Origin of the sequence: Micromonospora wenchangensis (assembly GCF_002210435.1) — a bacterium.
Classification (GTDB): domain Bacteria; phylum Actinomycetota; class Actinomycetes; order Mycobacteriales; family Micromonosporaceae; genus Micromonospora; species Micromonospora wenchangensis.
In genome coordinates this window covers 115,344-170,235 of record NZ_MZMV01000003.1, presented here as the reverse complement: position 1 = coordinate 170,235, position 54,892 = coordinate 115,344, and the positions used below count along the sequence as shown (strand labels likewise).

The following is a 54,892-nucleotide window of genomic DNA, read 5'->3' as shown; positions in this document are numbered from 1 at the left end:
GCGCGGAGAAGTACCACTCCGCCCTGGTCCCGCACGCCGGCCCGGACACCAAGGTCTTCGACGAGGTCTGCCGGCTCGGCGCCGACCTCGCCGCCCTGGCCGAGGTACGCGGCAGCCGGGTCGAGGCCGAGGTGGCGATCCTGTTCGACTGGGAGGCGTGGTGGGGCGTCGAACTCGACTCCCATCCCAGCGTCGACGTCACCTACCCCGACCGGATGCGGGCGCTCTACGACGCGCTGTGGCGGGCCGGGGTCACCGCCGACGTGGTGCACCCGTCGGCCGACCTGTCCGGCTACCGGCTGGTCCTCGTCCCCACCCTCTACCTGGTCCGCGACGCCGACGCCGAGGCGCTGCACAGGTACGTGGCCGGGGGCGGGACGGCGCTGGTCACGTACTTCAGCGGGATCGTCGACGAGCACGACCACATCCGGCTCGGCGGCTACCCGGGGGCGTTCCGGGAGCTGCTCGGGGTGCGTACCGAAGAGTTCTTCCCGCTGTTGGCCGGCGAGCGGGTGGCGCTCGACGACGGCTCCACCGCCGACGTGTGGACCGAGTGGCTGCACCCGGTCGGCGCGGAGGTCGTCGCGTCGTACGAGGACGGTCCGCTGCCGGGCGTGCCCGCGCTGACCCGGCACCGGGTCGGCGACGGCACCGCCTGGTACCTGGCCACCCGGCTCGACGAGGCGGCCACCGACGCCCTGGTGGGCCGGCTGATCACCGAGGCCGGGGTACGCCCGCCGGCCGCCGCCCCGACCGGCGTCGAGGTGGTCCGCCGCCGCGCCGACGACCGGTCCTGGCTGTTCGTGGTCAACCACACCGATGCCGAGGCGACCCTCGACGTGACCGGCACCGACCTGCTCACCGGGCAGCCCTGCGGCGGCACGCTGCGGGTACCGGCCGGCGAGGTGGCCGTGGTGCGGGAGGAGCCGGCGGTGAGCGGGGCGGTCCCAGCGGGTGAACCCTCCCCGGCCGCAGCGGCCTGACCTGCGTACCGTTCCCTCGTCCGCGCGGTTGGGAGGTTCGATGCTCGCTCAGCAACGGCAGAACGCCATCCTGGAGCTGATCCGGCAGCGCGGCGGGGTGCGGGTCAGTCACCTGGTCAGCCGGTTCGGCGTCTCCGACATGACGATCCGCCGCGACCTGGAGGTGCTCGCCGAACGGGGGCTGGTCGACAAGGTGCACGGTGGGGCGACCCTGGCCGGCCCCGGGTCCGCCGAGGAACCCGGCTTCGCCGCGAAGTCGGTCCGCCAGCAGGACGAGAAGCGGGCCATCGCCGGCCGGGCCGCCCGGATGGTCGAGCCGGGGATGGCCGTCGCGTTGTCGGCCGGCACCACCACCGCCGCGCTGGCCACCCTGCTCGGCGACGTACCCGGGTTGACCGTGGTGACCAACTCGATCCCGGTCGCCGACGCGCTCTACCAGAACCCGCGCGTCGACCAGACTGTGGTGCTGACCGGCGGCATCCGTACCCCGTCCGACGCGCTGACCGGGCCGGTGGCCGAGGCGGCGATCCGTACCCTGAACGTGGATCTGCTCTTTCTCGGCGTGCACGGGATGAGCCCGCGCACCGGGTTCACCACCCCCAACCTGCTGGAGGCGGCGGTCAACAAACGGCTGATCGGGGCGGCCCGGCACCTGGTGGTGCTGGCCGACCACACCAAGTGGGAGACCATCGGCATCGCCACCATCGCCCCGCTGGCCGAGGCCGACCTGCTGATCACCGACGCCGGGCTGCCGGCGGACGGCCGCCGGCAGATCGGCGAACAGGTAGGTGAGCTGGTCGTCGTCGAGGTCGACTGACCCCGGCTCATCAAACGGGGTCGCACGGCCCGTCGTGGTCGGCCCGTGCCCGGCAGCGCCGCCGGTCCGGCAAGATCCGGTCACAGAACACCCACCGTCGTACGTGCTGGGCGTCCTCGGCGGACACGGTGGCACCGGCGATCTCCACCCCCGGCACCAGCGCCAACGACCGGGCCAACGCGTACGCGAACCGCAACGCCTGCTCCTCGGTCGGGACCGTCACGGGCAGGTGCAGCACGTAGCGGGGACCGTCGTCGCGGCCGTGGCTCAGCACGGGGGACGGTTGGCCTGGGCGCTGCGGCGGTCCCGCAGCAGCCGCTTGAGCCTGGTGTTCTCCCCGGTCAGCCGGGTCACCTCCTGGTGCAGGCTGGCCAACTCCAGGGCGACCCGGATCAGGAACCGGCGTACCTCCCGGGGGTCGAGGCCGCGCCGGCCGAAGCCGGCGGCGGGGAACTGGTGGTCGCGGACCAGGACCGGATGCAGCCGGGCCGGCAGCGTGCCGTCGTCGCGGATCATTCGTCGCCTCCTGGTGGGTACGGGGTCGCGGGAACCCACGCCGCCGTGATAGGTATTCAGCAAGTCGGTCGGAGCCGGAAATTCGGCTTCATGTTGAGACCCGACGAGATCCGGTATGCGGCTGCCACCCGCGAGGCCGGCTTTCGTCACCTTCTCGGCTGTTGGCACAGCCGCGGTTACTGCGCTTGCACCGGGCGTCCCCGGGGGCCGGTGATCACCCTCACCCGAAGGCCACATTTCCAGTGGGCTGGAACTGGAGCAATGGTTCCTTCGCGGGCCTCGTCAACTTTTTCGAGAGGTGGATCATGCCGCACAAGCCGTTCATACGGACCCTGCGCGCGCAGTGGCTCGGCCAACAACTCCGCGCCCTCCGGGAAGAACGCGGAATGACCTTGAAACTCGTCTCGGAGCACCTGCAACGCGACATGTCCGCGCTCGGCCGCTACGAGCGGGCGGACTGGCCGATCCGCAAGGGTGACGTCGTCGCACTGCTCGACCTCTACGGCTTCCACCACGCCGCCGAGCGGGCCCGCCTGTTGGCGCTGGCCGAGGACGTGTGGCGCACCGACCGCTGGGACGAGGACTACGGCGACATCGTCGACTCGTCCTTCATCGAGTACCCGTGGCTGGAGGGCCGCGCCGACAAGGTGTGTTGCTTTCACATGACCCTCGTGCCGGGGCTGCTCCAGACCCGGGCCTACGCCGAAGCGGTGATCCGGAACGCGGCGGAGCCGGAGGCGTCCGAGTCGATGGTCAACCGCTGGGTCGAGCTGCGGCTGTCACGCCAGGAAGTGCTCTCCAAGGAACGCCCACTCAGGATCCATGTCGTCATCGACGAGTCCGTCGTGCGTCGTCGGGTCGGTGGTGTCCAGGTCCTTCGGGACCAGCTCGCGCACCTGGTGAAACTCCAAGCCCTGCCGCATGTCCGCATTCAGATCATGCCGTTCTCGGTCGCCCTCCATCAGGGACTCGACGGCACGTTCTGGATCTTCCACCTACCCGAGCCGTATCCTGCGGTTGCCTACGTCGAATCCCTCGGCGGTCGGCTCTACATGGAGTCACCAAAAGCCGAGCGCTTTCTCCGTGCGTACGATCGTCTGTCGAAGTCCGCACTCAGCAAAGATGAGTCGACCGCCCTGATGGGGGCCATTGCAGAGGAGTTGGCATGAACGAGGCTATGCCCGAGGTCGCCTGGCACATCAGCACCAAGAGCGACAGTAACGGCGGGAGTTGCGTGGAGGCGGGGCCGTTGCTCGACGGCTCGGGTCGGGTGGCGGTGCGGCACAGCAAAGCGCGGGACGCGGCGACGATCGTCTATACGGCTGACGAGTGGGCGGCTTTCGTCGGCGGCGTCAAGGACGGCGAGTTCGACTTCACCGACGCCATCCACTGAGCGTCGGGCCCCGGGGAGATCTTGGAGGATTTCGGCCCCTCAGGGGGCCGTTTGCTTCCAAGATCTTCCCGAGTCGGGGCGTCGCCGTGCACCTGTCCGTGGTGAGGTTCGCCAGAGGCGCGTAGTGGATGTGCTACGTATGGCGTATGCATGAGGTGGGGCTTCGGGAGATGCGGCAGAACGCCAGCGACCTGGCAGGACTCGAAGACCTGATCACGATCCGTGTCATCTGACATGACTTGGTGATCCGACAGCCTCCGACGTCATCCGGACTTGTCCTGGTGAAGCGCTCGGCTGGCCTCGATGTGGGGGACGTGTTCGATGGCCCAGCCGGCGAGGGCCAGCGCGGGCGGGATGAGGCTCTTGCCGGTGGGGGTCAGCGCGTACTCCACGCGGGGCGGGACCTCCGCGTACGCCGTCCGCGACACCAGACCGTCGCGCTCCAGGTGGCGCAGGGTCAACGTCAACATGCGCTGGGAGATGCCGGGTATCTGCTGGTGTAGCTCGGTGAACCGCAGTGCTCCCCCGTCGAGGGTCGCCACGATCAGCAGCGTCCATTTGTTGCAGATGCGGTCCAGGATCGCCCGGATCGTCCGGCCGCCGTCGCCCCGGATCATGCAGGTGTGTTCGTACTGCGACATGACCACCCCCTGTGCCTTACGCACATCAGTGTGCCTTTTGTAGGCCCTCCGATAGTGACACATGATGTGGCTAGTTCCTTCTCGTAACCATTGGGTTCAGAGCTGGAGGGCCCGTCATGACACTCGCCTACTGGATCGTCGCCGCCCTGCTTGCCGTCTTCTATTTCTACGCCGGGGGCAAGAAGGTCGTGCAGAGCCGGGAGCAGTTGCAACCGATGATGGGCTGGGTCGACCGCGTACCCATGCCGTTGGTCCGGACCATCGGGGTGCTGGAGGTTCTCGGCGCGGCCGGCCTGGTCCTGCCGCCGCTGACCGGGATCGCGCCCTGGCTCGCGGTCGCGGCGGCAGTCGGGTTCGTCCTGATCCAGGTCGGCGGCATCGCGGTGCACCTGTCCCGGGGCGAGACCCGCCAGATCGGGCTCAACGTCGTCCTGCTGGTGACCGCCGCCGTCGCGATCTGGCTGGCCACCACCTGGGTCTGAGCCGCACGAGGGTCGTCCGCTGGCCGACGCACCGCCCGCACCGGGCAGAATGCCGGGATGGCACTCGACAGGTCCGGAGAGTTGTGGCGCGGGGAGAACGTCGACGACCTCGCCGACTACCTCCGCTACTTCGCGGCGGGCGGCTACCCGGTGGACACGGTGGTGGAGTCCCGGTGCGCCGGGTGCGACGGCCGTGCCTTCCGCGTCGACATCGACGAGGAGGAGGCGACCCGACGGACCTGCCTCGCCTGCGGCGCGGTCGCCTTCATCGGCGACAGCGCCGACTACTGGGACGAGGCCGGTCGCGAATCCTGCTCCTGCCCCTGCGGGGGTGAGGAGTTCGCCGTCGCGGTCGGCTACGCGCTCGGTGCCGACGGCGAGGTGCGCTGGATCAGCGTCGGCCTGAGGTGCCTCGACGACGGCACGCTCGGCGTCTACGCCGACTCGAAGATCGACTATCTCCCGTCACGCCACCTCCTCGACCAGGCGTGAGGCGGGCGGCCCGTCCAGGGCACGGAGCAGCGCCGGTAGGCCACCGTGCACGAGGGGAAGACCCCCCAACTCGCTGAGCCCGACCCAGGCGAGGTCGTCATGCTCGTCGGGCGCACGGTTGGTGGGGGAGCCGAACCAGGCTCCGACGTGCCACACCCCGACGTGTACGGCGTCCTCGCCGCTGCCGGACCGCAGGTCGCCCAGCCGTGAGCAGGACTCCGCGACGATCTCGACGCCGACCTCCTCGCGCAGCTCACGGGCGAGGGCCTGTCGTTCGGACTCGCCCGCCTCGACGTGACCCCCGGGCAGATCCCACAGATCCGGATACGCCAGGCGGGCCGGACTGCGGTGCACCAGCAGAACCGCGTCGTTCACCACGAGCGCCCCGCAGACGATGATGTGCATGCCGGGATTCGACCACAGGGGTGGGACAGTCGGGCCGTGGTCGGGTCCGGCCGGACGAAATTCGGTGTCGTCGGCGTCGCAACGCCCGGTATACCGGGCAGATGCGTGAAGAGGTGCTTCCCGGCGGTAACACCACGGGTGCCGTGTTGATCGATGGTGTCGTACACAAGCGGGCATCGCGGTGGACGACCACCGTGCACGCGGTGCTGCGACATCTGGAGGATGCCGGGTTCGACGCCGCTCCCCGGGCCCTCGGCTTCGACGACCAGGGTCGCGAGATGCTCAGCTATCTGCCGGGGGAGACGATCGGCGGCCGGGAGCCCTGGCCCGACTGGGCGACGAACGACGCGATGCTGGTCCAGGTCGGCCGGTGGCTGCGCCGGGTCCACGACCTGACCGCCGGCTTCACGCCGCCGCCCGACGAGTGCTGGTTCGTCGGCCGCACGATGGGCCCCGGGCTGGTCGTCGGGCACCAGGACGCGTCCCCCTACAACGCGGTGGTGGACGGTGACCGGCTGGTCGGGTTCTGCGACTGGGACACCGCCGGCCCGTCGGCGCGGGACTGGGACCTGGCGTTCTCCGCGCTGACCTGGGTGCCGCTGGCCTCACCGCGGGACGGCAGCGCGTTGACCGACGACGACCTGTGCGAGCGGGCCCGCCGGCTGCGCCTGCTGCTCGACGCGTACGGCTACGAGGGTGACCGGGGTGGGTTCGCCGCCGCCGTGCCGCAGCGGGCCCGGCGGCAGGCGGGCGTGATCCGTCACTTGGCCGACGCCGGGGATGCTGCGGCGACCGCTCTGCTGCCCATCGCCGCACTGCTCGAACGGTCCGCGACCGACGTCGAGGCCTTTCCGGCCAGCTTCTGGACGCGGTGACCGATGCCGGTCACCGGCCGGGAGTCTGGTCGCGGCGGCGGGCGGCGGCTGCGGCCACGGTGGCCAGCTCTTCGGCGGAGAAGCCGGCGCGGCTCAGCACCGCCAGGGACTTGTTCGTCGCCAGCGTGCACAGCGCCCAGTCGGCGGCCTCCCGTTCGCCCGCGCCCGCCGCCAGCAACGCCTGTTCCAGCATCGCCCGTAGGCCGTCGATCACGGCCCGGACCATCGCCCGGCCCTCCTCGTCGAGGGCCGGGAACTGGGTGGCCGACACGGTGACCAGGCAGCCGTCCGGCACCGTCGGGTCGGCGATGCGGTTCAGGGTGACCCGGAGGAAGGCGGCCACCACGGCGCCCGGGTCCGGGTGGGGGCCACGCAGTGCCTGGTCGTACAGCGGGTGGTAGGTCTGCGTGTAGAGCTGGAGGCTGCTGCGGAAGAGGGCGCTCTTGTCGCCGAAGGTGCCGTAGAGCGAGCTGCGGCCCAGGCCGGTGCCCTCGGTGAGCCGGTCGATGGAGGCCTCCGACCAGCCCCAGCGCCAGAAGACGTGCATCGCCCGTCGTAGCGCCTCGTCCACGTCGAACTGCTTGCGACCCGCCATGGTCGTCAGCATACCCATCTTGTATCGATCGTTCCAAGATGGGTATGGTCGCCGGCATGACAACGCTGAGTTCGCTGCGACTGCCCGACGGCTTCACCGACGTCTTCGCCAGCCGGCTCGTCGAGCTGGACGGGCTACGGCTGCACGCCGTCACCGGCGGGGACGGCCCACCGCTGCTGCTGGTCGGCGGCTGGCCGCAGACCTGGTACGCCTGGCGGAAGGTGATGCCCGCGCTCGCCCGTACGCACACCGTCGTCGCCGTCGACCAGCGCGGGACCGGGCTCTCCGACAAGCCCGACGACGGGTACGACGCCGGCACGCTCGCCGCCGACCTCGTCGCCCTGATGACCGCCCTCGGACACGACCGGTTCGACGTGGTCGGCCACGACATCGGCATGTGGACCGGGTACGCCCTCGCCGCCGACCACCCCGGGCGGGTGGGCCGGCTCGCCGTCGTCGACGCGATCGTCCCCGGCCTCACGCCGACCCCGTCGTTCTTCAGCCCGGCCGAGGTCAGCCAGCGGTTCTGGCACTTCGGCTTCAACCGGCTCGACGACCTCAGCGAGGCGCTGGTCCGGGGCCGGGAGCGGCTGTTCTTCGGCTACCAGTTCGCCACCAAGGCCGCCACCCCGACCACCATCCCCGCGTACGCCGTCGACGTCTACGTCGACGCGATCGTCGCGGACCCGCGCGGGCTGCGGGCCAGCTTCGGCTACTACCGGGCGCTGGACGCGACGATCGCGCAGAACGAACAGCGCGCGAAGACCCGGCTGACGCTGCCGGTGCTCGCCATCGGCGGCGCGCTCTACAGCGGCGCGCTGGTCGCCCGGACGATGCGCCTGGCCGCCGACGACGTCACCGAGGCGGTCATCGACGACTGCGGCCACTACGCCGCCGAGGAGCAGCCGGCCCGGTTCACCGAGATCCTGACCGGCTTCCTCGGTGGCGGGCCGGCGTCGGTTGCGTCACACGGCTGACGCCGGCCCGCCCCCGTTCGCCTGCTCGTCAGGAGCGGGCGCGCTCCGAGGTGACCGGGGTGGTGAAGAACTCGGCCAGCGCGTCGACCAGGTGCTGCGGGGCCCGGTTGAGCGCGTCGTGACCGGCGCGCGGCACCACCAGCGTGCGGGCGTGCGGCAGTGCCCCGGCCAGCGCCTCGTTGATCGGCCGGTAGTAGGGCGGACCGCTGCCGCCGCAGGCCAACAGCACCTCGGCGGTGACGCCGGCCCACTGCTGCGGCGGGCTGTCGTGGTGCTGGATCAGCGCGCTCTCGTCCAGGGTGGACGGCAGCAGCTCACCCATGCCGCGCCCGATCGGCGTACGCAGGAACAGCCGGCAGATGGCCACCTGGACGGCCAGTGGCAGGCGCGACGTGGCCGACTGGGTGTTGAGGCCGGCCCCGGTGATCGCCATGGCGCGGGCGATGTCGCCCGCGTGTGCCGCCGCGCGGGCGGCGGGCACCCAGTCGAGCGGGAACAGTCCGTTCACCTGCACCGCCGGGTCGTAGAGGGCGAGCCGGTCGATCGGCAGCCCCCGGGCGGCGGCGCGCAGGGCCACGAAGCCGCCGCCGCTGTGGCCGAGCACGTTGCCGACCCCGGTGGCGGCCAGCAACGCGGCGAGGTCGTCGACGTCCTGCTCGCCGTCGTAGGGCTCGGCGCGGGCCGCCGCGTCGTCCCGCCCGCGACGGTTGTAGAGGTGCACGGTGAACCGGTCGGCCAGCCGCAGGGCCAACCGGCGGTAGATGCCGATGGTGACGCCGCCGCCGTGCACCACGATGATGCCCGGCCCGCTGCCGGTGGAGTGGAGCACGATCTCGGCGTCGTCGGCCGCCGGTACCCGCTGCACGGTCCAGTGCTGTTCCATCTCGTCCTCCCCGACATCGAAACCGCGAACGGCGTTTGCAGTTTTAGAGTGTAGCGGTGACCTCACCCGACGAGCCAGCGCGTCCGCCGATCTGGTCCCGGCCGGCCCGGGGGCAGCGCGGTCCCGCGCCTTCGCACTCCCGGGACGAGATCGTGGCCGCCGCGATCGCGGTGGCCGACGCCGACGGCATCGGCGCGGTCTCCATGCGGGCGGTCGCCGCCGCGCTGCACACCGGCGCCGGCTCGCTCTACCGCTACCTGTCCTCCCGCGACGACCTGCTCGACCTGATGGTCGACCAGGCCGCGGGGGAGCTGCGCCCCTACCCGGAGGCCGGCGACGACTGGCTCGACACCATGCTGCTTCTCGCCCGGCGGCAGCTCGACCTCTACCGGCGGCACCCCTGGCTGGTGGCGGTCCTGCCCCGGCCGACCGCCCCCGGCCCGCAGAGCCTGGCCTGGTTTGACCACTGCCTGGCCGTCCTGCGGCCGGTGCCGGCGGCGACCACCACCAAGTTCGAGGCGATCGCCATGATGATCGGGGTGACGTCGCTGTTCGCCCGGCAGGAGACCGCCGCCCCGCCGGTCGGCTTCACCGGCATCGACCTGGCGGCGTACCCGAACCTGGCCGCCGCCATCACCGACCCGTCACCTTCCGCGCCCCGCGACCTCTTCGCGACGACGGTACGCAGCGTCCTGCGTGGACTGCTCGTCGACGACGCTGGGTGAGGCACCTCCGCAAGGTGATCTGAGCCTTTTTCTCGAAACGCAATTCGAGCGGCGTGCTGGCGAGCTAATTCGGTACTGGTTGTGCGGCAGATCCCAACTTCGGGAATCCCTTTCCCGTAGTGGTACGGCGATGGGCGGTGGGCTCCGGACGAGAAAATGATTGCAATCTCCCACCCGCATCCGGATACTTGGGAAAGGTATTCACATCTATGAATGGACTGACGTATGAGTCGTCTCCGTCGTGATCACCGTGCCCTCGTGGCGGGATTAGGAGCCACCCTTCTCGCGCTGAGCCTTCTGGTGTGGCCGGCCGCCGGTGCGACGGCGCAACTGGAAACTCCCGACCGGAACGACACGAAGGTGGGAGTCAACGCCAACTACTATCAGCTCAAGAATCCGGACTCCGGATTGTGTCTGACCCTCTACAATGGCAACACATTCGATGGGGCGCCGCTGGTCGTCATGCCATGCTCCCAGGGTGGGAAGAGCATGAGCTGGGCTTTCAGCGCTGGGAACGCCGGTAATCTCTCCACCCAGGCCGATCCGAGTCGATGCGCCGACGTCCTGAACGGCGTGACCGCCGACGGAACCTCCGTGCTCGACTGGACCTGCGGTTCTACCAACCAACAGTGGACCCTCACCAATGGTGGCAGGCTGCTGAGCGGACTGTCGGGCGGGTGGTGTCTGTCCATCTACGGGGACAACCCGGCACCTGGGACGATCGTCGTCCTGATGTCGTGTCTGAACGAGGGCGGAAGCGCCTCTCCCGCTCCTTCTGTCTCCCCCCACCCTTCGCTCTCTTCATCTCCGTCTCCGTCACCGTCTCCGAGTGGGGCGGGCGACTACGCGAAGTGGGTTATCAGCTAGTGCCATGACATGAACGCTCGCGGTGCCGGGCCAGGTGGCTCGGGTGGCGGGCCGGCCGTGGACGTGGACGACGTGGAGCTGACCTGGCGGCGTTCCGCCGATGTGGCGATACCCCAGATGCGGGGATGGCGTCACATCGGCGGAACGTGGTGAATCAGGCAGCCGAGGTTCGGGGTGCCGGCACTCCACCCGTGATTCGTCTACGGTCCATGGGTGACACCTCCGCGGGTCGAGACGCCGTCCACGTCGTACCGACCCGGCCGGGCGGCGGGCAGGCCGTCCATGGTCGCGCTGGTGCTGCTGACCGGGGTGGGACCGTTCGCCACCGACGCGTACATCGCCGCCCTGCCCGAGCTGCGGCGCTCCCTGCACACCAGCGCCACCATGGCGCAGCTCACCCTGACCGCGTTCATCATCGGTGTGGCCGCCGGTCAGCTCCTGCTCGGTCCGGTCAGCGACATCCGGGGCCGGCGCGGCATCGTCCTGGTGAGCACCGTGAGTTTCGCGTTGCTGTCGCTGCTCTGCGCCGCCGCCCCGACCGCCGGGGTGCTGGTGCTCGCCCGGCTCGGACAGGGGATCGCGGCCGGCACCGGGGTGGCGCTCGGCCGGGCCATGGTGACCGACGTGTGGCAGGGCGACCGGGCCGCCGCCCGGTTCGGCAGCATCGCCTCGGTGACCTTCCTCGGCCCGGTGCTGGCACCGGCCGTCGGCGGGGTGATCCTCGACCACGGCACCTGGCGTACCGTCTTCCTCGCCCTCACCGGGCTGGGGGCGGCGATGGCGGTGGCCGCGCTGGTCGGCCTGCCGGAGACGCTGCCCGCGCACCGCCGGCACGACGGCGGCCCCCGCGCGGCGCTGGCCCGGATGGCCGGCCTGCTGCGCGACCGGACGGTGCTCACCAACCTGGTCGTGCTCTGCCTGGCCATCGCCGGGTTCTTCACCTACATCGGCGGCTCGGCGTTCGTCTTCCAGACCGCCTACCGGGTGGACGAGTCCCGCTACACCCTCATCTTCGCCACCAACGCCGCCGGCATGGCCGCGGCCGGGCTGCTGTTCCGGGTGCTGGTCAGGCGGGCCGGTGCCGGCCGGCTGCGGGCCGCCGGGCTCGCCGCGTCCACGGTGGCCACCCTCGTGCTGCTGGTCGTCGCCCTGGTCGACCGGCGGGCCGGGGGGCCGCTGGCCGTGCCGTGGACGCTGCTCGCCGTGGTGGTCGCCGGCATGGGCCTGACCCTGCCGGCCAGCACCGCGCTGACACAGGAGGCGGGCCGGCGTTCCGCCGGCACCACCGCCGCGCTCCAGGGTGGCCTGGGTTTCCTCGCCGGCGCGCTGGTCACGCCCCTCACCGGTCTCCTCGGGTACGCCACCCTGCTGCCCATGGCCTCGGCCATGGCGGTGTTCTTCGTGGCGGCCTGCGCGATGCTGGTGCTGCTGGCCCGCCCCGGTGCGTCCTTTCAGGCACTTCACAGTCCTGGCGGTTAGGGTGCGGCGGGTAACCGTGCGTGCTCCACGGTGGAGTACGCCGACCGTGAAGCGGGAGTTCCGATGGTCTTCAAGAAGATGCTGAGCGCGTTCGGGGTCGGTGGGCCCAGCGTCGACACCGTCCTGGCAAACCCGAACACCCGGCCCGGCCTGACCCTCGACGGCAACGTGAACCTGGTCGGCGGGGACGCCCCCGCCAACATCGAGCAGATCGGCATCGGCCTGGTCACCCGGGTCGAGATCGAGAGCGGCGACAGCGAGTACGCAGGCGTCATGGAGTTCCACCGGATGGTGGTCAGCGGCCCGCTCCAGCTCGCCCCCAAGCAGCAGCTCGCCATCCCGTTTCAGTTCCCGGTGCCGTGGGAGACCCCGATCACCGACGTCTACGGTCAGCGCCTGCACGGCATGACCATGGGCCTGCGGACCGAGCTGGCCATCGCCCGCGCCGTCGACAAGAGCGACCTCGACCAGGTCAACGTGCACCCGCTGCCGGTGCACGAGCGCATCCTCGGCGCGTTCCAGCAGCTCGGTTTCCGGTTCAAGCACGCCGACCTGGAGCGGGGCCACATCCGGGGCTCCCAGCAGACGCTGCCGTTCTACCAGGAGATCGAGTTCTTCGCCGCACCCCAGTACGCGCAGGTCATCTCCGAGGTGGAGCTGACGTTCGTGACCAGCCCGCACGGGGTCGAGGTGGTGCTGGAGTGCGACAAGCGGGGCGGCTTCCTCAGCTCCGGGCACGACGTGTTCGGCAGGTACACCGTCTCCCACGGCGACGTCGACCGGGTCGACTGGGCCCGGGTCGTCGACGGCTGGCTGCGCGAGACCACCGCCACGTACGGCAACCTGCGCGCCTCCTCCGGCTTCGGCGCGCCCACCCACGGCTACCCGATGCACGGCCACGGCCACGGTCACCACGGCCGGGGGCCGGGGATGGGCGGCGTGGTGGCCGGCGCGGCGCTCGGTGTCGCCGGTGGACTCGTCGCCGGTGAACTGCTCGACGACGCCTTCGGGGGCGACGACGACGGCGGCGACTTCGGCGACGACGAGTGAGCTGAGACCCCGCCCGACGCCGGGCGGCGGCTGACACGACCAGCGATGGCCCCCGGGAGGAATCCCGGGGGCCATCGTGCTCAGCAGCTCACGCTGCTGGGATCAGCCGGGTCAGCGACGACCCTTGCGCTCCGCGCCGGAACGCCGCGCCGAACCCGCCTTCGCCAGGCCCCGGCTCACCAGGTAGGCGCCGGTCAGGGCGGTCAGGAACCACCACGCCTGCGTCGGGTTGTTGATGTTCAGGCCGTTCGAGGTGGTGCCACGCCAGAAGGCGGAGATCACCACGACCGCGACTGCGGCGGCGTAGACCCAGAACTCGGTGGTCAGGAACGACTGCTTGGTCTCCGTACCCGGAGACGGCATCTGCTCCCGGTGCCCGTCGTGCATCGCCGGCATCTGCCGGGTCTGCTCGTTCATCATGGCGTTGCGCTGGGCGGTGTCCTGCATCGGCCGGTTCATGGGCCTGGTGGATGCAGCCTGCGTGCTCATCTGGTCCTCCTCAGGATTTGATGAGTACCTGCACTCCCTCGCCCCGCTACCGCGGTCGGCCACGGCACGGTTCACCTGCTGTGGCGGGGGCACCCTGGGTCTACCCCCCGCCGGTGAGCAGGTAACACCGGCCCCGGCCGGAATTTCGCCGCCCGCCGGGCCCGTACGCCGTGCCCCGACCGTGGTACGCCGCCCGGCCCCGGCGGCGGTGTTTCAGGGTCCGGCCCCCGGGCACGCAGTGGGTTCCGCCGAGACCCTGTGAGGTGAGGAACGTGCGCGACGACGACAGGATGCGGGAGTCCACCCGCCAGGCCGAGGAACGGCTCACCGCCGGGGCGTACGGTCCCGGCGCCCTCGACGAGGTGACCGTGCCCCAGATCGACGTGACCCGGGCACTCCAGCAGGACGACCCGGACGACGTGGCCGACGTGCCGGTCGACCCGGAGGTGCTGCGCGACGGCGGCCCCACCCGGGGCCAGGGTGCGCTGACCACCACCGGTGGCACGGCCGGGCCGGCCAGCGTCCGGCGGGTGGCCCGGCAACCCGAACGGCACCCGGGCACGGTGGCCCCGACCACCACCGGCGACGCCACCACCGGTGGCCTGAGCACCCCGACCGGTGGCCCGGTCAGCGACCAGTCCGCCAGCGCCGTCGAGATCGGCGACTTCTCCGACGACTGACGTGGGCCGCCGGCGACGCCCCGGCGGCCGGGTCGGAGGGGCCCGCCCCCCCGACCCGGCCGCACTGTCAGCCGGCCGGGCGCAGCACGCCCAGACGTCGGGTGGCGCGGGTCAACGCGACATAGAGGTCGCTGCGGCCCCGGGGCGACTCGGCGACGATCCCGTCCGGGTCCACCACCAGCACCGAGTCGAACTCCAACCCCTTGGCCTGGCCGACGGTGAGCAGCACCACCCGGCTCTCCAGTTCGGGCTGCTCGCCGACGGCCGCCTCGGGCAACGCGGCCAGCAGGACGCCCGCCAACCCGTCGGCCCGCCCGGCCGGCACGATCACCCCGAGCCGCCCCCCGCCGTCGCCGGGGCGGCCGTCCGCGTCGCCGTCGGCCAGTTCGTCGGCCTCCGCGCGGGCCGCGGCGACCAGTTCCGCGTCGAGCCGGTCCGCCGCGACCGTCCGGTCCCACGGCGGCACGCCGCTGTGGCGTACCGAGCGGGGTGGGCGCAGCGCCGGGTCGATGCCGGCGAGCACCTCGGCGGCCACCGCCATGATCTCGGCCGGGGTGCGGTAGCTGACGGTCAACTCCTCCAGCCGCCAGCGCCGCGCCACGTACGGCTCCAACGCCTCGGCCCAGGACGGCGTGCCCGCCAGCGCCCCGGTCTGCGCCACGTCCCCGACGATCGTCATCGACCGGCTCGGGCACCGGCGCATCAGCAGCCGCCAGGCCATCGGGGTCAACTCCTGCGCCTCGTCCACGATCACGTGGCCGAACGCCCACCGCCGGTCGGCGGCGGCCCGCTGCGCGGTGGTCAGCCGGTCGGTCTCCTCCTGCCGCTCCAGCAGCCGGTCGGCGTCGATCAGGTCGGTGACACCGAGGATCTCACCGCCTTCGGCCTCGTCCTCCACGTCGATCGAGCGGGAGCCCCGGGCGATCTCCAGCACGCCCTCGGCGTACTCGCGTTGGAAGGACCTGACGCGTTCCCGGCGGGCGGCGGCGGCCCGCTCGTCCTCGCCGAGCAGCTCCGCTGCCTCGTCGAGCAGCGGCACGTCGGCAGGCGTCCAGCCACCGCCGGCCGGGCGGTGCAGCAGGGCGCGTTCGTCGTCGGTGAGCATCGGCGCGGCGGCGGCGATCCGCTCCGGCGCGGCGTACAGGTCGGCGAGCAGCCGTTGCGGGGTGAGCACCGGCCACAGCTCGTCCAGGACGGCCGTGATCTCCGGTTCCTCGCGCAGCTCCCGACGGATCTCGGCCCGGTCCGCCTCCTCCAGCAGGTTCTCCCCGCCGAGCGGGTCCGCCCCGATCCGCTCGGCCACCTGCTCGGCGAGGGCGTGCACGATCTCGATGTCGAACAGGGCACGGGCCAGGTTGTGCGGACGCTCGCTACGCCGGACCCGGTCGCGGGCCTCGCGTACCGTCGCCGGGTCCAGCCGCAGCACCTCCCGCTGGGGCAGTTCGATCTCGATCGGCTCGTCCGGCACCCACTGCCGGTCCCGGACGGCGGCGGCGAGCACCTCGGCCAACACCGCCCGGCCCTTGAGGGCGGCGGTCCGGGCCGATTCGGCGCGCCGGGCGCTGACCCCGGGGAACAGGTCGCCGGGGGTGCTGAGCAGCACACCCGTCTCGGCCAGCGCCGGCAGCACCTGCGAGATGTAGCGCAGGAACGTCGCGTTCGGGCCGACCAGCAACACACCCCGGGTGGAGAGCTGCTGCCGGTGGGTGTAGAGCAGGTACGCGGCGCGGTGCAGCGCGACCGCCGTCTTACCGGTGCCGGGACCACCCTGCACGACCAGCACCCCGGGCAGGTCGGCCCGGATGATCCGGTCCTGTTCGGCCTGGATGGTCTCCACGATGTCCCGCATCCGGCCGGTCCGGCCGGCGCTGAGCGCGGCGAGCAGCGACGCCTCACCGGTCAGGTCCTCGTGACCGGTGGGGGAGGCGGTCTCGATGTCCAGCACCTCGTCGTTGAGGCCGGTGACCTTCCGCTCCCGGGTGCGCAGGTGCCGCCGCATCCGGATGCCCTGCGGGTTGGCGGCGGTGGCGAGATAGAACGGCCGGGCGGCGGGGGCACGCCAGTCCATCAGCAGCGGGTCGTAGTCGCCGTCGGTGTCGAAGATGCCGATCCGGCCGATGTAGTGCCGGCTGCCGTCGGCCCCGTCGAGCCGGCCGAAGGCCAGCCCCTGCTCGACCGCCGAGAACTGCTCGACCTGGTCGGCGTACATCTGGACGGCGCTGTCACGTTGGGAGCGGTCCTGCTGGGTGCCGCCGCCACCGGCGCGCAGTTCGTCGGTGAGCCGTCGGGCGGCCTGCTCACGCATACCGTCCAGCCGGCCGTAGAGCATCGAGACGTACTCCTGCTCGCGGCCGATCTCGTCGTCGTGTTGTCGCAGCTCGTCCGGGTGCGTTGACAAGCCGTCTCCTCGTCGCTTAGAATCACGCATGGAATGGCTCATGCCATTCCTTTTTGCATTTCGGGAACTGTTCAAGATACCGCCTGCGGCGGCCCCCCACCAAGCTTGCCGGACACGGCGACGGGGGCCCGCGCCGGCTCGCGCCGGCCCGGACCCCCGAGGGTCGTGACGTGCGGGATCAGCCCCGCGCGGCCTCGTACAGCCGCTCCGGCGTCACCAGACCGGCGAGCACCCGCCCGTCGTCGGTGAGCAGCACGCTGAACAGCTTCCCGGCGAACAACCGGCCGCTGCCCCAGTCCCCGCTGACCTTCGGCAACCCGTTGAGCAGGTCGAGGGCCTGCGCCGCGCCCGGACCGTCGGCCGGGCCCGGCTTCGCCGCGTCACCGGCCGGCGTCCGCGCCACGTCCGCCGCGCCGGTCCGCGCCACCAGCACGGTGGTCCAGCCCGTCCCCACGGTACGCAGACCCGCGTCCTCGGCCCCCGGACGCTGCGTGCCCGGCTTGCCGTCCTTGCGGTGCGGGCCGGCCTTCGACCCCGGCCGGTCGGCGGTCTCCTCGGTCACCTTCACCCCGGGCGGCGGGTTGAACGTGAACTGGTCGGCGTCGGGACGACGGTAGTCGACCTGGGTGAAGGCCACCTCGAACGCCGGCCGGTCGGCCCCGTCGGCGAGCACCTCGAACCGCAGCGGCACGTGCTCCGTCGCGTCGATGGCGATCCGCACCTGGTGCACCAGGGACGCCTCGTCACGCGGGGTGAGCACCAGCTCGTACGCGTCCCGACCGGCGACCGTGGCCGACCGGCCGGTGGTCACCAGGGTGCTCGGGTCGACGGCGGCCAACGCCTGCTCGGCGGCGTCCTTCGGGGTGACCGGCAACGCGCCCTCCGCCGCCCGCCCGGTCGACTCCGGCAGCGTCCGGTGCGTCGCCGTGTTGGCCTTGCTGTCCCAGGTCCACACGTCCCGGCCGGAACGGATGACGTCCCGCTCGCCGAGGGTGTCGAGCAACGCGACCCGCTGCCGGTCCGGCCCCGAGTACCAGACCCGCAGGGTGTGCGTGCCGGTGAGCAGCGCGGCGTCCCCGCCGGCCAGCCCGGCCAGCGGCGGCAGCCCGAGGTCGGCCCGCTGCACCACCGTGCCGGACAACCCGTCCAGCCGGGCGGTCTGCAGGTCGACGAGGAGCTGGGCGGCGCTGCGCGGCGGCAGGGCCGGCTCGGCGTTCGCGGCGAACGTGCCGATCGCGGCACCCCCACCGACGACGGTGACCGCGGCGGCCATCGGCACCAGCCACCGCAGGGTGGAACGGTTCTTCAGTACGGACATGAGCGCACCTCCTGCGACCATCCTGCCGGTCCGCTGCTGTGAGCCCGCTGAGGACGGCGTGCCGGTCCGTCGCGTCGAGGTGGCACGCTGGGACGATGCGGGTGCTGGTGGTGGAGGACGAGGCCCGGCTGGCGGCGGCGTTGCAGCGCGGCCTCACAGCCGAGGGGTTCGTGGTGGACACGGCCGGCACCGGCCCGGCCGGGCTGGACGCCGCCCGGCACGGCGGCTACGACGCGATGATCCTCGACGTGATGCTCCCCGGCCTGTCCGGCTACGAGGTGGTCCGCCGGTTGCGCGCCGACGAGCACTGGCTGCCGGTGCTGATGCTCTCCGCCAAGGACGGCGAGTACGACCAGGCCGACGGGCTGGACTGCGGGGCCGACGACTACCTGACCAAACCCTTCTCGTACGTGGTGCTGGTGGCTCGGCTGCGGGCGCTGCTGCGCCGGGGCGCACCGGAGCGGCCGACCGTGCTCGCCGTCGGGGACCTGCGGCTGGACCCGGCCCGCCGCCGGGTCACGAAGGCCGACGCCGAGGTGGTGCTCACCGCCCGGGAGTTCGCGCTGCTGGAGTACCTGATCCGCCGGCCCGGCGAGGTGATCTCCAAGACCGAACTGCTCGACCACGTCTGGGACGCCAGCCTGCGGACCGCCCCGAACGCGGTCGAGGTGTACGTCGGCTACCTGCGCCGCAAGATCGGCCGGGACCGGTTGGAGACCGTCCGGGGTGCCGGCTACCGGCTGATCCCGTGAGCCGGCTGCGCTGGTCGGCGCTCGGACTGCGGGCCCGGCTGATGGTGCTCGGCGTGGCCGGCCTCTCGGTCGGGCTGGCCCTCGGCGGGGTGGTGCTGCTGGTGGCGCTCGGCTGGACGCTGCAACGCACCGTCGACGAGGAGGCGTTCCGCACCGCCGACGCGGTCGCCCGGCTGGCCGGCGAGAACGCCCTGCCCGATCCGCTGCCGGTGGCCGGCGGGCAGCTACGGGTCCAGGTGGTCGACTCCGCCGGCCGGATCAGGGCCGCCTCCATCGACGCCGACCGGCTGGTGCCGATGGTGCGCCCCGACCAGCTCACCGGCACCGGCCGGCAGCGCACCGTCGTACCCGGCCAACGGCTCGGCTGGGAGGGGCCGGTACGCGTGGTGGCGGTGCCCGCCCGGTCGGCGGGGGAGCCGGTGACCGTGCTGGTGGGCCGCTCCACCGTGGACGTCAGGCACGCCACCCAGGCCGCCCGTACGGTGCTGCTGGTCGCCTTCCCGCTGCTGGTGGGGCTGCTCGCGGTGGTCGCCTGGCGGGTGGTCGGGGCCACCCTGCGCCCGGTCGAGGCGCTGCGCAGCGGGGCCGCCGAGATCACCGGGCGGGATGCGGCCGGCCGGCTGCCCGTACCCGCCTCCCAGGACGAGATCCACCGGCTGGCGGTCACCCTCAACGACATGCTGGACCGGTTGGCGGCGGCCCGCGCCCGACAACGGTCGTTCCTCGCCGACGCGGCACACGAACTGCGCAGCCCGTTGACGAACATGCGTACCGAACTGGAGGTGGCTCAGCGCCTAGGTGACCGCACCGACTGGCCGGCCGTCGCCGCCGACCTGCTCACCGACACCGAGCGGTTGGGCCGCCTCGTCGACGACCTGCTCCTGCTCGCCCGCCTCGACGAGGAACCGGCACACCAGGTCGACCACCTCCGCGCGGCGGAGCCGGTGGAACTGGGCGCCCTGCTCACCGAGGTCGCCGCCCGCTGGCCCGCCCCCACCACCGCTGAGCCGGTGGTGCTTCCGGAGGGTTCCGCTGGATCGCCGGGGGCCACCGTAAGCGTGGCGGCGGATCCGGGTGTGTCGCCGGATGTCGTCGTCGCGGTGGCGGGTCAGGTGGTGCCGCCGGAGGTCACCGTCGTCGCGGCGGCGGGTCCGGTGTGGACCGTCGGTGTGCCCGACGAACTGCGGCGGGTGCTGGGGAACCTGGTCGACAACGCCGTCCGACACGCCCGTACCCGGGTGGTGCTGGCGGTCGAACCGGCGGCCGACGGGGCGTACCACCTGGTGACGGTCACCGACGACGGGCCGGGAATCCCGGTCGCGGACCGGGAGCGGGTGTTCCGCCGGTTCGCCCGGCTGGACGAGGGGCGGGCCCGGGACGCGGGTGGCGCGGGACTCGGCCTGGCCATCGTGCGCGAGCTGGTACGTCGGGGCGGCGGCACCGTCATCCTCGACGACGCCCACCCCGGCCTGACCGTCCGACTGCACCTGCCGGTCCTGCCCGACCCCGACTGACCACCTCACCCGCCGCCCCTGCCCACCGCCCACGCTCCCTACCCGCGCGAGCGCAGCAGCCCGCCCCGGCGCGCCCCGCCTCCCTGCGGTGATCAAGAGGTTCGCGTCACGCCCACCTACCCAGGTTGACGCAAACCTCTTGATCACCCGACCGGGCGGGGTGAATGAGGCGGTGATCAAGAGGTTTGCGTCGGGAATTCCGCTGGGGGTGACGCGAACCTCTTGATCAACATGGGCGGGCGGCGCGGCGCGGGCGCGGGGGTGACGGGGCGGGGTGAGGGGGCGGGGCGGGGCCGGTGGACAGGGGTGGGTCAGCGGCGGGCGGTGCAGACGCGTTTGGCTCGGGCCACCACGTCGGTGGACCAGACGACGGCGACGGTGAAGCAGTAGTTGGTGGTGCGGTCCAGGCCGTGTACGACGAAGTTGTCGGTGCCGGGTGGGAGGGTCTGGAAGGGGCGCGGATCCTGCCCGGCCTGGGCGGCGGAGAGCACCACCGGGCCTTCACTGCCGGCCGGGTACGTCCACGTCAGGGTGATGCCGTCGGGTCGGTCGCGCAGCGTCACCCGCCCCGGTGGGGTGCCCGGCGAGGCGGGTGGGCCGGCGTTCGGCGTGGCGGTGGTCGGGGCGGCTTCGCCCGGAGCGGCGGGCGGTGGCGCGTCGGAGCCGCCCACCTGGGACACCCCGGCGATCACCGCGACCGCGCCGAGCAGCACCACGGCCACCCCGGCGGCCACCAGCGGTACGGCACCCGGGCGACGCCGGGGCGGGGCGTGCCGGCGGGGCACCAGTACGGGCAGCAACCGGGAGGGGTCCACCGGCGGCTCGGCCGGCGTGACCCGGCGTACCCCGGCCGCCTCCTCGTCCCGGCGGCTCTGCGACAGCGGCGGGGCGTAGGGGGCGTCCCGCCATCCGCCGGTCGTGGACCCGGCGGCCCCGGCCGGCTCGGGCGGCCAGTGTCCGTCGTCGTCGATCCGCTCCGACCCTGCCGGATGCCCCGGCCCGCCGGGATGACCTGGCCCGCCGAAATAGCCCGGCTCGGCTGGATGACCCGCGCCAGCCGGATAGCCCGACTCGGCCGGGTGGCCCGGTGCCGGGCGAGCCGAGGTCGGATGCCCGGAGGTCGGATGACGGGAGGTCGGGTAGCCGGTGCTGCCCGGGTAACCGGTGTCGCCCAGGTAGCCGGCATCGCCCGGACCGTCGCCGGCCCGGTACCCGTCCCCACCGGGTTGACCGTCCCAGGGGCCGTGGCCGCTGTCGGTGGGGTAGCCGGTGCCGGGGGAGTATCCGCCACCTGCCGCAGTGCCGGCCGCGCCGAACCGGTCAGGCGGATCGAACCGGTCGGGGGAGCCGTAGTGGCCGCCGGGGCCGGGGCCGGCGTCCGGTGGGTAGCCGGTGTCGTCGGCGGGCATCCGCTGGCCGGGCACCGTCGGCGGGTACGGACCGTCGGACGGCACCGGACCGGCCGACCAACCGGGCAGGTCGGGTGGCCCCTCGGCGGGCGGTGGGGTGCGCGCGGCCGGCACCACCGGCGCTGCGCGCTCCGGGGCGGGCTCGTCGTCGCACACGTGGTCCGGGTCGGCGGCGGCGCGGGCCAGCGCCGCCACCTGACGGGCCAGCGGGTCGTCGGCGGCCAGGTGCTGGCGGGCCAGCTCACGGGCGAGGGCGAGGTTGTCGTGCGCCTCGTCGAACCGGCCGCAGTCGCGTTGCATGGCACCGAGCCGGGCGAGCATCTTGATGCCGCTGGCGTGGCCGTCGCCGTACACCTCGCGGTGCAGCTCCCAGGCGTCCTGGAGCCGTTCACGGGCCTCGGAGCACTGGCCCCGGGCGTACTCCACGGTGGCCAGGTCGGCGTGCGCGGCGAGCACCCGCAGCGACTCGGGACCGTCGTGGGCGGTCAGCTCCAGGATCACCTCGGAGTAGAGCCGGGCGGCGCGGGCGTCGCTGCCGACCCGGTGCAGCACCGCCGCCAGGGTGGCCGCCGCCGAGATCGTCCGCTGGTCGGAGATGCCGTACAACCGGCTCGACGCCGCGTACGCGAAGGCGGCCCAGCCGCGCGCGGAGTGCGGTTCGCCGAGGGTGACCAGCAGTCGGGCCTGGAGCCCGGCGGCCTCGGCCAGCTCGGGGGAGGCGTGGTCGGGGCGGGGGTCCGCGTCGGTCAGCGCGTCGGCCAGCAGTCGCTGGGCACCGGCCAGGTCGCCGGCGGACACCAGGTGCTGCGCCTGGAGGGTCAGTTCACCGAAGCCGGAAGACACGCCCCATCGTGCTTGGCCGGCAACGGTTAGTACAACCCTTGCCGGTCGGCAACTTGGTCAAGAACCGGTCAGGTGGGCGACCAGCGTCTCGCTGATCCGGCGCAACTGGTCGACCTGGGCGGGGCTGAGCGCGTCGAACAGGTGCCGGCGTACCCCCTCGACGTGGCCGGGCGCGGCGGCGGCGAGGGCCGCGAAACCGGCGTCGGTGAGCACGGCGACCTGCCCGCGCCGGTCGGTGGGGCAGTCCTCGCGGCGCACCCAACCGGCCGTCTCCAGTCGGGCCACGGCGTGCGAGAGCCGGCTGCGCGAGGAGCCGGTGAGGTCGGCCAGCTCGCTCATCCGCAGCCGCCGGTCGGGCACCTCGGAGAGCCGGACCAGGATCTCGTAGTAGGCGTGCGGCATCCCGGCGTCGCGTTGCAGCTCGCGGTCGAGGGTGTCGCTCAGCGCCCGGGAGGCGGTCAGGAAGGCGCGCCAGGTCTGCTGCTCGTCGGGGTCCAGCCAGCGGGTCATGACGACCATCATAGCCGGAATAGTTGAACGCTCAACAAAATCGCGCTAGCGTGGTGGACATGGGAATCCACCGCCTCAACCACGCCGTGCTCTACGTCTCCGACCTGCGTCGCAGCGTCGACTTCTACCGCGACGTGCTGGGCTTCCGCCCGGTGCCGATGACCCCGGACGGGTTCCGGGGCGCGGCCTTCCTCCAGGCCCCCGACTCGACCAACGACCACGACCTCGGCCTGTTCGAGATCGGCGCGAACGCCGGCCGCTCGCAGGCCGGCCGGGCCACCGTCGGCCTCTACCACCTCGCCTGGGAGCTGGACACCCTCGACGAACTGGCCGCCACCGCGCAGCGACTGGCCGCCGCCGACGCGCTGGTCGGCACCTCCGACCACGGCACCACCAAGAGCCTCTACGGCCGCGACCCCGACGGGCTGGAGTTCGAGATCGTCTGGATCGTCCCGGCCGACCAGCTCGACGAGGACACCCTCGCCGCCCGCAAGCGGATCGGCCGGCTCGACCTCGACCGCGAACGGGCCCGCTACGGCGGGCAGACCCGGGGCGGGGTGGGGATCTCCGTCCCGGCCTGAACGGCCGTACGGTAGAACGACAGGATGTCGATCGACGCCGTCCTGGGCGGACTGCTCGTCCGTCAGCTCGACCACTGGCTGCCGGGGGCCCTGCACCGCTCCCGGCGGGCCACCCTCGCGCTGGCGTACGCCGGTGACCCCGGCACCGCCGAGGCGGCCCTGCGGGTGGTGGCCGGCTTCGCCGACCGGCTGCGGGGCCGCCGGCTCATCGTGCTGGTGCTCGCCGACGGTGGCCCCGAGCTGCCCGCCCGGCTCGGCGTCGTCGAGGCCGGCCTGCCCGGCGACGTCGCGGTGCACGTGGTGCCCGGCGACCCGACCCGGCTGCCGGTGGTGCTCAAGGCGGCCGGTGCGGCCGGCGCACCACTGTTCACCCTGGTCGACGGCGCGGCACCGACGCCGACGCTGCTGGCCGCCACGACCATCGGCCGCCCGGCCGAGGTGCTGCTCACCGGCACCGCCACCTGCCTGCGACCGGCCCTGACCGCCGCCGGGTTTCCCCTGGTCGCCGAGGCCGAGCTGGTCCCCGCCGACGGGACGCCGGCCCACCTGGTCGCCTTCGGCACCGGCCTGGACAAGAGCCTGGAGGCGTTCAAGGACGCACTGTGGGCCGCCACCGCCGAGGCTGCCGACGGCGACGCCGTCCGCCACCGGGACCCGGTCGGTGGCCTGCTCGACGTGGGGGCGGACCCGCCGACCGGCCCGCTGCGCGACGAACTGCTCGCCGAGCTGACCCGCCACGGCCCGCGTACGGTGACCGAACTGCGTCGGCACGCGCTGACCGCGACCGCCTACCGGGCCGGTGACGCCGGGCGGGCGCTGACCGAGCTGGTGGACGCCGGTGCGGTCACCCGGGACCCGGAACACGGGCGGCTCGGCGGGGACGTGCTGATCAGCGCTGGCCCCGCCCCGGCCGCGCGGTCAACTGCCTGACCACGATGGACGCCCCGGTGGCGATCACCCCGATGCTGAACACCATCTGCACGCAGACGATCGCCTTGGCGAGCTGCCCCTGGGCGTGCACGTCACCGTATCCGACCGTGGTCAGGGTGGTCAGGGCGAAGTAGAGCGCGTCCAACCGGGTGTGCAGCCCGGAGAACTGGCCCGGCCCGCTGCCGGCCACCACGTAGTCGGCGACCGCGAACGCGAGCAACCCCGCGACCAGCGCCACCACCAGCCGGCTCAACGAGCGGACCTCGTCCTCGCCGACCGGGGCGCGGGCCCCGAGCTGGCGGCCCACCTGACGGGTGACCAGGACGGTGACCACGCCGATCAGCAGCAGGGTGCCCACCGCGCGCAGGGTCAGCCGCAGCCCGTTCGGGTCGGGTTCCAAGGGGATCAGGAAGTAGCTGACCACCAGCAGGACGCAGGCCGCCAGGGTGTGCCGCCGCATCCGCGCCCAGCGTCCGTCGTCGCTCGCCATGCGGCGATTCTGCGCCGTCGTGCCGGCCCCGATCCGGCGAATGCCGAACCCGACCGGGGCGTCTGTCCCGGCCGGCGGCGGGCCGGGGGTTGGAACGTCGAACGGGGTGCCGGTGAACCACCGGCACCCCGTTCGACAGCAGGGCGTCACGCCCGGGACTTGTCCTGCTTCCAGGACAGCGGGCCCGGCAGGTCGACGCGGTGCGCCTTGGCCCGGGAGTTCCACGACCAGCGACCGATCTTGATGCTCCACGACGAGAAGCCGTTCTCGGTGAAGTTCAGGATGATCGGCCCGTACTTCTTGCGCTTACGGAACATCAGACCCATCGTGGCGCTCCCTTCGCGTTCCCTGTCGTCGTTGCCGTCTCGGCCCGATAGATGCCCGCATCCACGAAAACCGAAACCTGCTCCGGTCCGGGCTGGACGGTGCCGCAACGCCTACCAAGCCGACAGGTGTTGCGGTGCGGAAGATGCAGGTGAAGATGACTGGAAGCAGAGACGGCGATGGAAGTCCCATGTTCTGGAAGGGCGTTGATCTGGTCGTCCCGCTGCCGGCAGCATGAGCGCATGTCGCAGCGGGACGCGCACCGACGCACCGACCGGCCCGGCCCACCACGGCCCGACGCCGGTCGCCACGGCGCCCCGCTGGCCCTCGACCAGGCCGCCCAGGACCTGCTGTTCCGGGCGGCCCGCACGGCCAACACGTTCACCGCCGACCCGGTCGACGACGCGCAGGTCGCCGCCATCCACGAGCTGATCCGGTACGGCCCCACCGCGCTCAACGGCCAACCGCTGCGGGTGCTGCTGCTGCGTTCGACGGCGGCCCGCAGCCGGCTGCTGCCGTACGTGTCGCGGGGCAACCGGGCCAAGACGGCCGACGCGCCGCTGGTGGCGGTGCTCACCGCCGACGTCGACTTCCACGAGCGGCTGCCGGAACTGTTCCCGCACCAGCCACAGGCGCGGGAGTGGCTCGCCGACCGGGCGGACCGGGTCGCCCAGGCCCGGTTCAACGCCACCCTCCAGATCGGCTACTTCCTGATCGGGATCCGTGCCGCCGGGCTCGCCGCCGGGCCGATGGCCGGGTTCGACGCGGCCGGGGTGCAGCGGGAGTTCTTCCCCGAGGGCCGGCACGAGGTGCTGCTGCTGGTCAACATCGGCCACCCCGGGCCGGACGCCTGGCGGGAGCGGCTGCCCCGGCTCACCGCCGACGAGGTGATCGAGACGCGGTGACTCAGCGCGGCTCCCACGCGTCGGGCAGGGTGGTCAGCTTACGGACGTGCGCCGGGAGCCGCCCGCTGACCACCTCGGCGAGACTCACCTCGTCGAGCACCTGCCGGACGGCGGCACGCACCGCCACCCAGAGCCGGGGGAGATTCTCCGCCGAGCCCTCGTACCGGGTCTCCTCGGGGCGCAGCCCGCGTACCCCGGCCAACGGGCCCTCGACGGCGCGCAGGATCGCCCCCACGGTGACCTCGCGCGGTGGCCGGGCGAGGGTGTAACCGCCCTCGGCACCGCGCTGCGCGCGGACCACGCCGGCCCGACGCAGGTCGGCCAGGACCGCTTCGAGAAACTTGCGCGGCATGTCCTGCTCGCTGGCGATCGCCTGGGTGGAGAGCAGGGAGGGGTAGGCGGTGGCCAGGCTCAGGGCCGCTCGGACCGCATAGTCGCCGCGCGCGGAGATCTGCACCATGCCATCATGCCCGTCCGTCGGGGTCAGCGGGGTCAGCGGGTCGCCGTGGTCGGACGATCCGGGACGGCGGACGGTCCCGGGCGGCCCGGAACGCCCCCGGACTCACCCCCACCTCGCGGGTGAAGAACCGGCCGAAGTTCGTCGGCTCGGGGAAGCCGAGCTGCCGACCGATCCGGGCCACCGGCTCGTCGGTGGCGGCGAGCAGCCGACGGGCCTGCAGCGCGACCCGCTCGTCGACCACCTGCTTGGCGCTGCGCCCGGTCACCGCCAGACAGGCCCGGGTCAGGGTACGCACCGAGCAGCCCAGCCGGGCCGCGTAGTCCTCCACCCGCCTGGTGTACGGGTACCCCGCCTCCACCTCCCGGCAGAACCGGCGGAACGTGGCCTTCTCCGTCCGCTGCGGGTCGGTGTCGTCGGGCGTCCCGCCGGAGTTGCGGACGCCGGGCAGCAGGGCGAGCCGGATCAGCAGCACCGCGAGCTGGTGTCGGAGCAGGACGTGCGCGGCCGGGTCGGCGCGGTGCCGGCGGTGGTCCACCACGAGCTGGGAGACCTCGTTGATGACGGCGTCCTCGTCCGGGCCGGTGAGCTGGTGGTGCTGCGGCACGGCGTCGGGGTCGACGTCCAGGCCGCGCAGCGCGTCGGCGTGCCAGCGGAGCGCGACCGCGTCGAGCCGCGCGGAGCAGCGCAGCACCTGGCCGGGGGCGGCCCGCAGCAGGGTGCCGGGGCGGCAGGGCAGTGCCCGGAAGTCCAGCTCGACGAGGCCGTGCCCGCCGGTGACCAGGACGAGCAGATCGTGGTCGAGCAGGACCGGCCGGGGCACGCCCGTGCCGGGGACGAGGTCGCCCAGCTCCAGGACGTCGATCTCGGGGCGGGGCAGGTCGGGACGGGTTGCCGGGGAGAGCTGACCGGAAGGGACCATCGTCCTCGACCGTAACCGGGGACGGCCGGGGCCGCATCCCGGCGACGGGACTCTGTCGCGCTCGCGGTGGACGGGTGCCCCGGCGGGGTTGTCCGGCTGCCGGGGCCGGGCTACGTTACCGATCGGTAAGGACCGCGACGCGCGATGGGGTGCTCATGACGGATCTGTTCTCGGTCGACGGCAAGACGGTCCTGGTCACCGGTGGCTCCCGGGGGATCGGGCTGATGATCGCCCGGGGCTTCGTCCGGGCCGGGGCCACGGTGGTCATCTCGTCGCGCAAGGCCGACGTGTGCGAGGCGGTGGCCAAGGAACTGTCCGCCGAGGGGCGGTGCGAGGCGATCCCCGCCGACCTCGGCGACGACGCGGGCGCCGACGCCCTCGCCGCCGCCGTCCGCGAGCGGTACGACCGGCTCGACGTGCTGGTCAACAACGCCGGGGCGACCTGGGGCGCGCCGCTGGAGTCGTACCCGGGAAGCGCGTTCGACAAGCTCTGGGCGGTCAACGTGAAGGCGGTGTTCCGGCTCACCACCGCGCTGCTGCCGGCCCTGCGGGCGGCGGCCGGCGACGACGACCCGGCCCGCGTGATCAACATCGGCTCGATCGACGGGCTCCGGGTGCCGGCGATGGAGGTCTACGCCTACTCGGCCACCAAGGCCGCCGTGCACATGCTCACCCGAAGCCTCGCCCACCAGTTGGCCGCCGAGCGGATCACGGTCAACGCGATCGCCCCCGGCCCGTTCGAGAGCAAGATGATGGCCTTCGCCCTGGACGACCCCGCGACCCGGGCGGCGATCACGCAGCAGGTGCCGCTCGGCCGGATCGGCCGCCCCGACGACATGGCCGGCGCGGCGATCTTCCTGGCGTCGCGGGCCGGGGCCTACCTGACCGGCGCGGTGATCCCGGTGGACGGGGGCATCACCACCCACGGCTGACCGGCGGACCCGACGGGCGGTGGCGCGGGCGGGTGGCGTGGCGCGTACCCGGGCGGTGGACGGCCGGAGCCGCGCGGACTCGGCAGATCCGCGCGGCTCCGGGGCAGACTGGTCAGCGACCGGCGAGCAGCCGGGTCACCGCCGTGTCGACGTCCAGGTGCTCGGCCTCCCGGCCGCGCGGGACGACGACGTAGGTCCGGCGCAGGAAACGCACCAGCACGCTGCGCGGGACCTCGAACAGGGCGTTGCCGTCCGGCGACGACAGGGCCAGCGCGACGAAGTCGCCGCGCGGGGTGGCCCAGGGCCAGACCCGCACGTCGCCGATGCCCGCCGGCTCGTCGAGGCCGGTGACCAGCAGTTCGCGGGCGAACGACCAGCTCACCGCCTCGCCGCCGGCCGACTCGGCGTGGAACAGGACATGGACCGCATACGGGTCAGCAGGGTCGTAACGCAGGCTGGCACGCACCGGCAAGGCGGTGGCGTCAGGCGCGACGAGCCTTAGCGACGTCTCGACCTCTACGGTCGTCGGTCGGATGACACTCATGGACGTTCTCCCCCCGGCACCGCTGCGGAACGCGCGTGTCCCGCTTTTCCCATACTCAGGTGCTACTGCTGGCTACGCTCCGCCATACGCTGACTTCACCCAGTGGTGGGAAGGGGGTCCGAATCGCCGCGAGAATGTGAGAATTCTTGTAGGATTTCCGGTTCTGCCCAGTCGGGAGCCCGTCCGAAGTCGGGTGGTTCAGTCGTCGACTTACTCCGGTAACGTCCAGTGGTCTGCGCAAGTGACGGGCCGAGACGACACTGGGGGGTGAAATGGCCGCGAAGCGTTCCTCAATGGATGCGGTGAGTAGGGCCGAGTCACCGAAAGTAGGGGCCCAGGCAGCCAAAAGGCGGGGTGACAGGGTGCCGATCAAGCCACCGGACCGAGACGGTCGGGCGACCTCCGACGCCGGACGTGCCGGTCGTGCCGCTGGCGACCCCCGCAACTCCCGCGGCCGGGCCCGACCGGTCAACGGCCGCGCCCGCGGCGGTGGCGGTCGATCCGGCCGGACCGCCCTCGCCGCCCGCCCCACCGGTTGGCGGTGGCGGCTGCGCACCAGCCTCGACCTGATCCGGGCCAACCCCACCGGCCGGGTCGCCCTCAAGATATTCGTCGCCGTCGCCGGGGCGATCGTGGTGACCGTCGGCATCGCCCTGATCCCGCTGCCCGGTCCCGGCTGGCTGATCGTCATCGCCGGCCTCGCCATCTGGGCCGTCGAGTTCCACTGGGCCCGCCGGCTGCTCGGCTTCACCCGCCGCCACGTCCACGCCTGGACCCGGTGGGCCGCCACCCGCTCCCTGCCCGTGCGGTTCCTGCTCGGCTCCGTCGGGCTGGTCTTCGTCGCCGTGGTGCTCTGGCTCTCGCTCAAGTACAGCCTCGGCATCGACCTGGTCGCCCAACTGCTGCACTACCTCGCCACGACCTGACCGGCACCCCGGGTTTTTGGCTCCGCCCCACGATCGGGTAGAGTCAACGGCGCTGAGGGCGATTAGCTCAGTGGGAGAGCGCTTCGTTCACACCGAAGAGGTCGCTGGTTCGATACCAGCATCGCCCACCCTTAGCACTGCAGGTCAGAGGCCGCTTCCCGGGTTCGGGAGGTGGCCTTTCCGCTGTCGGGCGATGAACATAGTTGGCTGCGGTTGCGTACGGTCGACGGAGTGCCTGCCGATCTCGACGCCCTGCCGAAGATCGGTGCGCCGGCTGTGCGCGCCCTGACCCGAGCCGGCTACCCGACGCTGCGTGACCTCGCGGGCGTGCCACGCGCCGGCCTGTCCGTGCTGCACGGGGTGGGACCGAAGGCGCTCGGAATCATTCAGCGCGCACTGGAGCAGCACGATCTCAGCCTCGGATAGGAATTATGCAGCGGCGATTCCGCCGGGGCGGCTCGGACGGAGCGCGATAGTGGGTGCGCATCCTTTCGAGCTGATGACATCAGCGATTCAGATGCGTCGGTCCGGCGCGGCCGAATCGATCGGTGGCCGACCCGATCGGCCCAGCCGGCCATGACTGACCCGACAGCGGCGGAGCAGACCGCCGCGTGTGGCATCCGCGGGCAGCCGTCGTCGGCGATTCGTCAACGCCGTCAGGTCGAAAGGACACCGAGAGGGTATACCTACCCGTCGCCCCGTCCCCGCCAGCTTGCCGAGGGGCGACCCGGCTCCCGTGCGGATAGCTGCCGATCAGTTCGCCGTCGAGGACGTAGCGCATTCGTGACGTCGCGTACCAGCTATGTGTCGCCCTGAAAGCGCGACCCTTGCGGGTCGGCAGCACTTCCGATACACAAAGGGCGGTGCACCGAGCGCGTCCGAGACCTCACCGAAGGTCGTCCCGCCGACATCGATGGAGGTGCGGTCATGGCGTTGACCCCGGCGGCCGGTGGTGGCGACCCGTCGACGTCGCCCCTGCCGATCCAGGCACCGGGACCGGTCAATGCCGAGGTCCAGTGGGACGGGTTCGACCCGCAGACGTATGTCCGACACAACTACGCGGACCTGCGGGCCGACGACCGGGAGTTTCTCCGTCGGACCAGGGACTTCTTCGCCGGGTCGAAACTCTCCGGGGCGCGCTGTGTCGACGTGGGGTCGGGAGCGAATCTCTATCCGGCGCTGGCGCTCCTGCCGTTCGCCCACACCGTCGATCTGTGTGAATGGTCGACGTCGAATGTGTGTTGGCTGCGTCAGCAGGTCGACTCCTACGACCCGATGTGGGATCCGTACTGGCAGGTGTGTGCGGAGCATCCGGCGTACGCTGCCCTGACTGATCCGCGGCGGCGGCTGGCGCGGGTGGCCCGGGTGACGCGGACCAGTGTCTTCAGCCTGCCGATGCACGCCTGGGACGCCGGAACGATGTTCTTCGTGGCGTGTTCCATCTCGGCCCACCGGTCGGAGGCCGAACGTGCGATAGCCCGGTTCCTGCGTGCGCTGCGGCCCGGATCGCCCTTTGCCCTGGCGGTCATGCTCGGTTCCGCCGGCTACCACGTCGGTCGACGGTCGTTTCCGGCGGTGTCACTGGCCCGCGCCGAGGTCGTGGCCGGTATCGCCGCGAGCGCGTACGAACTCGACGTCCACGAGGAACGCCCCCGACCGCCGTTGCGTGACGGTTACGTGAGTATGTTGCTGACCACGGGCCGTACCCGCGGATAGCGTCGACGTCGGAGCCCGACCGGCGCCGTCGACGACGGCACCGGGCCTGGTCCACACCCGATGGTCGGCTTACCGACACCCCGCCCACAAAGCGCTTCGGACGGTGGTCGACCGGCCCGCTACCATGACGGTGCACATCATTGTCGGCCACCGTGGATCCTCGCGCGTACGGCAACAACGGCGGTTTTCGAGTCGGCGACTACAACAACAGACGGCGGTGGATCATGCGGATACAGCCGCGCCAGGAGATCCTCGACATCTGGCGGGCCACGGTGCGCAGTTGTTGGGACAATGGTGAATGGCGCTGGGGCGGCCGGAGCGGCAGCAACTCGATCAGTGACGCGGAGCAGTTGCTGACCCTGCTGCTCCCCGCGGCCAAGGTCTCCGAGTTGTCGCTCGACGATCCGGACCGGGTCGACGACGAGGTGATCGAGGCACTCAGTTCGCTCGGTGACGCGATCAAGATTCCCCGTCAGCTGGTCGGTCTGATGGTCGACTACTTCCGCCGCTACACCGACGAGGCCGGCACGCCGATCTTCGCCGGTGGCAGCTACCTCACCCCGACCGAGGGCGGCCCACCGCTCACCGAGGAGCAGTACTCGCTGGACATCGTCGACTCGTTCGCGGTGTCCGTCACGCTCACGTTGGCGACGATCGGTTTCGTCAAGGTCTACCGGAAGGCCACCCAACGGCGTGATCTCCTCGCCCTGTTGGACGAGTTGGAGGCGATGGCCAACGTGCGGCTGACCGCGGCCATGGTCGGCCTGCTCCGCAGCTTCAGCACCTCCGTCTTCACTTCCTCCGAAGAGTACGGCGAGCGGCTGTGCGAGATGGTCAACCAGGACGAGATGCCGCGCCGGGAGGTCGTGGACGCGCTGCGCGAACAGTTGCGGGACACGATGGCCAGCCTGCGCAGCGTGCTCCTCGGATCGGGTCGGGTGACCGAGGACCTCGACAACAGCGAGATGCTCTTCGAGTGCGGCTGGTCCTGGGGCACCATCGCCGGAGCCGAGGAGGTCCCGACCACCGAGCCGATCGGCCGGCAGCGCCCCGGGTCCGCGGAGAACGCCCCCTACCTCTACTTCACGGTCATCGCGATGGACGCCATCGAGGACCTGAACTCCGAGCGCACCCGCCTGCTCGGCCTGCTCAACGAGGAACAGCAGCGACTGTCCCGGGCGCTGCAACTGCGCTGGGAGCTGACCCGGACCTACTGGGCGACGGTGGCCACCTTCGGCAACCGGCGACGCTGGCCCATCGAGGACATCCCGTGGCGGACGACCGACGGCGACCGGACCGACTACTACACCCTCCAGACGACGTCGCTGGCGGTCAAGGGCCTGCTCGCCGTGGGGCGCGGCGGCGACGAGGAACTCGGCCGGATCGCCTCGGTGCTGGTGGAACTGGCGCAGCGGGCGCGGATCACCAGGCGCGCGTCGCCCGGCGAGCCGGCGCTGCTGGTGCACGCGCCGGGCAAACAGGTGATCCTCAACGACCGTGACTCAATTGCGATCATGACGTGGAACGTCAACGAGTTCTCCACGGTGCTGCTCCAGCGGGCGATCACCGTCGCCGGCCTGCTGAACAACGCCCGGCGGCGCAGCGAACTGCTCGAACTGGCGGACGAGGTGTGGGACCACCTGCTGCTGCGGCGCATCCCGGACGGTCGGCACCGGGGCTTGTGGGATCATGCCGGGGGCGCGTTCCCGGGGTTGGCGCCGATGCCCGAGGCACCCTCCTGGTACCTGACCGAGCGGGCGGTGCACGCGATGGTCAACGCCAGTCAGCTGCTCTCGGAACGGCCCTTCCCCCGGGCGGGCGGGCTCGCGGCGTACGCCCAGGATCTCGTCGACGAGGCCGAGTACCTGTTCGACCGGGAGTTGATGCGCGGCACGTTCTCCGGGGTGGCGATGCAACGCAACATGCGCAGCATCCGGTCCAGCCTGCGTCGGGCCCAACTGCTGGTGGACGAGCGTCCGGGCACGGCGGCTGCCCTGGCGAACACGGTGTTGCTGCAGATCAACGACGTCGCCACCGGTCAGCAGAAGGCCAGCGAGGGGATCTGATGCTGGTCTTCGTCACGTCACACAAGGGTGGTACCGGTCGGTCGGTGACCGCGGCGAACATCGCCTACCGCAGCGCGTTGTCCGGCAGGTCGACCTGCTACCTGGACTACGACTTCGGCTCGCCGACGGCGGGGATCACGTTCCAGATCCCGCAGGCCGTCAACGGGGTGGAGGGCTCGGGGCCGAGCCGCGGCGGTCTGCACCGGTACCTGCGTGGGGAGATCCCCTCGCCCGAGCGGTTGGACGTCTGGGGCACCTCCGAGCGGGCCAGCCTGCGCCAGCGGCCCGTCGGCTCGGGGGCCCTGGTGCTCCTGCCCGGCCAGCGCAACGGCAGCGAGTTCGGCTTCACCAGTGACATCGCCAAGCGCTGCGCGGAGCTCTTCCTCCGCCTGGAGGAGGAGTTCGACCTGACCCTGGTGGACCTCAGCGCCGGCCGGTCGTACGCCAGTCACATCGCCCTGGCCGCGACCGCCACCCGGTCCCTGTGCAAGGTCACCGCCCGCTGGCTGGTCTTCCACCGGTGGACACCGCAACACGTCACGGCGGCGGCGGACCTCGCCTTCGAGGCGGGCGGGATCCTGGCCATCGGCGAGGAGTACGGCCACGAGCGGGAACGGCTGAGGGAGTCGCTGCGGTTCGTCCGCACCGCGGTGATCGACCCCAGCGGTCCCGAGGTCGGCCATCTCGACCTCGCCCAACAGGCGTTCCTGCTCAAGTGCGACGACGAACTGTCGGAACTGGCCCGGCGCAAGGGGGTCGGCCGTACCACCCGGCTCGGCTCGGTGCCGCTGGATCCGCTGTTGCAGTGGCGGGAGCAGCTCATCTCCGACCACGACGTGCAGACCAAGATCGCGAATGTGAAGACCGTGGACGCCTTCGTGGAGCTGACCGCGAAGCTGTCCGACGAGACCGCGTGGGAGATCGTGTGACCGACGTGGACGTGAGGTTCCAGGAGGCGGCTGCGGTGGCCCGTACGGAGAGCGTGGCGTACGCGCACCTGTCGGTTGAGCTGGGGCACTTCTACGCCGAGGACTTCGGCGCGGGATGTCAGGAGCTGCGGGACAGGTTCGCGCGGATCGCCGAGTGGTCGGCGATCATGCCGGTGCTGGCGGGCCGGGGGCTTGCGGGGGGCCGCCAGCCCCGGATCAGCACCTGCTTCATGGTGGACGACTACTTCCACCGGTTCGGCACCCCCCGCGAGGTGATCGAGCAGGTGCAGAGCGCGGCGGCGGCACAGGGGCTGGTGCTCGACTACGTCGCCCGGGAGTCCAGTTTCGCCCGCCACGACGGCGTCGAGCTGGCCCAGATGGTCGTCGACACCCTGGTGGTGGAGCCGCCCCGGCACACCACCGGTAGCCGCCCCCCGTTGAGTGAGTCGGGCTGGCTGTCCAACGGGATGCGTTCACCCGGTCACGTCGACGCGCCGGCGATGACGCTGCCCCGGCCGTGGTCCCCGCCGGTGCAGTCCGGTGACCCCCGGCACTCCATCTTCGTCGACGTCGAGCTGTGGTCCGGCGAGCCGGGCAGCCGGGTGTGGGCCTGCGCCCTGCTCGCCTCGGTCTGGCAGATGGCCCGGCTGGGCGTGTTGCGTCGTCGCGGCGAGACGCTGGTGCAGCCGCACCGGCTGACCGGCGAACTGCCCGACTCGTGGGACGCGCTGCCGGCCGTCGTCCAGCTGAATCCGGCCGCCGCGCCGTTCTGCGCGTACCGCACGCTCACGTTGATGGACACCCAGTACCTACCGGTGGAGATGGCGGTACGGACGGTTCTCGGCCAGGTGGCGGTGCCTCCGGCGATCGCGCAGCAGATCACCAGCCGGGCGGGCGGCGAGGGCCTGCGGTTGCCCGGCGAACTGGTCGACCGGTTGAGTTACGTGTTCATCGGCGGGTGAGCGGTCAGTGCCCTGCCGCACTGCTGGCCGGCCGGCATCCGGCCGGCGAGGTCACGCAGCAGGGTCAGGTTGGCCACGGCGATCTGGTCCCGGATCCAGGTGACCGACGAGTTCCACTGCCGGCTGAACCCCGGCACCTGTTCGAGCCGGTCCCAGATCGGTCGCAGCCGGGGGTTCACCCGGGCGCCGGGCAGCCACAGGTGCAGCAGGTGTTCCAGCACCGGCCGCAGCCGCTCGATGTGTTCCTGGCCGGAGGCCGAGCGGGCGACGGCGGCCTCCACGAGGGAGGACAGCGTGGTCAACAGCCAGTCGTGCAGCGCGAGGTCCTCGCAGAGACCGGCCACGGCGTCCGGCATGTCCTGGGGATCCAGCACCAGTTCGACCGTACGCAGCGTGGGGGAGTCCACGGTGACCACGGCCGAGACCTCCCGCTCCGGCCGCGGCGAGACCTGCGCGGCCCAGCGCAGCCGGGTACGCGCCGCGCGCAGCGGCGGACGCCGGTCCAGCAGGTCGGACGTCTGCACACCGTCGAGCACCCGGCCGGTGATCGCCTCCAGGTTCAGCACGTCGGCGTCGTCGCCGCGCAGGAATCCCGCGCTCAGATCCGCGGCGTCCAGTCTGCCGACCGTCTCCAGGACGCCCGGGTTGGCCAGGTAGTGCGACCACGGCCGGCGTCGCTCACCGCCCGTCACCCGGATGACCGAGGATGCCTGCACGATCCGGCCGCCGGTGACGATCGCCCGGGTGACCACCGCACCGACCCCGCGTAGCTGACGGCGTCGGGCGCTGGGCAGCCAGCAGTCCACCCCGGTGCGTACGTCGGGGGAGACCGCGTAGAGCGACGGACGGCGGGAGGTCAGCACCGCCTCGCCCTCGACCAGGCGCAGCACCTCGGAACTCTGCTCCTGGGCCAGCGCCGTGCTGTGCTGCAGCAGGTTGGTGTGCACCTCACCGAGTGTGAGCATGACTTCCTCCGCATCACCGCATCCGTCCGCGCCGGCTCGCGGAATGCGTCCCTGGTGATTGACGTGCGCCGCCGTGATCCGTGCCGACCCGGATGCGTGCCGGACAAAAGGAAATCTCGGGATAACGAGATCCGGCCCGCTCGGACCTGAATCCGTGCTGTCGACATCATAGGCCCGGCCTCCGCGGGAATCCCACGCGCAGCAACGCGCGGCGAGTGTTCGTCGAACATGAGCAGGTGACGACGGCTGGTACTTTCAAACCAACGGTCGCCAGTCTCCCTCCTGGAGTTTGCCGTTCATGAAGGTCTACATTTCGGCCACCCAAAAGGACCTGCTGGAATACCGCTTGGCCGTACACGCTGTGGCCCGTCGGCTGAAGATCGAGGACGTCGCCATGGAGGCCTACGGCGCCGACGTCAAGCCACCGCTGGAGCGCTGCCTCAGCGACGTCCGTGACTGTGACCTCTACCTGGGACTCTTCGCCTGGCGGTACGGATTCCGGCCGCCCGGCCAGACGTCGTCCATCACCGAGCTGGAGTACCGCGCCGCGCTCGCGGCCGGAAAGCCCTGCCTGGTCTTCCTGCTCGCCGAGGACGCGCGCTGGCCGGGCGACATGATGGACCGGGGCGCCGACGGTGACCGGATCCTCGAACTGCGCCGGGAGCTGCAGGAACACCACCTCTGTGACTTCTTCTCCAGCGTGGACGACCTGACCGCCAAGGTGATGGCGGCCCTGACCGACGTGCTCAGCGGGCGGTCCCCGGTCCGCGGGCCGGCCGACCCGGGCGCCCACCTGCCGGAGGAGATGCGGGCCCGCTACTACCGGAACCTGGCCCTGATGTACGAGGCGGTTCCGGTGGATGCCGTCTCGCCCCGCCCCACCATCGGTTACCTGACCGTCGGACTGCCGAAGGTGTTCGTGGAGCCCCGGGTGCACGAGGAGGCCCGCCCGGAGATGCCCCTGGCCTGGTGGCGCCCGGCCGGGACCACGCCGGACGGCGACGACGCGGGGCTGCCCGGGGTGGTGGACCCGGAGGAGGTGGAGCGGCTGCGGGAGGAGTACGCGGCCAAGGATGCGCTGTCGCTGTTCGACGTGGTGTGCGATCCCGCCCGACGGATGATCGTGCTGCTCGGCGACCCCGGATCCGGAAAGTCGGCGGTCGCCCGCTACCTGGCGCTGGTGCTGGCCGGGGTCTGTGCCGAGCCCCGGCTGGCGGCGCTGGACGGCCACCTGCCCGTGCTGATCGAACTGCGGTCGTACGCCACGCACCGGGGGGACGGGCGGTGCGACGGCCTGCTGGACTACGTGGGCCACAGCCAGCAGATGGGCCTGCCCGGACTCGACCGGACCGTGCTGGAGGCGTATCTGCGCCGGGGCGGCCGGGCGCTGTTCCTGTTCGACGGTCTCGACGAGGTGGTCGACCCGGCGCAGCGGGAGGAGGTGGCCGCGCAGATCGCCACCTTCGCCAACGAGTACCCGGGGGTGCTGACGGTGGTCACCTCGCGGGCGGCGGGACATCTGCGGCAGACCTTCGCCAACGCCGGGTTCGACCACTTCACGATCGAGGATCTCGACGACGGGCAGATCGCCCGCTTCCTCGGCAACTGGTACCGCTACGTCATGCCCACCGAGGCGGAGGCGGAACGGCAGCGGCGACAGCTTCTCGACGTGGTGCGCAACTCCCGGGCGATGCACGAGATCGCCGGCAACCCGCTGCTGCTGATCCTCATGGCCATCGTCGGCCGGGGCCACCCGCTGCCCCGCAACCGACGACGACTGTACGCACACGTCACCGACGTCCTGATCTCCGAGTGGGACGTCACCAAGCAATTGCGGGAGAGCCACGGCGAGGCGCCGCCGCTGGATCTGAAGGCGAAGCACCGGCTGCTGCGCCAGCTGGCATTCCGGATGCAGTTCCGGGAGTCGGGGCCGGCCGGGAACTGCATCGAATCCGACGAACTGGCGCTCGTCTTCCGGGACCACCTCGTCACGTTCTACAGTTTCGGCAACGAGCGGGCACTCGCCATGGCCCATTCGATGATCGAAAAACTGCGCCAGCGGAGTTTCATTCTGGAACGCTACGGGCTGCGACTGTTCGGCTTCGTACACCGGGCGTTCCTGGAGTACTTCTGCGCCGAGGAGATCGTGGACGGAATCGAGCACGATCCGGGCTCCTGGGGCCCCGAGCGGTTGCGTTCGCTGTTCCGCGACCACTGGGCCGATCCGTCCTGGCGGGAGGTGCTCCTGCTGGTGGCCGGCGCACTGCCCGTCCCGACCGCCAACGAGCTGATCGTCCGGCTGGCCACCGAGGGCACCCGACCCTGGCCGCCGCTGAACCTCACCGGGCCGCCCTGGAACCTGGTGCTCGCCGCGCAGTGCGTGGCGGAGTCCCCGCAACCCGCGGACCTGGCCGAGGCGGGCGAGGCCGTGCTGCGCCAGGTCGTGCTGCTGGTCGAGCACGGCATCTCCGCCGACGATCCCCAACTGGTGGACCTCACCGAGCAGGAGCTGCTCTCCTCGATCCGGGCGCTGGGGCCGGACTGGCCGGGCCGGACGGCCTTCCTGCACTGGTACCGCCGCCGTGGGATACGCACCAGTTGGCGCACCGGCTCCGCGTTCGCCACCCGGATCGCCGCCGCGCTCTCCACCACCGACGAACGGCTGGAGGACCTCCTGCTCGTGGAGCTCGGTGAGGGCACCGAGCGGCACGCCCACCTCACCCTCGTCGCCGGGCTCGCCGAGGCCGCCGCCCGGATGGACCCCACCGGTCGCCGCCGGTACCGGGACCTCCTGCTCGCCCAGGCCCGCGCCGAGATCTCCACCGCGGTCCGGCAGGCCGCGGTCCGGGCCCTGGTCACCCACTTCGGTGCCGACGCCGACCTGCCGGCCGTGCTGCGTGGACTCGTCGACTCCGCCGATTTCGCGGTGCGCGCGCTGGTCGTACAGTCGCTCGGCGGTCGCACCGGACTGTCTGACGACGTCCGCCGGATGGTGGTCCGGGCCACCGCGGACCCCGACCCCACGGTACGCCGGGCCGCCGTCGGGGTGCTCACCGCGCGCCTGACCGAGGTGCCGGACGCCGCCGGGACGCTGCGGCGACTGCTCGACACCGACCTCGACCCGGGGGTGGCGCAGCGGGCGCTGGAGGGCCTGCTGGCCCTGCCCGGGCACGCCGGGTCGGGCCGCGCCGCCGCGCTGCTACGGGTGGCCGGCGATGCCCCGGACGAGGTACGGCGCTGCCTGCTGACCACCCTGCTGCCGGGAGCACCGGGCCCGGAGGACACGGAGCTGCTGCTGAAGCTGGCCGGCTCGGACGGCTCCGCGCGGCTGCGCACGGCGGCGGTGCGGCTGCTGGCCGCCGGACCCGATCCGCAGGGACGGTGCCGCTCCCGGCTGGTCGACCTGATCGGACAGGACGGGGAGCCGTCCGTGCGGGCTGCCGCCGTGACCGCGCTGATCGACCGGGACCGGGCCGGGGAGACCGGGTGGACCGTGGTGGCGAAGGCGGCCCGGGAGGACGACGACGCGACGGTACGCCTCGCGGCGGTGCGCGCCCTGGTCGACGCGTACCCGGACCACCGCACCGGGGAACTGCTGCTGGAAAGCGCCCGCCGCGACCCGACGGCGCGTGTCCGGCTCGCCGCCGTCGACCTGCTCACCGGGCGGCTGCCACTCGGCCACGCCACCCGTACCCTGCTGATCGGCCGGGCCTTCGAGGAGCGGGACGCGCTCGTCCGGTTGCGGGTCACCCGGAGCCTGGCCGGTCTCGCCGATCCGCCGGAGCCGGCGGTGCGGGAGTGCCTGGCCGAGCAGGTCGGCAGGGATCCCGATCCGACAGTGCTGCGCGCGGCGGCCGAGGCGCTCGCCCGGCACGACGGCTCCGACGGCCTGCTGGAGACGCTGTGCCGGCGGGCGCGACGGGACAGCTACGGCGGCATCCGGCTGGCCGCGGTGCAGACGCTCGGCCGGTACGGCAGCTCCGACACGGTGACCGACGTGCTGTTGGAGTGCGTCGACCTGGACACCGACCCGGCCGTGTTCGACGCGGCGGTGTGCTGCCTGACCGGGCAGAGCCCGACGTCCATGGCGGTGACGCTGCGGCTCATGCGCCGGCTGGCGGACCGGGACCCGGCGATCCGCGCGCGGGTCGCCGCCGCGCTCGGCGAGCACTTCGGCGCCGATCCCGAGGTGCAGGTGCTGCTGGTCGGTCTGGTCCGCGACGACGCGTCCCTGGAGGTCCGGCGGCGGGCGGCCGAACAGGTGGGTGCGAACCTGGTCGGCCGGGCGGAGGTGCCGGAACTGCTGCTGAGCCTGGTCGACGACGACGACTGGGAGATCCGCCGGACCGCGCTGCTCTCGTTGACCCGGCACCACTGGCGGGACCCACGGACCCGGGAGCTGCTGGTGCGGCTCACCCACCGGGGGGAGGACGACAGCACCCGGCGGTTGGCCGGTCAACTGCTCGCCACCCTGCCCGACACCAGGCCCGACGACTTCCTGTGACCGGCCCGCGCGCGGCGCTTCGCGACGGATTCTGATCGACCTCGTCAAATACCATGGGCCCCATGACGGACCCGGTCGTCGGCTCGCCCCGCCGGGCTGGCTGGTGGCTGCGGGGACTGTTCGGGATCATCGGACTGGCGGCGCTGGTTCTCGGCTACGTCGGTTTCGAGAGCCTGCTGCGGATCCGACCGGACACCGTGCACGACCGGTTCGACGTCCTGTACTACGATCTGCAGCTCTTCGTGTTCGGCGCCGAGCCGTTCCAGGACCCCGGCCCCTACCCGTGGCAGTTGCAGGTCGCCCGGTTCGCCGCCCCGTTGTTCACCCTCCTCGCCGTGGCCGAGGCCGGCCGGTTGCTGCTGGCCGCCGAGAGCCGCCGCCTGCGTGCCCGCCGGGCCCGTGGACACGTCCTCGTCTGCGGTGACTCCCGGTTCGCCCACATGCTCGCCGACCGGCTCTTCGCCGACGGGGAACGCGTGGTCGTGGTGCGGTCCGTACCGTTCGGCCCGTTGGAGTACCGCCGCCGCCGCTATCTCGGCGTCATCGGCGATCCGACCAGTGCCGAGGTGCTGCGCGGCGCGGGCCTGCCCCGGGCGCACACCATCTACGCCTGTGGTGAGGACGACGACCGCAACCACGCCATCGCCAACACCGCCAGCCGGCTCGTCCGGGGCGGACGGGAACCGCCACGGGTCTACGTACTGGTCAACGACTCCGAGATGTGCCTGTCCCTGCAGGCTCGGCGGCTCGGCGCGGCCGGGTCCAGCCGGCTGCGGCTGGACTACTTCCACGTCGACGACATCGCCGCCCGCGCGCTGTACCGGCACCATCCGCTGGCCGGCACGGCGGACCGACCCACCCGGTTGCTCATCGCCGGCACCGGCGGTTTCCGCCGCGCCCTGCTGACCGAGACCGCCCGGCACTGGCGGGCCTGGCGGGCGCAGGCACCCGCCGGTGTCGTCCTGCCACCGCTGCGGGTGGACCTCGTGGCCCCGGACGCCAGCACCGAACTGGAGGTCGTGACGTCCCGGTACCCGTTCATGGGCACCGTCTGTGAGCTGACCGCGTACGACGGGGACCTCGACGGTGTCGCGCCCGGCCGGCTCGGCTCCGGCCGCTACGATCGGATCTACGTCTGCGCACCCGAGGAGAGCAGCGGCTTGCAGTTCGTGCTGGACTCGCCAGGTCTCTGGCAGGGCGTCGAGAGCTGCGTCTTCGTGCCGGTCTACCGGCAGGCGGCGTTGGCCGCGGCCTTCCACGGCGACTCCCACCACGACCTGCTCGACGAGGTGCACGGCAAGCTACGCCTGTATCCGGTGCTGACCCGTGCCTGCGATGCCCGGTTGATCGGTGACGACCTCACCGAGCGGTTGGCCCGCCTGATCCACGAGCGTTACCTCGACGCGCGGCGACGGGCCGGGCTGCGTCCCGGCGACACCCCGGCGATGGTCGACTGGTCGCGACTGCCCGAGTCGCTGCGGCGGGCCAACCGGGCGCACGTCCAGGACATCGCCGCCAAGCTGCTGAACCTCGGGTGCGTGGTCGCACCCCGGCGGGGCGGCACCGGTGACGTCTCCGCCGGGGAGGCCATCGACGACCGGATCGAGGTGCTCGCCCGGCTCGAACACGAACGGTGGTGCCGGGAACGCCGGGGGGAGGGCTGGGCGTACGGGGAGTCCCGCGACGACGTCCAGCAGCGGCATCCCTCCCTGCGGCCGTGGGACGAACTCCCCTCCGACGTCCAGGAACGCAACCGCGAGGAGATCCGGGCGCTGCCCGAGGTGCTGTCCGACAGCGGCTTCGAGCTGATCCGGCTGGTGCCCGGGGTGCCCGCGCCGCGGAGAGGACCCGCGGATGTCGGCTGATGCCGGGCTGGAGCGCATCGGCGTGACCGGGCACATCTACCTGACCCGCGCCACCGAGGTGCTCGTCGCCGACGCGCTCCGGGCCGAACTGCGCCGGATCGGCGGCGGGCCGGTGCGCGGCGTCACCTGCCTGGCCGGCGGCACGGACCAGATCTTCGCGCGCACGGTGCTGGACCTGGGCGGCTCGTACGAGGTGATCCTGCCGGCCCGGGACTACCGGGACGCGGTCATCGCCCCGGGACAGCGGGCCAGCTTCGACGAGTTGCTCGACCGGGCGGTGACGGTCGTGCACACCGGCCACGACCGGTCGGGCACCGCCGCCTTCGTCGCCGCCAACCGGGAACTGGTCCGACGGGTGCAGCGGCTCGTGGCGGTCTGGGACGGCGAGCCGGGTTGCCACGCGGCGTCGACGGACCGGACCGTCGACCGGGCCCGCCGGCGGGGTGTCCCGGTCTCGGTCCTCTGGCCCGCCGGGGCCAGTCGGACGCCGCCCGGGGCGCACTGAACCGCGGTTTCCCCCGCTGTCCGGTGCGGCGACGACGAGGTGATCGGCCCGAACCGGAACCACGGGACGACGGTGCCGGTCGCCGTCCGGGGGTGGCTTGACAGGCGGCCCGGTCCGCAGTGGACGATGAGACGTGAGAATCCTTGTGGTGGGTGGCAGCGGCCTGATCGGTGCGCACGTCGTCGAGGTGCTGCGCGGGCGGGGGCACCGGGTGACCACGGCGGCCCGTACCGCCCGGCCCGGTGTCGACCACCTGCTCGACGTCGAGTCCGCCTCGACCGACGACCTGCGGTCGCTGCTCGCCGGCCACGACGGTGTCGTCCTCGCCACCCGGGCCGACGAGCAGCGGGTGCTGCCCAGGCCGATCCACCCGCTGCTGCGCCGTGAACTCGTCGACCCGGTGGTACGCCTGCTCACCGCCGCCCGCGCCGAGGGCCTCACCCGGGCGGTCCTGACCGGGTCGTACTACACCTGGTTCGACCGGCGGCACCCGCAGTGGCGGCTGGCGGACCGGCACGTCTACGTCAGGTGCCGGCGGGAGCAGGCCGCCGAGGGCCGGGCCGCCGCCGGCCCGCAGCTCCCGGTCACCGTGCTGGAGTTGCCGTTCGTGTTCGGCCGGGCCGGCGACCGGCTGCCCAACTGGGCCGGCCCGCTCGACCGGTGGGCGCGGTCCCGGACACCGTTGGCGGTTCCCGTCGGTGGTACCGCCGCCGCCTCGGCGCGCAGCGTGGCCGAGGTCGCCGCCGACGCGCTGGAACAGGCCCGCGACGCGGACCTCCCGGTCGCCGACGAGAACCTCACCTGGGCGGCCATGATGACCCGCATCGCCGACGCCGTCGGCCGGCCGCGTCGGGTCGGCCGCCTGCCCGCCCCCGCCGTCCGTGCCGCGTTGGGCTGCGGTGGACTGCTGCACGGGCTCGCGCGCCGGGAGGCGGGCCTCAACCCCACCCACCTCGCCGACCTGCTGCTGGCCGAACTGTTCGTCGAACCCACCACCGGCAGGTCGCTGGAACCGGCGCTGCGTGACACCTTCGCCCCCACCGGCTAGCGCCCCGCCGCGGGGACCACGCGCCGCGCGGAGCATCGCCCCGCGCGACGCCGGTGGACCGGTGCCCGGCTTCCGGACGTCCCGGCTCAGCCGCGACTCCACCGCTGGCTGGTCGCGCCGTTGCAGTCCCAGATCTGGGTACGGGTGCCGTTGGCCGTGCCGTTGCCCACCAGGTCCAGGCACCGGCCCGAGCCGACCGCCGTGACGGTGCCGTCGGCGTTGAAGCGCCACTTCTGGTTCGACTGGCCGTTGCAGTCCCAGATGATCACCGACGTGCCGTTGGCGGTGCCGGCGTTGTTGACGTCCAGGCACTTGGTGCCGTAGACCCGCAGCTCCTGGCTGCCGGTCGAGGTCCACGACTGGTTGGCCTGGCCGTGACAGTCCCAGACGATGGCGGTTGCCCCGTTGGTCTGCGTCGCCCCGTTGACGTCCAGGCACCGGCCGGCGGAGACACTGCGTACGGCGGACGTCGTGCCCGGTGGCGGCGTGGTCGGGGGTGGCGTCGTCGGCGGGGGAGTGGTCGGCGGCGGCGTGGTGGGTGGGGGAGTGCCGCCGCCGGTCACCAGGAACATGGCCGCGCCGTGCGCCGGCACCGAGGCGCTGATCGTGCCGCCCGACGTCGAGCTGCTGTGCGCCCAGAGGTCGCGCACCGCGTACGACGAGGCACTGCCGAGGCCCAGCGCGCTGGCCGTGGTGGAGACCGTGGCAGTGCCGCCACCCCGGTTGAGCAGCACCGTGGCCACCGCGCCGGTGGACATCGGCTTGCGCCAGACCTCCAGGTCACCGCTGTCGCTGATCTTGTATCCCTGCCGGCCGCCCCAGTCCTGGTCGACCGCGATGACCTCGGTGTTGGTCAGGATGGTCCGGGTGGCCGCCGACATGGAGCGCAGGTCGTTGCCGGCCAGCAGCGGCGCGTTCAGCAGCGCCCAGAGGCTGAAGTGGGCCCGGGACTCGGTGTCGGTGGGGCCGTTGCCGACCTCCAGCATGTCCGGGTCGTTCCACGCGCCGGGCCGGGCGTACGAGTCCTTGCCGACCTGCTGGTCGAGGATGCCCATGATGGAGTTCCAGTTGCCGCCGATGTCGCCGGTGTTGCGCCAGGAGTTGCCCACCGACGCGCCCCAGGTCCAGACGCTCTCCTGGCCCCAGTTGCACAGGCTGTAGAGGATCTTCCGGCCGGTGGCCGCCAGCGCGTCGCGCATCGCGGTGTAGCGCTGCTGCCCGCTGCGACCGAGGTGGTCGCCGCAGTTGTCGTACTTGAGGTAGTCGACGCCCCAGGACGCCCAGAGGTTGGCGTCGCGCTGCTCGTAGTTGACGCTCGCCGGGTAGCCGGCGCAGGTGGTCGTCCCGGCCGAGGAGTAGATGCCGAGCTTCAGCCCCTTGCCGTGGACGTAGTCGGCGAGCGCCTTCATGCCGCTGGGGAACTTCGCCGGGTCGGCGACCAGGTCGCCGCTGGCGTTGCGCTGCTTGGTCGACCAGCAGTCGTCGATGTTGACGTACTCGTAGCCGGCCGCCGCCATGCCGCTTGCGACCAGCGTGTCGGCGGTCTGCCGGATGAGCGTCTCGTTGACGTTGCACCCGAACGAGTTCCAGTCGTTCCAGCCCATCTGCGGGGTGCGGGCCAGGCCGTTCTCCAGTGCCTGTGCGGGCGGGGCGCTGCCGAGCACGACCGCCCCGGTGACCACCGCCGTGCCGAGGGTAGTGGCGAGCAGGGCGGGCAACAGCAGGGCGACTCTTCGTCTGGACATGTGCACGCTCCTCGTCGGGGTGCAGGCCACGAACCGAAATGCATCGATGTTCGCCAACGTAATTCGTCTGACATCTGACGTCAATACGCGCCCGTCGGCCGCACCCGCGCCGCTCGCGCGCCCGCGCGCCCGGGTCGGTCACCGGACGTCCGGGCTGCACACCTTCCAGTCGCCGTCCTGCCGCGCGACGTTCAGCCGCACCGTCCGGGGTGCCTGGTCCGAATAGGTGACCTCGGCGGTCACCCACCGCCGGGTCGGTGTATCGCCCGAACGCTCGATCGTCACGTCGGTGATCCGGAACCCGGTCACCCCGTACCCGGCCGCAGGGCGGTCCAGCCAGTCCGCCCGCGACTCCCGGCGTCGGTCGGCCGCACACAGCATGTCGTACGCGCCGTTGTCGTCATGCCTGACCACCGCGGACAGGTAGGCGTCGGCGGCGGCGCGGATGCCGGGCTCGTCCCGGGTGTCCTTGCGGTAGAGGTAGACGCTGCCGGCCGGCACGCCGCAGCAGAGCAGGACCCCGACGCCCAACATGATGATCACGAAACCACGGCTGGAGAGTTCTGCCTCGGTGGCCACAGTCCGACGGTACGGATTCCCGGCAACCCCGGTCACCGACGGTCCTCGGTGGGACCGGTGACCCGCGGCCCTCGGTGGGGCGGACAGGCAGAGCGCGACGGGGGTGTCCGGTGTGGACACCCCCGTCGACGGTTCCGGTCAGGAGATCGAGGCGGGGAACCGGTCCCAGACCCGGTGCGCGGCCAGCAGGGCCTGCGCGTCGGCGAGCACGCCGGTCGGCGAGTCACCGGTCACCACGCCCGCCGCGCCGGCCACCCCGGCCAGCTCCAGCACCCGCACGCCCGCGCCCCAACCACCGATCACCTTGGCGTGCCGCCAGCACTCCTGCACCAGCAGCAACACCCGGGGGTCGACGACGGTGGCGTCCGCCGCGGCCGCCTTGGCGTCGCGGGCCGGCAGCGCGTCCGGTGCCGGGGCGGGGGCCCCGGCCAGCAGCAGCGCGTCCAGCTCGACCGAGCGGCCGGTGGCGAAGGTCCGCTGCACCGTCAGGTCGCCCACCGTGCCGCCGTGCGCGGCGATCACCAGCGGCACCATGCCGGCGGCGAACACCTCCCGGCGTACCTGCTCGACGTCGTCGGTACCGGCGTCGGCGTCGACCACGATGCCGACCGTACGGCCGTCGGCCGGCCAGGTGCGGCCGAGCTGGGACAGCGCCGGGCTGGGCGCGACGTCGGCCAGCGGCACGGTCGGCTCCGGCGTCGGCAGGCCCAGACCGGTGGCCACCTGGGCGCAGAGCACCGGGTCGATGTTGGCCAGGCACTGCAGCTGCCGTTCCCGGATCGCCTGGTGGTAGCACTTGCCCAACTCGAAGGTGTACGCCCGGACGATGTGCTCCCGCTCCACCGGCGACATGCTCAGCCAGAACAGCCGGGCCTGGCTGAAGTGGTCGTCGAAGGAGGCCGGGTTGGCCCGGACCTTCGGGGCCTCGGCCACGGTCACCGGCACGTCGACGAACGCGTTCTCGGCGTCCCCGGCCGGGAACGGGTTGCCCCCGTCGAGCGAGTTCGGCCGGTACGGCGCGACCCCGGCGTGCACGGCGTGCTGGTGGAACCCGTCGCGGAGCATGTCGTTGACCGGCGCGTGCGGCCGGTTGATCGGGATCTGCGAGAAGTTCGGCCCGCCCAGCCGGGTGAGCTGCGTGTCGACGTACGAGAAGAGCCGGCCCTGCAACAGCGGGTCGTTGGTGACGTCGATGCCCGGTACCAGGTGACCGAGGTGGAAGGCGACCTGCTCGGTCTCGGCGAAGAAGTTCGTCGGCGTCCGGTTGAGCACCAGCTTCCCGACCGGCTGCACCGGTGCCAGTTCCTCCGGCACGATCTTGGTGGGGTCGAGCAGGTCGATGCCGGCGAAGGTCTCCTCCGGGGTGTCCGGGAAGACCTGCAGGCCGAGTTCCCACTCCGGGTACGCGCCGGCCTCGATGGCGTCGTAGAGGTCGCGCCGGTGGAAGTCGGGGTCGATGCCGCTGAGTAGCTGCGCCTCCTCCCACTCCAGCGAGTGCACGCCCAGCTTCGGCTTCCAGTGGAACTTCGCCAGCACCGTCGCCCCGGCGGAGTTGACCAGCCGGAAGGTGTGCACCCCGAAGCCCTCCATCGTCCGGTACGAGCGCGGGATGCCCCGGTCGGACATGTTCCACATGGTGTGGTGCTGCGCCTCGGTGTGCAGCGAGACGAAGTCCCAGAAGGTGTCGTGGGCGCTCTGCGCCTGCGGGATCTCCCGGTCGGGGTGCGGCTTGCCGGCGTGGATGATGTCCGGGAACTTGATCGCGTCCTGGATGAAGAAGACCGGCATGTTGTTGCCGACCAGGTCGAAGGTGCCCTCGTCGGTGTAGAACTTGGTGGCGAACCCCCGGGTGTCCCGCACCGTGTCGGCCGAGCCCCGGGACCCCAGGACGGTGGAGAACCGGACGAACACCGGCGTCTCCTTGCCCTTGCGCAGGAAGCCGGCCCGGGTCACCTCCTGCGCGCCGTACCCGGTGAAGACGCCGTGCGCGCCGGCGCCCCGGGCGTGCACCACCCGCTCGGGGATGCGTTCGTGGTCGAAGTGGGTGATCTTCTCGCGGAGGTGGTGGTCCTGGAGCAGCGTCGGCCCGCGCGAGCCGGCCTTCAGGGAGTGGTCGGTGTCGCGCAGCCGGGCCCCCTGCGCGGTGGTGAGGAACGCACCCTGCTGGCCGTTGGCGACGGTCGGCGCGCCGGTGACCGCGCCGGTCGGGGTACGGGTCTCCGGTGCGCCCTGCTCCTTCTTGGGTGGCAGCGGGTCGTGCGGGGTGGTGGGTTCCTCGACGGTCGGCGGGGCGCTGCCCGGCGCTCCGGGGACCTCGGGGGTCATCAGGTGCGACACCTTCTCGGCGGCGGCGTCCACCACGTCCTTGACGACCTCGGTCGGCTTGCGGGATTCCATCTGGGCGGCACCTCTTCGTGGAGCGGGGAACGGGTGTTCCTCCCCTACCCGGGCATCCCGGAGCAAAACACGCCGGTGCCGGCCGTCACCCGACCTGGGTCAGCGCAGCGCGCGCAGGGTGACGGCGGTGACCGCGCCGTACGCCAGGTGCGGCACCACGTCGGTGATCCAGTCGGTGGCCGACCAGGTCCGGGGATCGGTGATCCGCAGCAGGGTCAGCGGGCCGTTGGAGCCGATCATCGCCAGGCCGGTCAGCGCCAGGACGGACACGCCCAGCGGCAGCCGGCGGCCACCCGCCGCCGCGTAACCGGCCGCGGCGGCCACCGAGGTGGCGTAGCCGAGCAGCGGCCCGAGCCCGGACCGGCGGTTGGCGGCCGTGCGCTGGTCACCGAGGTCGACGTGGGTCAGGTCGGCCAGCCGGCCGGCGCTGTCCTCGGCGGCGCTGCTGGCCGGCCGGGCCCGCAATGCCATGTCGAGGTAGGTGACGGCGTTGAGGGCGGACGCGCCGGCCGCACCGGCGATCAGGGCCCTGCTGGTGGGCGTCATCCTCCCCGCGTACCCGCCTGCGGGACGCTGACACCCACCCGGCCGGTGACCGTCAGGAGACCGCCGTGGTCACCAGGTCCCGGACCCGCTTCTCCACCTCCGGGGTCCACGTCCGCAGGGCGTACGACACCGGCCACAGGTCGCCGTCGTCGAGGTGGGCCGACTCCTGGAAACCGAGGGTGCAGTACCGGTAGTTGAACTTGCCGGCGTCCTGGAAGAACACGACGATCTTGCCGGCCTCGTTCGCGTACGCGGGCATCCCGTACCAGGTCTTCGGCGACAGCTGCGGGGCCGCCGTGGTGACCGTCAGGTGCACCCGTTCGGCGAGCGTCCGGTCCGCCGGGGCCATCTGGGCGATCCGGTCCAGCACCGCCTGCATACCGTCGGCCTTCTTGGCGCCCTTGCGCCCCTCGGCCCGCAACTCGGCGGCACGTTCCCGCATCGCGGCCCGCTCCTCGGCGGTGAACCCGTCACCGGCCTCCCCGGTGGTGCCGCCGTCGGTCGCGGTGGTCGCTTTCTTCGTGGACACGCGGGCTCCCTCTCTCGTCGTGCGGGGCGCGGCATCCTGCCGGCCACCTGGGTAAAGGCTATGGCCCCGCCGGGCCGACGGCTTCTCGATTCCTGACCGGCCGGGCCCGGCGGGGCCACCGGTCACAGGTCCTCGATCCGGTGGGTGGTGGAGCCGTCGGGGCGGTGCACGACCACCGTGATGCTGCCGATCTCGCCTCCCTCCGGCCCCGGCCACCACGCCGCCCACCATCCGCCCCCGGTGCTGGTCCGGATGGTCCTGCCGTCGGCGAGGACCAGGTCGACGCCGGTGACCGACGGGCCGACCAGACCGACGGCGTTGGAGTACTGGTCGCGGCCGGAGCCGACCGAACTGCGCGTCTCGAGGTTGACGGTGCCGGCGGCGGGGGGCGGCAGGGGCCCGTCCGCCAGCGTCATCGCGGTCGGCTGGCCGTCGTCCACGCTCATGCACTCGATCACGCCCGCGCCGCGCCGCTGGACGAGCAGGGTGGCCACCCCCCGACGCTCGGCCAGGAGCACGTCGGAGGGGCCGACAGGTGCCGCCGGCTCGCTGCCCACCCCGCTCCCGGCGCACCGGCGGGCCTGCGGCATGACCTGCTCGCCGGTGAGCGCGCCCGGCACCGGGGTCCACGAGGCGAAGGCCCGGTCCATCGGCCCCGGCAGCAGCGCGGGCACGGTGACCGCGCCCACCACCGCGACCGCCCCGGTGGCGACCAGGCCGACCACCCCACGCCTGGTCACCGGGCGGCGGGCCGGCGCGGGACGGGCGACCGGGCGGCCCGCGACGATCCCGTCGACGACCGCGGTGGCCCGTTCCCAGTCGGCCGGGGTCGGCTGGACCCCGCGCGCCGGGTCCAACGGGGCGAGGCGTTCCAGATCCGTCATGACTGCTGCTCCTTGAAGACGGTGAGGGTGTGCGGGCGGGCGGCGGGCGGTTCCAGCGCGACCCGGAGGCGTTCCCGGGCCCGGCCCAGCCGCATGGCGAACGTCGAACGGCGGCAGCCCAGCACGGTGGCCGCCTGCCCGGCGGTCAGCCCGTCGAACGCCACCAGCGCCAGCACCTCCCGGTCGGCGGGTCGCAGGCTGCGCCAGGCCCGGTCGAGGTCGATCCGGGCGGCGGCGTCGACCATGTCGTCCCCGTACGCCGGCCCGTCCGCCGCCACCAGCCGGACGTCCAGGGCCTGCCGGCGCAGCCAGCTCCGGGTGTGGTTCGCCATCGTGCGGCGGGCCACCGCGAACAGCCACGGACGGGCGTCGGCGGGAAGGTCGTCGAATCGTCGCCAGGCGGTGAGGAAGACGGTCGAGACGACGTCCTCCGCCTCGCTGGGCGGGACCCGCCGCTGCACGAACCGCAGCAGGTCCGGGTATGTCGCGGCGTGCAGGGAGCGGAAGCGTCGCTCCCGTACGCCGTCATCAGCACTGCTCATGTGCGCCTCTCGGTCGGTCGTTCACCCCCTACCTGTCCGGTGGCGTCCCCACTGTCACACCCCGTCCGGCACCGGACCGCAGGGAGGCCGGCCGTGGACAGGCCGTCGTCGAGGCGCCTAAGGTCACGGCATCCTCCGCCCGTGCACCCCCGACGAGGAGCGCCATGGGTTTCCCGGTATCCCTCGACGAACTGCTCGGCGACGAGGTGCGACGCGACCCCTACCCGTACTACGCCCGGCTGCACGAGCTGGGGGAGGCGGTCGCGCTCGCCCCGGACGCACCGCACGCCGTGGTGGTCCACGGGTACGCCGCAGCCCAACGGGTGCTGCGTGATCCGGTCTTCCGGGTGCTCGACGCCCGCTACCTGGACCGCGCCGGCGTCCGCTGGCGCGACCACGCGGTGCTGCGGATCCTCCAGGCCAGCATGTTCAATGCCCCGGCCGAGGACCACGCGCGGGTGCGTCACCTGTTCGGCCAGGCGCTCACCGCCCGCCGGGTCGCCGCCCTGGAACCGGCGATCGTGCGGATCACCGACGACCTGCTCGACGGGCTCGCCGAGGCGGGCGCGGACGGCCGTCCGGTGGACTTCATGGCGGGGTTCGCCCTGCCGCTGCCCAGCGCCGTCGTCGGCGAACTGCTCGGGGTGCCGCACTCCGACCGGGCCTGGTTCCCGTCCCGGGTGCGGGCGTTCGACGCGGTGCTGGAGATCGGCCCGCGCTCGTTCCGGGAGATCCGGGCGGCCAACCGCGCAGCCGAGGAACTGGCCGGGTACTTCACCACGCTGCTCGCCGCCCGCCGGGCGGAACCCCGCGACGACCTCGTCTCGGCGCTGGCCCGCCTGCGCGCCGAACGCCCCGACCAGCTCTCCGAGGCCGAGCTGCTGGCCAACCTGATCGTCACGTACAACGCGGGGTTCCGGACCACCGCCAACCTGTTCGGCAGCGGGCTGACCCTGCTCCTGGCGCGGCCCGCCGCGCTGGCCGCGCTGCGCGCCGATCCGTCCCTCGCCCCGGCGTACGTCGAGGAGATCCTGCGGTACGAGCCGCCTGTGCACTTCGCGGTGCGCTACGCCGCCGAGGACACCGAGGTCGCCGGGGTGGCCGTCCCGCGTGGACGGACGGCGCTGGTGCTCACCGGTGCGGCCAACCGGGACCCGCGACGGTTCCCCGATCCGGACGTGTTCGATCCGTCCCGGGCGGACAACCGGCACCTGGCGTTCAGCGCCGGGCCGCACTACTGCGTCGGGGCGGCGCTGGGCCGCACGGAGGGGCGGCTCGCGCTGCCCCGGCTGCTCGACAGGTTCCCGGCGCTGGCGCTCGCCGCGACCCCCGGCGAGCCACGGCAGCTCATGTTGCGGGGGCACGACCAACTCGCGGTGCGGGTCGTCGATCCGGCGGCCGATCGGCCGGACCGCACCGCCCGGGTGGACCTTGCGCAACCGGCTTGATTGAGTAAGGTCGATCAAAACGGAGCGGCTGCTCCGGTGACCAGAGCGGCGACGGTCACGCCGACGTCGCACCTGGTCCCGGCCGCGTCCCCGGCCACTGCCACGCCTCCCGTGTCCCACCGGCGGCCGGGTCCGCCGACGCCGACCTCCGGAAAGGAAACCCCGACCATGACCGACGAGATCCGCGCGTTCCTCTTCGCCGCGTTGACCGAGATGAAGTACGACATCGAGGGCGCCGACGACGACACCGTGTTCGGTCCGGCCGGTCTCGACGTCGACTCGCTCGGCCTCGCCGAACTGGCCGTACGGGTGGAGGACCGGTTCGGGGTGACCTTCGACGACGACGAGGCCGAGGCGCTGGCGATGATGACCGTCGGCGAGTTCTGCCGGACGGTGGGCGCCCGCGTCCAGCCCTCCTCGGCACACTGACCGTGCCCGCCGCGCCGCCCCGGAGGCGGTCTGTGGAGCGTCCGGTGCAGCGGGGCGAGGGGGGACGCGCATGCGTGCCGGCGTGACGGTGACCGGGATCGGGCTGGTCAGCCCGGTCGGCAGCACCGCCGCCGAGGTGTTCGACGCGGTCTGCGCGGGACGGTCCGGCCTGGCCCGGCCCGCCGAGGGACACCCGGTGCACGGCGTCGTCGACGTCGCCGCGTTCAGCCCGGACATCGACCCGGCCAGCGTGCTGCCCGGCCCCGAGTCCCGGGTGGTGGACCGCGCGGTCGTGATGGCGCTGCGGGCGGCCGGGGACGCGTTGGCCGACGCCGGAGTCGAGGTGGGCCGGGACGTCGACCCGTACCGGGTGGCCGTGATCGTCTCCGGCGTCGGTGGCCTGTCCACCCTGGCGAGCCAGGTCCTCGCCCGGGCCGAGCGGGGCCGGTTCGGGGTCAGCCCGTACATGCTGCCCGGCACCCTGCCCAACATGGGCGCGGCGCGGATCGCCATCCGGCACGGCATCCGGGGCTACACCTCGTCGATCGGCACCGCCTGCGCGGCCGGGGCCCAGTCGATCGGCGAGGCGCTGCGCATCCTGCGTGCCGACGAGGCCGACCTGGTGCTCTGCGGGTGCAGTGAGGCGCCGCTCTTCCCGACCTTCGCCGACGCGTTCGGCAACGCCCGCGCGCTCGCCCACGGCTGGTCGGACCCGACGGCCGCGAGCCGCCCGTTCGACAGGCGGCGCAACGGCCTCGTCCTCGGCGAGGGAGCCGGGGTGTTCGTGCTGGAACGCACCGCGCACGCGGTGGCGCGCGGCGCCCGGCGGCACGCCGACCTGCTCGGGTGGGGCGCGAACAACGACGCCTATCACCCGACCACCCCCCGCCCCGACGGGTCCGGCGCGGCGCACTGCATGCGCACGGCGTTGCGGGACGCCGGGCTGGGCCCCGACGACGTCGGCTACCTCAACGCCCACGGCACCAGCACCAGGGCCGGTGACGCGGCCGAGGTGGCCGCCCTGCGGGACGTTTTCGGCGCGGCGGGTCCGCCGGTCAGCTCCACCAAGGGGGTCACCGGGCACGTGCTCGGCGTCTCCGGGGTGATCGAGGCGGCGATCGGCGTCGAG

The 54,892-nt window shown here is 72.6% G+C and carries 55 protein-coding genes, 1 tRNA gene and 2 pseudogenes (2 of these 58 only partly in view); 34 read left to right on the top strand and 24 right to left on the bottom strand.

All coding sequences use genetic code 11. The features are described from left to right. On the top strand, window positions 1–983 hold the 3' end of the coding sequence (locus tag B5D80_RS02990) for a beta-galactosidase (protein WP_088642200.1). The gene continues 1,063 nt to the left of window position 1, outside the view; only the last 983 of its 2,046 coding nucleotides appear in the window; its start codon lies beyond the left edge, outside the window; it ends in the stop codon at window positions 981–983. Between the two features lie 40 nt (window positions 984–1,023). Continuing rightward, entirely contained in the window at window positions 1,024–1,800 is a 777-nt protein-coding gene (locus B5D80_RS02985) for a DeoR/GlpR family DNA-binding transcription regulator (protein WP_088642199.1), read from the top strand. A gap of 10 nt (window positions 1,801–1,810) precedes the next feature. Here B5D80_RS02985 and B5D80_RS02980 read toward each other — a convergent pair whose 3' ends face one another. Next, window positions 1,811–2,074 carry a hypothetical protein gene (locus tag B5D80_RS02980; RefSeq protein WP_425437149.1) on the bottom strand — a complete coding sequence of 88 codons (264 nt, stop codon included), beginning with the start codon at window positions 2,072–2,074 and terminating at the stop codon, window positions 1,811–1,813. Then, window positions 2,068–2,316: a DivIVA domain-containing protein gene (locus B5D80_RS02975; RefSeq protein ID WP_088642198.1), complete on the bottom strand. Its 249-nt coding sequence runs from the start codon at window positions 2,314–2,316 to the stop codon at window positions 2,068–2,070. Before B5D80_RS02975 ends, B5D80_RS02980 begins: the two co-directional genes overlap by 7 nt. 305 nt (window positions 2,317–2,621) lie before the next feature. On the opposite strand from B5D80_RS02975, the gene B5D80_RS02970 reads away from it, so the two are divergent. Together B5D80_RS02970 and B5D80_RS02965 are read left to right on the top strand one after the other, a co-directional pair. Further along, window positions 2,622–3,485, top strand: coding sequence for a helix-turn-helix domain-containing protein (locus B5D80_RS02970; protein ID WP_088642233.1), 864 nt, complete (start codon window positions 2,622–2,624; stop codon window positions 3,483–3,485). Beyond that, window positions 3,482–3,709: a DUF397 domain-containing protein gene (locus B5D80_RS02965; RefSeq protein ID WP_088642197.1), complete on the top strand. Its 228-nt coding sequence runs from the start codon at window positions 3,482–3,484 to the stop codon at window positions 3,707–3,709. The genes B5D80_RS02970 and B5D80_RS02965 overlap by 4 nt, the downstream gene beginning before the upstream one ends. Before the next feature lie 263 nt (window positions 3,710–3,972). Here the strand turns inward: B5D80_RS02965 and B5D80_RS02960 are convergent, their stop codons facing one another. Further along, on the bottom strand, window positions 3,973–4,350 hold the full coding sequence (locus B5D80_RS02960) for a winged helix-turn-helix transcriptional regulator (protein WP_088642232.1): 378 nt from the start codon (window positions 4,348–4,350) through the stop codon (window positions 3,973–3,975). Window positions 4,351–4,466: 116 nt separating this feature from the next. Here B5D80_RS02960 and B5D80_RS02955 point away from each other — a divergent pair, with 116 nt between their 5' ends. Further along, window positions 4,467–4,832: a DoxX family protein gene (locus tag B5D80_RS02955; RefSeq protein ID WP_088642196.1), complete on the top strand. Its 366-nt coding sequence runs from the start codon at window positions 4,467–4,469 to the stop codon at window positions 4,830–4,832. 57 nt (window positions 4,833–4,889) lie between these two features. Then, entirely contained in the window at window positions 4,890–5,324 is a 435-nt protein-coding gene (locus B5D80_RS32710; protein WP_144081544.1) for a hypothetical protein, read from the top strand. On the opposite strand, the gene B5D80_RS02945 is transcribed toward B5D80_RS32710, so the two are convergent. Then, window positions 5,298–5,729 carry an NUDIX domain-containing protein gene (locus B5D80_RS02945; protein WP_088642195.1) on the bottom strand — a complete coding sequence of 144 codons (432 nt, stop codon included), beginning with the start codon at window positions 5,727–5,729 and terminating at the stop codon, window positions 5,298–5,300. The genes B5D80_RS32710 and B5D80_RS02945 overlap by 27 nt on opposite strands. Window positions 5,730–5,932: 203 nt before the next feature. Here B5D80_RS02945 and B5D80_RS02940 point away from each other — a divergent pair, with 203 nt between their 5' ends. After that, window positions 5,933–6,604, top strand: a complete 672-nt coding sequence (locus B5D80_RS02940) for a phosphotransferase (protein ID WP_245854191.1) — start codon at window positions 5,933–5,935, stop codon at window positions 6,602–6,604. Window positions 6,605–6,614: 10 nt separating this feature from the next. On the opposite strand, the gene B5D80_RS02935 is transcribed toward B5D80_RS02940, so the two are convergent. Beyond that, window positions 6,615–7,199 (bottom strand): TetR/AcrR family transcriptional regulator, encoded by a 585-nt coding sequence (locus tag B5D80_RS02935; RefSeq protein WP_169733026.1) that lies wholly within the window; start codon window positions 7,197–7,199, stop codon window positions 6,615–6,617. Window positions 7,200–7,255: 56 nt separating this feature from the next. Between B5D80_RS02935 and B5D80_RS02930 the strand changes: the two genes are divergently transcribed. Continuing rightward, entirely contained in the window at window positions 7,256–8,176 is a 921-nt protein-coding gene (locus B5D80_RS02930) for an alpha/beta fold hydrolase (RefSeq protein ID WP_169733025.1), read from the top strand. Between the two features lie 28 nt (window positions 8,177–8,204). On the opposite strand, the gene B5D80_RS02925 is transcribed toward B5D80_RS02930, so the two are convergent. Next, a complete protein-coding gene (locus B5D80_RS02925) occupies window positions 8,205–9,059 on the bottom strand; it encodes an alpha/beta fold hydrolase (protein ID WP_088642193.1) in 855 nt (284 codons plus the stop codon). Between the two features lie 56 nt (window positions 9,060–9,115). Between B5D80_RS02925 and B5D80_RS02920 the strand changes: the two genes are divergently transcribed. The 4 genes from B5D80_RS02920 (at window position 9,116) to B5D80_RS02905 (ending at window position 13,180) form a co-directional block, all read left to right on the top strand. After that, window positions 9,116–9,784 carry a TetR/AcrR family transcriptional regulator gene (locus B5D80_RS02920; RefSeq protein ID WP_088642192.1) on the top strand — a complete coding sequence of 223 codons (669 nt, stop codon included), beginning with the start codon at window positions 9,116–9,118 and terminating at the stop codon, window positions 9,782–9,784. A gap of 225 nt (window positions 9,785–10,009) precedes the next feature. After that, window positions 10,010–10,651, top strand: coding sequence for an RICIN domain-containing protein (locus tag B5D80_RS02915; RefSeq protein ID WP_088642191.1), 642 nt, complete (start codon window positions 10,010–10,012; stop codon window positions 10,649–10,651). A gap of 213 nt (window positions 10,652–10,864) precedes the next feature. Further along, entirely contained in the window at window positions 10,865–12,130 is a 1,266-nt protein-coding gene (locus B5D80_RS02910) for a Bcr/CflA family efflux MFS transporter (RefSeq protein ID WP_144081543.1), read from the top strand. Between the two features lie 63 nt (window positions 12,131–12,193). After that, a complete protein-coding gene (locus B5D80_RS02905) occupies window positions 12,194–13,180 on the top strand; it encodes a sporulation protein (RefSeq protein WP_088642189.1) in 987 nt (328 codons plus the stop codon). A gap of 111 nt (window positions 13,181–13,291) precedes the next feature. Here the strand turns inward: B5D80_RS02905 and B5D80_RS02900 are convergent, their stop codons facing one another. Continuing rightward, entirely contained in the window at window positions 13,292–13,576 is a 285-nt protein-coding gene (locus B5D80_RS02900; protein ID WP_211291370.1) for a hypothetical protein, read from the bottom strand. A 365-nt stretch (window positions 13,577–13,941) separates the two neighbouring features. Between B5D80_RS02900 and B5D80_RS02895 the strand changes: the two genes are divergently transcribed. Next, window positions 13,942–14,349, top strand: coding sequence for a hypothetical protein (locus tag B5D80_RS02895; RefSeq protein ID WP_088642187.1), 408 nt, complete (start codon window positions 13,942–13,944; stop codon window positions 14,347–14,349). 67 nt (window positions 14,350–14,416) lie between these two features. On the opposite strand, the gene B5D80_RS02890 is transcribed toward B5D80_RS02895, so the two are convergent. Further along, window positions 14,417–16,777: a HelD family protein gene (locus B5D80_RS02890; protein ID WP_088642186.1), complete on the bottom strand. Its 2,361-nt coding sequence runs from the start codon at window positions 16,775–16,777 to the stop codon at window positions 14,417–14,419. Window positions 16,778–16,925: 148 nt separating this feature from the next. Next, complete coding sequence (locus B5D80_RS02885) at window positions 16,926–18,065, bottom strand: LolA family protein (protein ID WP_088642185.1); 1,140 nt, start codon at window positions 18,063–18,065, stop codon at window positions 16,926–16,928. Window positions 18,066–18,160: 95 nt separating this feature from the next. Between B5D80_RS02885 and B5D80_RS02880 the strand changes: the two genes are divergently transcribed. The 3 genes and pseudogenes from B5D80_RS02880 to B5D80_RS35030 all read left to right on the top strand — a co-directional run. Beyond that, entirely contained in the window at window positions 18,161–18,817 is a 657-nt protein-coding gene (locus tag B5D80_RS02880; RefSeq protein WP_088642184.1) for a response regulator transcription factor, read from the top strand. 41 nt (window positions 18,818–18,858) lie between these two features. Continuing rightward, a pseudogene (locus B5D80_RS35035) lies at window positions 18,859–19,815 on the top strand (histidine kinase dimerization/phospho-acceptor domain-containing protein); the annotation flags it as partial. Window positions 19,816–19,968: 153 nt separating this feature from the next. Then, window positions 19,969–20,331: pseudogene (locus B5D80_RS35030) on the top strand (sensor histidine kinase); the annotation flags it as partial. A gap of 311 nt (window positions 20,332–20,642) precedes the next feature. Here the strand turns inward: B5D80_RS35030 and B5D80_RS02870 are convergent. After that, complete coding sequence (locus tag B5D80_RS02870) at window positions 20,643–22,583, bottom strand: tetratricopeptide repeat protein (protein WP_088642182.1); 1,941 nt, start codon at window positions 22,581–22,583, stop codon at window positions 20,643–20,645. A gap of 57 nt (window positions 22,584–22,640) precedes the next feature. After that, complete coding sequence (locus B5D80_RS02865; RefSeq protein WP_088642228.1) at window positions 22,641–23,102, bottom strand: MarR family winged helix-turn-helix transcriptional regulator; 462 nt, start codon at window positions 23,100–23,102, stop codon at window positions 22,641–22,643. Window positions 23,103–23,152: 50 nt separating this feature from the next. Here B5D80_RS02865 and B5D80_RS02860 point away from each other — a divergent pair, with 50 nt between their 5' ends. Both B5D80_RS02860 and B5D80_RS02855 read left to right on the top strand, forming a co-directional pair. Further along, entirely contained in the window at window positions 23,153–23,674 is a 522-nt protein-coding gene (locus B5D80_RS02860) for a VOC family protein (RefSeq protein ID WP_088642181.1), read from the top strand. 24 nt (window positions 23,675–23,698) lie between these two features. Then, the gene (locus B5D80_RS02855) at window positions 23,699–24,604 is read left to right on the top strand and encodes a hypothetical protein (RefSeq protein ID WP_088642180.1); all 906 of its coding nucleotides are present in this window, start codon (window positions 23,699–23,701) and stop codon (window positions 24,602–24,604) included. Here B5D80_RS02855 and B5D80_RS02850 read toward each other — a convergent pair. Both B5D80_RS02850 and B5D80_RS02845 read right to left on the bottom strand, forming a co-directional pair. Continuing rightward, window positions 24,564–25,094: a potassium channel family protein gene (locus tag B5D80_RS02850; RefSeq protein ID WP_088642179.1), complete on the bottom strand. Its 531-nt coding sequence runs from the start codon at window positions 25,092–25,094 to the stop codon at window positions 24,564–24,566. The genes B5D80_RS02855 and B5D80_RS02850 overlap by 41 nt on opposite strands. 146 nt (window positions 25,095–25,240) lie before the next feature. Next, entirely contained in the window at window positions 25,241–25,420 is a 180-nt protein-coding gene (locus B5D80_RS02845; RefSeq protein WP_007075522.1) for a DUF4236 domain-containing protein, read from the bottom strand. A gap of 240 nt (window positions 25,421–25,660) precedes the next feature. Between B5D80_RS02845 and B5D80_RS02840 the strand changes: the two genes are divergently transcribed. Then, complete coding sequence (locus B5D80_RS02840) at window positions 25,661–26,323, top strand: malonic semialdehyde reductase (protein WP_088642178.1); 663 nt, start codon at window positions 25,661–25,663, stop codon at window positions 26,321–26,323. Between the two features lies 1 nt (window position 26,324). On the opposite strand, the gene B5D80_RS02835 is transcribed toward B5D80_RS02840, so the two are convergent. Both B5D80_RS02835 and B5D80_RS02830 read right to left on the bottom strand, forming a co-directional pair. Further along, window positions 26,325–26,780 (bottom strand): RrF2 family transcriptional regulator, encoded by a 456-nt coding sequence (locus tag B5D80_RS02835; protein ID WP_088642227.1) that lies wholly within the window; start codon window positions 26,778–26,780, stop codon window positions 26,325–26,327. Window positions 26,781–26,787: 7 nt separating this feature from the next. Beyond that, complete coding sequence (locus B5D80_RS02830; RefSeq protein ID WP_088642177.1) at window positions 26,788–27,702, bottom strand: helix-turn-helix transcriptional regulator; 915 nt, start codon at window positions 27,700–27,702, stop codon at window positions 26,788–26,790. A 155-nt stretch (window positions 27,703–27,857) separates the two neighbouring features. On the opposite strand from B5D80_RS02830, the gene B5D80_RS02825 reads away from it, so the two are divergent. Beyond that, the gene (locus B5D80_RS02825; protein ID WP_088642176.1) at window positions 27,858–28,634 is read left to right on the top strand and encodes a glucose 1-dehydrogenase; all 777 of its coding nucleotides are present in this window, start codon (window positions 27,858–27,860) and stop codon (window positions 28,632–28,634) included. 112 nt (window positions 28,635–28,746) lie between these two features. On the opposite strand, the gene B5D80_RS02820 is transcribed toward B5D80_RS02825, so the two are convergent. Continuing rightward, window positions 28,747–29,178: an SsgA family sporulation/cell division regulator gene (locus B5D80_RS02820; RefSeq protein ID WP_053653619.1), complete on the bottom strand. Its 432-nt coding sequence runs from the start codon at window positions 29,176–29,178 to the stop codon at window positions 28,747–28,749. Between the two features lie 293 nt (window positions 29,179–29,471). Here B5D80_RS02820 and B5D80_RS02815 point away from each other — a divergent pair, with 293 nt between their 5' ends. From B5D80_RS02815 to B5D80_RS02785, 7 genes are all read left to right on the top strand, one after another. Further along, window positions 29,472–30,104 carry a TIGR02611 family protein gene (locus B5D80_RS02815; protein WP_088642175.1) on the top strand — a complete coding sequence of 211 codons (633 nt, stop codon included), beginning with the start codon at window positions 29,472–29,474 and terminating at the stop codon, window positions 30,102–30,104. A gap of 56 nt (window positions 30,105–30,160) precedes the next feature. Beyond that, window positions 30,161–30,232: transfer RNA gene (locus B5D80_RS02810), tRNA-Val, on the top strand. Window positions 30,233–30,275: 43 nt separating this feature from the next. Beyond that, window positions 30,276–30,530 carry a helix-hairpin-helix domain-containing protein gene (locus tag B5D80_RS02805; RefSeq protein ID WP_245854186.1) on the top strand — a complete coding sequence of 85 codons (255 nt, stop codon included), beginning with the start codon at window positions 30,276–30,278 and terminating at the stop codon, window positions 30,528–30,530. A 507-nt stretch (window positions 30,531–31,037) separates the two neighbouring features. Further along, a complete protein-coding gene (locus B5D80_RS02800) occupies window positions 31,038–31,820 on the top strand; it encodes an SCO2525 family SAM-dependent methyltransferase (protein WP_211291365.1) in 783 nt (260 codons plus the stop codon). A gap of 224 nt (window positions 31,821–32,044) precedes the next feature. After that, entirely contained in the window at window positions 32,045–33,886 is a 1,842-nt protein-coding gene (locus B5D80_RS02795; RefSeq protein WP_088642172.1) for an SCO2524 family protein, read from the top strand. Then, complete coding sequence (locus B5D80_RS02790) at window positions 33,886–34,815, top strand: SCO2523 family variant P-loop protein (RefSeq protein ID WP_088642171.1); 930 nt, start codon at window positions 33,886–33,888, stop codon at window positions 34,813–34,815. Before B5D80_RS02795 ends, B5D80_RS02790 begins: the two co-directional genes overlap by 1 nt. Beyond that, window positions 34,812–35,777: an SCO2522 family protein gene (locus B5D80_RS02785; RefSeq protein ID WP_088642170.1), complete on the top strand. Its 966-nt coding sequence runs from the start codon at window positions 34,812–34,814 to the stop codon at window positions 35,775–35,777. The genes B5D80_RS02790 and B5D80_RS02785 overlap by 4 nt, the downstream gene beginning before the upstream one ends. Here B5D80_RS02785 and B5D80_RS02780 read toward each other — a convergent pair. Continuing rightward, window positions 35,756–36,742, bottom strand: a complete 987-nt coding sequence (locus B5D80_RS02780) for an SCO2521 family protein (protein ID WP_088642169.1) — start codon at window positions 36,740–36,742, stop codon at window positions 35,756–35,758. The genes B5D80_RS02785 and B5D80_RS02780 overlap by 22 nt on opposite strands. 298 nt (window positions 36,743–37,040) lie before the next feature. Here B5D80_RS02780 and B5D80_RS02775 point away from each other — a divergent pair, with 298 nt between their 5' ends. The 4 genes from B5D80_RS02775 to B5D80_RS02760 all read left to right on the top strand — a co-directional run bounded on the left by B5D80_RS02775 (window position 37,041) and on the right by B5D80_RS02760 (window position 44,664). Then, on the top strand, window positions 37,041–41,246 hold the full coding sequence (locus tag B5D80_RS02775; protein ID WP_088642168.1) for a HEAT repeat domain-containing protein: 4,206 nt from the start codon (window positions 37,041–37,043) through the stop codon (window positions 41,244–41,246). Between the two features lie 62 nt (window positions 41,247–41,308). After that, window positions 41,309–43,111 carry a RyR domain-containing protein gene (locus B5D80_RS02770; protein WP_144081542.1) on the top strand — a complete coding sequence of 601 codons (1,803 nt, stop codon included), beginning with the start codon at window positions 41,309–41,311 and terminating at the stop codon, window positions 43,109–43,111. Further along, window positions 43,101–43,616 (top strand): hypothetical protein, encoded by a 516-nt coding sequence (locus B5D80_RS02765; protein WP_088642166.1) that lies wholly within the window; start codon window positions 43,101–43,103, stop codon window positions 43,614–43,616. The genes B5D80_RS02770 and B5D80_RS02765 overlap by 11 nt, the downstream gene beginning before the upstream one ends. 133 nt (window positions 43,617–43,749) lie before the next feature. Then, the gene (locus B5D80_RS02760) at window positions 43,750–44,664 is read left to right on the top strand and encodes an NAD-dependent epimerase/dehydratase family protein (RefSeq protein WP_088642165.1); all 915 of its coding nucleotides are present in this window, start codon (window positions 43,750–43,752) and stop codon (window positions 44,662–44,664) included. 86 nt (window positions 44,665–44,750) lie between these two features. Here the strand turns inward: B5D80_RS02760 and B5D80_RS02755 are convergent, their stop codons facing one another. The 7 genes from B5D80_RS02755 to B5D80_RS02725 form a co-directional block, all read right to left on the bottom strand. After that, the gene (locus tag B5D80_RS02755; protein ID WP_088642164.1) at window positions 44,751–46,409 is read right to left on the bottom strand and encodes a glycoside hydrolase family 27 protein; all 1,659 of its coding nucleotides are present in this window, start codon (window positions 46,407–46,409) and stop codon (window positions 44,751–44,753) included. 138 nt (window positions 46,410–46,547) lie between these two features. Continuing rightward, window positions 46,548–46,988, bottom strand: coding sequence for an Rv0361 family membrane protein (locus B5D80_RS02750; RefSeq protein WP_088642163.1), 441 nt, complete (start codon window positions 46,986–46,988; stop codon window positions 46,548–46,550). Between the two features lie 138 nt (window positions 46,989–47,126). Then, window positions 47,127–49,385 carry a catalase gene (locus B5D80_RS02745; RefSeq protein ID WP_088642162.1) on the bottom strand — a complete coding sequence of 753 codons (2,259 nt, stop codon included), beginning with the start codon at window positions 49,383–49,385 and terminating at the stop codon, window positions 47,127–47,129. 99 nt (window positions 49,386–49,484) lie between these two features. Continuing rightward, the gene (locus B5D80_RS02740; protein WP_088642161.1) at window positions 49,485–49,931 is read right to left on the bottom strand and encodes a hypothetical protein; all 447 of its coding nucleotides are present in this window, start codon (window positions 49,929–49,931) and stop codon (window positions 49,485–49,487) included. A gap of 52 nt (window positions 49,932–49,983) precedes the next feature. After that, entirely contained in the window at window positions 49,984–50,373 is a 390-nt protein-coding gene (locus B5D80_RS02735) for an iron chaperone (protein ID WP_088642226.1), read from the bottom strand. Window positions 50,374–50,582: 209 nt separating this feature from the next. After that, window positions 50,583–51,344, bottom strand: a complete 762-nt coding sequence (locus tag B5D80_RS02730) for a hypothetical protein (protein ID WP_088642160.1) — start codon at window positions 51,342–51,344, stop codon at window positions 50,583–50,585. Continuing rightward, window positions 51,341–51,886: an RNA polymerase sigma factor gene (locus tag B5D80_RS02725; protein ID WP_088642159.1), complete on the bottom strand. Its 546-nt coding sequence runs from the start codon at window positions 51,884–51,886 to the stop codon at window positions 51,341–51,343. The genes B5D80_RS02730 and B5D80_RS02725 overlap by 4 nt, the downstream gene beginning before the upstream one ends. A 164-nt stretch (window positions 51,887–52,050) precedes the next feature. Between B5D80_RS02725 and B5D80_RS02720 the strand changes: the two genes are divergently transcribed. From B5D80_RS02720 to B5D80_RS02710, 3 genes are all read left to right on the top strand, one after another. Further along, complete coding sequence (locus B5D80_RS02720; RefSeq protein WP_088642158.1) at window positions 52,051–53,334, top strand: cytochrome P450; 1,284 nt, start codon at window positions 52,051–52,053, stop codon at window positions 53,332–53,334. Between the two features lie 168 nt (window positions 53,335–53,502). Further along, entirely contained in the window at window positions 53,503–53,763 is a 261-nt protein-coding gene (locus tag B5D80_RS02715; protein WP_088642157.1) for an acyl carrier protein, read from the top strand. 70 nt (window positions 53,764–53,833) lie between these two features. Further along, window positions 53,834–54,892 carry the 5' portion of a beta-ketoacyl-[acyl-carrier-protein] synthase family protein gene (locus B5D80_RS02710; protein WP_088642156.1) on the top strand. The gene runs 177 nt beyond the window's last position, so the window shows 1,059 of its 1,236 coding nt (coding positions 1–1,059); its start codon is at window positions 53,834–53,836; the stop codon falls past the right edge of the window.

Excerpts from the sequence above, each read along its gene's own strand:
- B5D80_RS02935 (WP_169733026.1), bottom strand. The coding sequence starts at position 7,199 with ATGGCGGGTCGCAAGCAGTTCGACGTGGACGAGGCGCTACGACGGGCG.
- B5D80_RS02855 (WP_088642180.1), top strand. The coding sequence starts at position 23,699 with ATGTCGATCGACGCCGTCCTGGGCGGACTGCTCGTCCGTCAGCTCGAC.
- B5D80_RS02965 (WP_088642197.1), top strand. The coding sequence starts at position 3,482 with ATGAACGAGGCTATGCCCGAGGTCGCCTGGCACATCAGCACCAAGAGC.
- B5D80_RS02755 (WP_088642164.1), bottom strand. The coding sequence starts at position 46,409 with ATGTCCAGACGAAGAGTCGCCCTGCTGTTGCCCGCCCTGCTCGCCACT.
- B5D80_RS02730 (WP_088642160.1), bottom strand. The coding sequence starts at position 51,344 with ATGACGGATCTGGAACGCCTCGCCCCGTTGGACCCGGCGCGCGGGGTC.
- B5D80_RS02815 (WP_088642175.1), top strand. The coding sequence starts at position 29,472 with ATGGATGCGGTGAGTAGGGCCGAGTCACCGAAAGTAGGGGCCCAGGCA.
- B5D80_RS02770 (WP_144081542.1), top strand. The coding sequence starts at position 41,309 with ATGACGGACCCGGTCGTCGGCTCGCCCCGCCGGGCTGGCTGGTGGCTG.
- B5D80_RS02745 (WP_088642162.1), bottom strand. The coding sequence starts at position 49,385 with ATGGAATCCCGCAAGCCGACCGAGGTCGTCAAGGACGTGGTGGACGCC.
- B5D80_RS02850 (WP_088642179.1), bottom strand. The coding sequence starts at position 25,094 with ATGGCGAGCGACGACGGACGCTGGGCGCGGATGCGGCGGCACACCCTG.
- B5D80_RS02945 (WP_088642195.1), bottom strand. The coding sequence starts at position 5,729 with ATGCACATCATCGTCTGCGGGGCGCTCGTGGTGAACGACGCGGTTCTG.
- B5D80_RS02890 (WP_088642186.1), bottom strand. The coding sequence starts at position 16,777 with ATGCGTGATTCTAAGCGACGAGGAGACGGCTTGTCAACGCACCCGGAC.
- B5D80_RS02825 (WP_088642176.1), top strand. The coding sequence starts at position 27,858 with ATGACGGATCTGTTCTCGGTCGACGGCAAGACGGTCCTGGTCACCGGT.
- B5D80_RS02970 (WP_088642233.1), top strand. The coding sequence starts at position 2,622 with ATGCCGCACAAGCCGTTCATACGGACCCTGCGCGCGCAGTGGCTCGGC.
- B5D80_RS02985 (WP_088642199.1), top strand. The coding sequence starts at position 1,024 with ATGCTCGCTCAGCAACGGCAGAACGCCATCCTGGAGCTGATCCGGCAG.
- B5D80_RS02880 (WP_088642184.1), top strand. The coding sequence starts at position 18,161 with ATGCGGGTGCTGGTGGTGGAGGACGAGGCCCGGCTGGCGGCGGCGTTG.
- B5D80_RS02775 (WP_088642168.1), top strand. The coding sequence starts at position 37,041 with ATGAAGGTCTACATTTCGGCCACCCAAAAGGACCTGCTGGAATACCGC.
- B5D80_RS02905 (WP_088642189.1), top strand. The coding sequence starts at position 12,194 with ATGGTCTTCAAGAAGATGCTGAGCGCGTTCGGGGTCGGTGGGCCCAGC.
- B5D80_RS02900 (WP_211291370.1), bottom strand. The coding sequence starts at position 13,576 with ATGCCGGCGATGCACGACGGGCACCGGGAGCAGATGCCGTCTCCGGGT.
- B5D80_RS02885 (WP_088642185.1), bottom strand. The coding sequence starts at position 18,065 with ATGTCCGTACTGAAGAACCGTTCCACCCTGCGGTGGCTGGTGCCGATG.
- B5D80_RS32710 (WP_144081544.1), top strand. The coding sequence starts at position 4,890 with ATGGCACTCGACAGGTCCGGAGAGTTGTGGCGCGGGGAGAACGTCGAC.
- B5D80_RS02960 (WP_088642232.1), bottom strand. The coding sequence starts at position 4,350 with ATGTCGCAGTACGAACACACCTGCATGATCCGGGGCGACGGCGGCCGG.
- B5D80_RS02930 (WP_169733025.1), top strand. The coding sequence starts at position 7,256 with ATGACAACGCTGAGTTCGCTGCGACTGCCCGACGGCTTCACCGACGTC.
- B5D80_RS02830 (WP_088642177.1), bottom strand. The coding sequence starts at position 27,702 with ATGGTCCCTTCCGGTCAGCTCTCCCCGGCAACCCGTCCCGACCTGCCC.
- B5D80_RS02725 (WP_088642159.1), bottom strand. The coding sequence starts at position 51,886 with ATGAGCAGTGCTGATGACGGCGTACGGGAGCGACGCTTCCGCTCCCTG.
- B5D80_RS02915 (WP_088642191.1), top strand. The coding sequence starts at position 10,010 with ATGAGTCGTCTCCGTCGTGATCACCGTGCCCTCGTGGCGGGATTAGGA.
- B5D80_RS02860 (WP_088642181.1), top strand. The coding sequence starts at position 23,153 with ATGGGAATCCACCGCCTCAACCACGCCGTGCTCTACGTCTCCGACCTG.
- B5D80_RS02955 (WP_088642196.1), top strand. The coding sequence starts at position 4,467 with ATGACACTCGCCTACTGGATCGTCGCCGCCCTGCTTGCCGTCTTCTAT.
- B5D80_RS02845 (WP_007075522.1), bottom strand. The coding sequence starts at position 25,420 with ATGGGTCTGATGTTCCGTAAGCGCAAGAAGTACGGGCCGATCATCCTG.
- B5D80_RS02765 (WP_088642166.1), top strand. The coding sequence starts at position 43,101 with ATGTCGGCTGATGCCGGGCTGGAGCGCATCGGCGTGACCGGGCACATC.
- B5D80_RS02740 (WP_088642161.1), bottom strand. The coding sequence starts at position 49,931 with ATGACGCCCACCAGCAGGGCCCTGATCGCCGGTGCGGCCGGCGCGTCC.
- B5D80_RS02780 (WP_088642169.1), bottom strand. The coding sequence starts at position 36,742 with ATGCTCACACTCGGTGAGGTGCACACCAACCTGCTGCAGCACAGCACG.
- B5D80_RS02720 (WP_088642158.1), top strand. The coding sequence starts at position 52,051 with ATGGGTTTCCCGGTATCCCTCGACGAACTGCTCGGCGACGAGGTGCGA.
- B5D80_RS02865 (WP_088642228.1), bottom strand. The coding sequence starts at position 23,102 with ATGGTCGTCATGACCCGCTGGCTGGACCCCGACGAGCAGCAGACCTGG.
- B5D80_RS02735 (WP_088642226.1), bottom strand. The coding sequence starts at position 50,373 with ATGCGGGAACGTGCCGCCGAGTTGCGGGCCGAGGGGCGCAAGGGCGCC.
- B5D80_RS02925 (WP_088642193.1), bottom strand. The coding sequence starts at position 9,059 with ATGGAACAGCACTGGACCGTGCAGCGGGTACCGGCGGCCGACGACGCC.
- B5D80_RS02790 (WP_088642171.1), top strand. The coding sequence starts at position 33,886 with ATGCTGGTCTTCGTCACGTCACACAAGGGTGGTACCGGTCGGTCGGTG.
- B5D80_RS02715 (WP_088642157.1), top strand. The coding sequence starts at position 53,503 with ATGACCGACGAGATCCGCGCGTTCCTCTTCGCCGCGTTGACCGAGATG.
- B5D80_RS02840 (WP_088642178.1), top strand. The coding sequence starts at position 25,661 with ATGTCGCAGCGGGACGCGCACCGACGCACCGACCGGCCCGGCCCACCA.
- B5D80_RS02820 (WP_053653619.1), bottom strand. The coding sequence starts at position 29,178 with ATGAGTGTCATCCGACCGACGACCGTAGAGGTCGAGACGTCGCTAAGG.
- B5D80_RS02975 (WP_088642198.1), bottom strand. The coding sequence starts at position 2,316 with ATGATCCGCGACGACGGCACGCTGCCGGCCCGGCTGCATCCGGTCCTG.
- B5D80_RS02795 (WP_088642172.1), top strand. The coding sequence starts at position 32,045 with ATGCGGATACAGCCGCGCCAGGAGATCCTCGACATCTGGCGGGCCACG.